We start from the raw sequence: 57,494 nt of genomic DNA, 5'->3' as shown, positions 1-57,494 counted from the left end.
ATGGCCTGCCCTTGCCATCACGCCACGTGCTGATTTCGCCCGGTCTCGACGTGTCGCTCGCCAACCCAGAAATGTATGAGGCCGAACGCAACGATCCGTGGCTGGGCATTGCCGGCGGCCGCGAGGCGATCCGACTTTACAGCGCCGGCATAGATCCCACCGACTGGCGCATCAGCCCGGTTTACGGCGACCTGTCGGTGCTGCCCAAAACGCTGCTGCTGACCGGTTCACGCGATCTGCTCACCCCCGACAATCTGATCTTCGCGGAAAAGGCACGCGCGGCCGGCGTCGAAATTGAGGTCGTCCACGAGCAAGGCATGTTCCATGTCTGGCCGTTGATCGACATGCCGGAGGCGCGACGCGCGCGGGACAGCATAGTGGCCTTCTTGACCAACAAAACTGACAGTTATCATGCCAAGGCAGGAGAGTTGTCGCTGCAAAGGGCAGACCGCGACGGAACCCCTCGCGATCTGGTTGCGCCGCTCAGGTCGTAGTTTGGCTCAGAACTTCCCAGTTTCCCTGAACATCTCAAACGTCGCGCGGATATGGTCGGCGACTGCCTTCACCGGCGCGCTGGCGTCCGGCGTCACCACCATGGCGAGGTTGTAGGTGCCGATGTCAGGCATGCCGTCCTTCGGGCACAGCTCGACCATGTCGCTGCCGAGGAAGGATTTCGGCAGCGGCGCCACCGCAAGATCCGCCATGATCGCGGCGCGCTGGCCGGCCGTGTGCGCGCTCATATAGGCGATACGGTAGTTGCGGCCCTCGCGGCCAAGCGCCTCCAATGCCCCTGCCCGCCAGGCACAGCCCTCTTCCCACAATGAGACCGGCAGCGGCTCGCGCAGATGCGCGCAACCGCCCTTGGCACCGGCCCAGACGATCGGCTCTGTGAGCAGAACTTCGGCGCCGATCGCGCTGGTCTTGTAGGAGTTGGTGAGCAGCGTGATATCGAGCGCCCGGTCGTCCATGCGCCGGCGCAGATTGACGCTCTGGTCGATGGTGACGTCGACCGCGATCGATGGATGCGACTGTGCGAACCGCTTCAGCACATGCGGCAGCACACGTTCGCCGTAATCGTCCGGCGAGCCGAGCCGCACCACCCCGACAATGTCTGGAATGATGAACTTCGACACCACCTCGCGATTGATCGACAGCAGCCGGCGCGCATAGCCGAGCAGCATCTCGCCATCGGTGGTCAGCGTCACCGAACGGGCGTCGCGCGCGAACACCGAGCGGCCGAGAATGTCCTCCAGCTTCTTGATCTGCATGGAGACGGCCGACGGCGTGCGGAAGACCGCATTGGCCGCAGTGGTGAAGCTACCGGTCTCGGCGATTGCGACGAAAGTGCGCAGAACATCGAGATCGAGCAGCGGCAGCGGATGATTGAGTGGGGCGTTCATGGCAAGCGACCTTCAATTTTTCTGATGCAAACCATCATTCCATTTCGTTTGATTGAACATCAGTTTGGGAGGATAGTCAACTCCATCGAAGGCAGGACGCATCGAAGTGGTCCCGAAACAACTATGACACGGACCTGCAATCGACACGAAATGAAGCTGAAACAAACCCGGTGTACCGCCTGACGCTGCAAGTGCCGGGACAACCCGGCCCAATGCGAAGGAGAATGAGATGTCTATCCTGTCATCCATCGGTCGGATCGCGACCGAATTCAGCGAGGCCCGTGCCCGCTACCAGACGGAACGCGCCATCCGCGCGCTGCCGATTGAACTGCAGAAGGATATCGGCTGGCCTGAAGCTGCCGATGCCAAGGCCGGCACTCGCCATGGTGTGGGATCCTGGGCTGGAGCAAAGTAAACCGTGTGTATCAACAGCTGAAGGCCTGCCGCGCAGATCAGCCCGGTAGGCCTTTTTGTTTGTACTCCAACAATTTTCCCGAGCCATGTCGCCGTCGCATGCCGCATATGAGCAAGTCGCATAGCAGCCCGCACTGGCAATCAACACATTGTAAATAATCGAAAATCCTGGGCAGAATGCCCAAATTTGTCGCATTCCGTGTCGCTTTTCATATCAAGTGCTTCGCTTTTGCGATTTAGTTTCCCCTCACGTAAGCCTATATCATCATCAACAAACGAGCTGCCCCACTCCATCAAGCGAAGGCGACCCGTCTGAGCAACCGAATGGAGATGATCATGAAGCTTTTTGCCCGCCTCTTTGCCCGTCGCGAAATGAACCTGACGACCGCGCTCGAGCGCCAGCGCCTGGCCAACACCATGCCTGGCCAGACCGGTGCCATGGCTGCCGCGCGCCTCGGCTTCGTCGCCTGAGACGCGGCAATCCCGGCGGAAGCAGCCTAGCGCTGCTTCGAAGTCGATCCAGCGCCGCTTCGGTTTTGCCGAGGCGGCGTTTTCGTGTGCGCAGACTGCGTAGGCTCGTTTGCTCGATCCGGCGGCATATCGCGTCCTTCGCCGCATAGCGATTGCCCATTTGCGACCCGTGTCGCAAATAAAGTCGCTCCGTTGCCATCTAGCCAATTGACAGGAAACGTCTTTCCTGATGTCGCTATGCTAATCGCGACATCCTGTTCGCGCCATTGCAGCGTGAGGATCTACCCGTGAACGTCGTAAAGCACCCGATCCGGCGATCGTTCGTATTCTTCCTGGTCCCCGATTTCACCATGATCGCCTTCGCGACGGCGCTCGATCCGTTGCGTTCGGCCAACCGCATGCTCGGCTATGAAGCCTATCGCTGGCGGCTCGCCAGCATCGACGGCAAGCCGGTGCGCGCCTCGAACGGCGTCGAATGCGCCGTCAACACCTCGCTGGAGGAAGAGCGCAAGAAAATGTCCGGACCGGACCGGCCGAACATGGCCATCGTCTGCAGCGGCATCAATGTCGAGCGCTACCAGAACAAATCGGCCTTTGCCTGGTTGCGCGAGGAGTACAATCGCGGCGTTGCCGTCGGCGGCCTGTGCACCGGCGCGCATATCCTGGCCGCCGCAGGCCTGCTGTCCAACAAGCGCTGCGCCATCCATTGGGAGAACCTGCCGGGCTTTTCCGAGGCGTTCCCCAAGGCCAATGTCTTCGCCGACCTCTTCGAGATCGACCAGAACATCTACACCTGCGCCGGCGGCACCGCCGCGCTCGACATGATGCTGAAGCTGATCGGCGACGATTTCGACGAAAGCCTCGTCAACCGCGTCTGCGAGCAGGTGCTGACTGATCGCGTGCGCAGCCCGACCGACCGCCAGCGCCTGCCGCTGCGCGCCCGCCTTGGCGTGCAGAATTCCAAGGTTCTGACCATTATCGAGCTGATGGAAGCCAATCTCTCCGAGCCGCTCTCGCTGATCGAGGTCGCTGACCATGTCGACCTGTCGCGCCGGCAGATTGAGCGCCTGTTCCGCACCGAGATGGGGCGCTCCCCTGCCCGTTACTATCTGGAGATCCGCCTCGACCGCGCCCGGCACCTGCTGATCCAGTCGTCGTTGCCGGTGGTCGAAGTGGCGGTCGCCTGCGGCTTTGTTTCCGCCTCGCATTTCTCCAAATGCTATCGCGAGTTGTACGCCCGCTCGCCGCAACAGGAACGCGTCGACCGCAAGCAGCTTCTGGCGGCTTGATCCAGCACGTTTCGCGCGCGCGGCCGAAATTGTCATGACATTGTCTGGCGAATGTGACCGGCGCAGCTTTCATCTCGACGCCGAAAAATGGGTCGCGTTCATGGCAGCGCTCGACGCGCCAACGCGTGATCTTCCCCGCCTCAAGCGCCTATTGAACGAACCAAGTATCTTTTCCGGTCGCGATCCGGCGTGAGCGAATTCCAGATCGAGAAACTGGCCCGCAAGCATTTGGTGGACATGTTCGACTGCGGTGAAGAACCGCTCAATCGCTTTCTCGTACGCTATGCATTCCAAAACGAGCAAGCCAATGCTTCGCAGACCTACATTGTCTCTCTGGCGAAGATGTGATCGGCTTTTATACCCTGGTCGTTGGTGAAATTAAATACGAGGGTGCGCCCGAGCGATCGACGAAAGGTCTCGCACGCCATGCGGTGCCTGTAATGCTGCTGGCGCGTCTTGCGGTCGGTCTGGACTGGCAAGGCAAAGGCGTCGGCGGCGGACTGTTGCGCGATGCCGTCCTGCGCAGTTTGCAGGCGGCCGATATTGCAGGTATCCGCGCGGTCGTCGTCCACGCCAAGAACGACGGCGCCCGCACGTTTTACGAGCGCTACGGATTCGCGCAATCGCCGACGGACCCGCTGCATCTTTACGTGCTTATCAAGGACTTACGAAGTCTCTGAGCCGTTCAGGCGCGTTGCTGACCCGACTATATCTGCGCCGTGCGCATCGCCTCGACGCGGATATCTTCCGTCAGCCGCGCCTTCAGTGCCGAAAACTCCGGGCTGGTCTTCAGCGTGTAGTGGCGCGGATGGGGCAGGTCGACGGCAACGTCCGATTTGATGCGGCCCGGCCGTGCCGTCATCACGACCACACGCGACGCCATGAAGATCGCCTCCTCTATGTCGTGGGTGACGAACAGCACCGTTTTTTGCCGGCGCTCCCAGATGCCGAGAAGCAGTTCCTGCATCAGCCCGCGGGTCTGGTTGTCGAGCGCGCCGAACGGCTCGTCGAGCAGCAGGATCTCCGGATCGTTGGCCAGTGCCCGGGCAATCGCGGTGCGCTGCTGCATGCCGCCGGAAAGCTGCTTCGGCCAATGGTTTTCAAAACCTCTCAGCCCGACGAGATCGACGTAAGAAGCGACGATTTCGCTGCGCTCGTGCTCGGCCATTCCACGTTCGCGCAGGCCGAAGGCGATGTTCTCGGCGACCGTCAGCCACGGAAACAGCGTATAGGACTGGAAAACCATGCCGCGGTCTGGACCGGGCCGGTCCACCACCCTGCCGTCGAGCAGAACACGTCCCCCACTCGGCGCTTCGAGGCCGGCGACGATCCTGAGCAGCGTCGACTTTCCACAGCCGGATGGCCCCAGGATGGTTATGAAGTCGTTGGCGGCGACCACCAGATCGATCGGCATCAGCGCCTTGACCGGTTGCCCACCGCCGACACCGGCGAAGGTGCGCGAGACGCCTTCGATGAGCAGCTTGCTCACGCCAGGCTCCATGGAAACAGCCAACGGTTGAGCGCCTTGAAGGCGAAATCGGACAACAGCCCGATCAGGCCGATGACGATGATGCCGAAGATGATCTGCCCTGTCGCCAGCCGCGACTGGCTGTTGATGATCATGTAGCCGATGCCCGACGACGAGCCGATCAGCTCGGCGACGATGACATAGGTCCAGGCCCAGCCGAGCACCAGCCGCAGGGTCTCGGCAATCTCCGGCGCATTGGCCGGCATGATCACGCGCCGCACGATGCCGTTGTCGGACGAGCCAAGCGTGTAGGCCGCCTGGACCAGGTCGCGCCGTGTGCCGCCGACCTTGACTGCGATGATCAGGATGATCTGGAACACCGAGCCGACGAAGATCACCAGCAGTTTTTCGAGCTCGCCAACGCCCGCCCACAGGATGAGCAGCGGGATGAAGGCCGATGCCGGCAGATAGCGGGCGAAGGAGACGAACGGCTCCAGGAACGCCTCCACTGGCTTCCAGGCACCCATCACGATGCCGAGCGGCACGGCAACGATGGCCGCCATCAGGAACCCGCCGAAGACGCGCCAGATGGTGATAAGGATGTCGAGCCAGAAGCGGTCCTCGACCAGCAGCCGCCAGCCGTCTCCCACCATCGACAGCGGATCGGCAAGGAAAATGCGATTGACGTGGCCGCCAAGCGTGATCCACGCCCAGAACGCCACGAACAGCACGAAGAACGAAATGCCGAGCACGGTTCGAATGCCCGGCGAGACCGGATGCAAGGGGCGCGGCATCTTCGACCGTCCTCGATCTGAATGAAAAAGCGGCGGCGCACGCGCCGCCGCCGGGCGACAATCCTGGCGGTTAGTCGGCGACGGCGCTGGTGTCGGCCAACGTCGAGACGTCAGGCGCTTCCTTGATCAAACCCATCTGCAGCAGAAGCTCGCCGGCGGCCTTGGAAAAGTCCTGGAATTCCTTGGTGAAGAACTGCTTGTTTTCAGCCTTGTCGGCCCATTTCAGATATTTGGCCGACTCTTCGAATTCCTTGGCCGACTGCTTCACGTCGGCACCCATCGTCTCATAGGATTTCGCCGGATCGCTCTTGATCAGGTCGAGTGCCTCGAAATAGCTGTCGGCAAGCGCCTTGCCCGCATCCGGATTGGCCTTGAGGAACTCCGGCGTGCAGCCGACCGTATCGAGCACCATCGGATAGTCGAGAGTGGTGACAAGGATATGGCCCTGGTCGGACTTTTCGCGCACCGCCGAGATGAACGGCTCATAGGTGACCGCCGCATCGTTCTGGCCGGCGAGAAACGCCTGCGCCGCCGCATCCGGCTCCAGGTTGACGACCGTCACGTCCTTGGTCGACATGCCGTTCTTGTTGAGCACCCAGGCCAGCATGAAATAAGGCGAGGTGCCCGGCGCCGAAGACGCGACCGACTTACCTTTGAGATCGGCGACGGTCTTGATGTCGTTGCGAGCGACGATGCCGTCGGCGCCGTAGGATTTGTCGAGCTGGAATATCTGCTTGGTCGTCACGCCATTGGCGTTCCAGACCAGCCAGGTCTCGACCGTGGTGGCGGCGCATTGCAGGTCGCCGCTGGCGATGGCGAGCGGCCGGCTGGCTTGCGGCACCTTCTTCAAGGTGACGTCGAGGCCGTGCTTTTCGAAGATGCCGGCCTGCTTGGCGAGCGTCAGCGGCGCAAAGCCGGTCCATCCACTGATGCCGATGCTGACCGATGTGGCGGCCATCGCCGGCGCGGACAATCCGACGGCAAGCGTCAAGCTTGCGGCAAGAATTCCGATCCTGTTCATGTCGGTTCCCCTTTTATGCGTTCGGATGCAGAATTGTGTCACAGACGCCCGCAGGCTTGTCAATGAAGCAGATGCTGCACTGCGGTATGTCACCATCGACAGCAAACTCCGCCATCAGCGGCTGTCGTACATCCAGCTGCGGTCGCGCCACATTTTTTCGCCGACCAGGCAGTCGGTGACGGGGATGTCCTGTGCCAGCACCAATGGCGGATGCGCCGCCTCTTCCGCCGCTCGCTGCGGCGAGGCCGGACCGGCAAGCTCCAGCACCAGCTTGCGGCGGATGGCCTCCGGAAACTGCGTCCAGTCATTGACCGGGATCATGAAGGAGCCCGGCCCGCCGATGACGCAGTCGCTGTAGTAGCGGTCGAGATTGTTGACATCGTAAGCGCTGCTGAACCCGCCCCTGGTCATCAGCGGTAGGCCGTTGACGGTGATGCCTTGCTTGATCACGGCGTCGCGGGTGATATCGACAGGTGCGCCCTGGTTGTTGGGGCCGTCACCCGAAATGTCGATCACCCGCTTGACGCCCTGGAAGCCGCTTTCAGCAAAGAGATCGCTGGCGAATTCCAGCGCGCCGGAGATCGAGGTGCGCCTGGCACTGGCCGGCGGATGAGCGGAAAGCTGCGCTGCCAGCCGCTCGGCGTCGGCACGATTGGCGATCACCGTCCACGGCACGACGACCTGCTGCCAGGTCGCGCCAGCCCATTCGACATAGGTGACGGCAATCTTGCCATGAGCGCCTTCGCCGATTGCCTGCAGGACATCGTCATGCGTCAGCGCCGCCGCATAGCCATGACGCTGGATTTCGAGCTCGTCCGGCGACATGGACAGCGAAACGTCGACTGCCAGCACCAGTTCGACGTCGACCGGCTCGGCGGCGCGGGAGTTTGCAGTCAGCCATAGCACCGACGCCAGCGCGGCGGCACCCGAGACGAGATGTCTTGCACGGGCAAAACCAGACATGCCGCACGGTAAGCGAAAATCGCCGATCGACAAAGAGAAAAGCCCGGTGGAGAGCCGGGCTCATCCGGTCACATTCTTGCGAACCGCCGGAAAGCGAATTTCATTTGTAGATGCGGTGCCCGCCCCGTCCCCGCCACTCCACGGCCTTCTCGACATCCGTCTCGGAGGATGGTTCCGGCTTCGGTTTTCTAGCATCGACCCCGCGCGCTGCCCTCCAGTTCGGCTTGAATGACGGCGGAAGCCACAACAGAATACCTGCAACCGCGGCAGGCAAGATGATCGCAAAACGCAGAATTGAAAGTACGATGCCGCAGATGCCGACGATCTGCGCGGCCCGGCGGACGCCGAAGCGTCTCAGGAACAAATGTCTTGCAATCACGCCGCCATCCAGATCGTAGGCGGGCAGGATGTTGAGAATGATAAGTGACACGTTCAATAATGCGCCAATCCAAAGCGTCCATTCCAGAGGACCGGCCGACCTTGACGGCAGCCACCCGAATGGCCTTTCGGGCGCAACTGGGATGAGTTCTCCAAAAACCAGATAATAGGCCGCATCGAAAAACGCGGCGAGCGCGACGTTCGCCAGGGGACCCGCTATCGCAATCCGCGCCCAGGCAGGCGATGGCGCTGCGGCGCGTTTGAAACGCGTGAGCCCGCCGAAGAGATATAATTCTATCCTGTCGGTGGCGACGCCTTGTCGGCGTCCGATCCAGGCGTGTGCCAGTTCGTGCAGAAATATCGACGCAAACAGAAGCGCTGCAAAGATAGAGGTATGGATCAGTGCATCCTTGGGTCGGCTCGCCCACTCGTTCAGGAAGGGCAGCACAATGGGAATTGCGAAGGTCCAGCTGACGCGAACCGGGATATTCCGGTTCAGTTGAAACACAAGCGTATCGTTTTTTCTGTCCCAGCCGATCCGCCGCAAAGGCACCCCCTAATCGCAGCGCGACGGTAAGCGAGAATCATCGCTCCACAAAGCGAAAAGCCCGACGATGAATCGGGCTTCCGCATTCAGGGTCCTGCTGGCACTGCTCGGCTTGCCTGTGTGGAGAATCGTCAGGCAAGCAACGCTTAGCTGCGCGGATTGAGGTTCTCCGGGTCGTAGAGCGGCCTGTAGCCGACGGCGGCCACTTCGACCGGGTACTTCTCGCCGAAATATTCGACGCTCAGCTTGCGGCCCTCCTGGCAATACGCCCAGGGCAGGTAGGCGAGCGCGATGTTCTTGCCGAGGGTCGGACCATAGGCCACCGAGGTCGTGAAGGAGCGGCGGCCGAGCTCGTCGACGAGCGTCTCACCGGTTTGCGGGTCCATCACCGGCATCGTGCCGACCGGATAGCGGAGAACGCCATTGGAATCGGTATTGTCGGTCATGATAAGCGTGCAAAGCATGGCCGGCTGATGCGCCCGGGCGCGATATTCCAGATGCTTTGCCTTGCCACAGAAATCGGCCTCCTTGACTTTCGGACGGGCAAGGTCGGCTTCCAGCAGATTGTATTCGGTCAACAGGTCCGCATTCTGCAGGCGCAGGCTCTTCTCCATGCGGCGGCTGTTGGCATAGGTCTCGACGCCAAAGGCCATCACGCCGGTCGACCGCAGCGCGTCCCAGACAGCCAGGCCGTCGTCGTAGCGCATGTGCAGTTCCCAGCCTTGCTCGCCGACATAGGAGATGCGGAAGGCGGTCACGTCCTTGCCGGCGATCCTGACGGGCTTGATCGCGGCAAAGGGAAAATTCTCAGGCGTCAGCCCGTCGGGGTTTTCCACGCACTTGCTCAATGTCGCCCGCGCGTTCGGACCCCAGATGCCGACGGTCACATATCTCTCGGTCACATCGGTGACGCTAACGTCGAAGCCTTTGTCCTCTGCCGTCCGGCGCATGTACTGGAAGTCGCGCGGCCCGGCATCGGCGCCGTCGATGACGCGGCAGCGGTCGGCCATGCGGATGACGGTCAGGTCGGCGCGCACCATGCCTTCCTCGTCGAGGAAATGGGTATAGATGCCCTTGCCGATATTGCCGTCACCGCCGATCTTTGCCGCGCACAGCCATTCCATCAGCGCGACATGGTCCGGGCCTTCCACGTCGTACATGGCGAAATGCGACAGATTGACAATGCCGCAATCCTCGCTCATCGCGAGATGCTCGGCGTTCGAGACGCGCCAGAAGTGGCGGTTATCCCATTCGTTTTGGCGCACCGGCACCCGGTTGCCGTATTTCTCGAGCAGATGCTCGTTGGCGGCGTAGCCATGGGCGCGCTCCCAGCCGCCGAGTTCCATGAAATAGCCGCCGAGTTCCTTCTCGCGCTCCCAGAAGGGCGAGCGGCGGACATTGCGAGCCTTGGAGAAGGGCTCGCGTGGATGGACCGCTGGGTTGTAGACCTTCATCGCGGTTTCGGTGCAGCGATCCCAGATGAACTGTTCTTTCGTCTGGTGCGGATAGAAACGCGAATAGTCGATGGCGTGGTGGTCGATCGCCGTGCGGCCGTCCGTCATCCAGTCGGCGATGAGCTTGCCCATGCCGGGGCCGTCCTTGACCCAGATCGCAACGGCATACCATAGGCCCCTGACCTTCTGGCTTTCGCCCATCGAGGGGCCGCCGTCCGCTGTCACCTGCAATAGGCCGTTGAAGGAATGGCTCTCATTGTAGCCCAGCTCGCCCAAGATCGGCGTCAGTTCCATGGCGCGCTCGAGCGGCGCCAGGATTTGTTCCATGTCGAGATCGCGTTGCGACGGCGAAAGCCGCGCCTCGTTTTTCTCGAGAATATCGCGCGGATGGCAGAGGCGCGGATTGGTCTCTTCGTAATAACCCCATTCGATCTGCCCGCCTTCGGCGGTCTTGGGGTCGCCGGTATCGCGCATGTAAGCCGAGTTGCCCTGGTCGCGCAGCAGCGGCCAGCCGATCTCCTTGCCGGTGCCGGCGAACTCGGTGTACGGCCCGAAGAAGGTAAGCGGATGGTCAATCGGCATGACCGGCAGGTCCTCGCCCGCCATTTCCGCGATTAGCCGTCCCCAGATGCCGGTGCAGACCACGACATAGTCGGCCTCGATGGTGCCGCGGTCGGTCACCACGCCCTTGATGCGGCCGTTCTCGATGACGAGCGACCTGGCCGACGTATTGGCAAACGCCCTGAGTTTGCCGGAAGCTTCCGCCTGGTCGACAAGCTTGCCGGCGACGGTCTGCGAGCGCGGGATGACGAGGCCGGCGTCGGGATCCCACAGGCCGCCCTGTACCATCTGTTCTTCGATCAGCGGGAATTTTTCCTTGATCTCGGCGGGATCGATCAGGCGGGCGCGTGTGCCGAAGGCCTTCGCCGAGGCGATCTTGCGCTTGATCTCCGCCATGCGGGCGTCGTCGCCGACGCGGGCGACCTCGAGGCCGCCGATGCGCGCGTAGTGACCCATTTTTTCGTAGAAATCGATGGAATAGAGCGTCGTCCAGCACGACAGGAAATCATGGCTGGTCGTGTAGCAGAAGTCGGAAGCGTGCGCCGTCGAGCCGATATCCGTCGGGATGCCCGATTTGTCGATCCCGACAATATCGTCCCATCCGCGCTCGATCAGGTGATGGGCGACCGATGCGCCGACGATGCCGCCCAGCCCGACGATGACGACCTTCGTCTTTTCCGGAAACCCTGCCATTGCCCGCGACTCCAAGATGCTATGCGAGCAGACTATAGGGCGGCGCGGCGCCGCGCTTGCAGCCTGTTTGCGACATCGCCAAAAAAGCCCGCGCCACCAGCCCGTCGAATGCAGTTAGACCTAAGCCTTCGCCCTGCTCGGTACGAAGGCACTGCTAGAGCCCGTCCTGCGCAGCTTCGAAGAAAAATGCATACCTTCATCGCCGATTACCGGAAGCAAATAAAAGGCCGGGCGTTTGCCCGGCCTTCAAAAATCATGGCGTCGACTTTACTTGATGCGCGCGACGCCGCCCGAGATCTCGATCGTCTCCGAACCGGTCAGCGCCTCGAGGTCGCCATTCGGCAAGGTAACAAAACAGCCGCTCGGGCAAAATTCCACGGTTTCGCCAGCGGCCAGCGCCAGCTCGGTCTTGCCGCCGCCTTCCGTCACGATCAGCGTGCGGGTCTCGGCGTCCTTGTTGACCGCGCTGGCGGCATGGGCCGAACCGCCCACGGCCAGAAAAGCGACGGCGGCGACGAGAGACTTCCACATTTTGCAGTATCGGTGTTGCCACCGCCTCTGTTGCATTTCGCAAGGCATTCTCGCCGTTTGCAGGTGAGCTTATATGTAATGCAAGCTGAACGGCAACTGAATGCCGCATTCATGCCGCAATTGGTTTCCGAAGGCTTGAAGGCAAGCTCCAAACAGCTAGTCAGGATCGGGCTTCCGTACCTTGCGTCCCGACTTGGCGAGACGTTTCGCCTCGACCGCCGCTAGGGCTTTTGCTTGTTCCCGCTCGGCGAATTCGACTTCGATCTTGTCGTCGTCGATCGGCCACGCCTCGTGCTTTTTGGTCTCGACGACGGCGCGCGGTGTCGACGGAATTTCGATATGCTGGTCGGCGAACACATCGAAGATGGCAAAGCGGATGTCGTTCTGGACGATATTGCCACTAAGAACGTCTGCCAGGAATACGCGGATCTCGAATTCGAGCGCGGCCGGGCCGAAATTGGAAAACAGCACAAAGGGTTCCGGGTTCTTCAGCACCAGCGGATGGCTGCGTGCGATCTCCAACAGGACGCCATGCACGTGCTTGACGTCGCTGCCATAGGCAACGCCGACCTTGATGTCGACGCGGCCGAGCTTGTTGCGGTGCGTCCAGTTGCCGACCGCATTGTTGATCAGGTTTGAATTGGGCAGGATCACCGATTGCCGTTGGAACGTCTCGATCTCGGTGGCGCGCACGCTGATCTTCTTGACCGTGCCGCTGATGTCGCCGGCGACGATCCAGTCGCCGACCTTGAACGGCCGCTCGGCCAACAGGATCAGGCCCGACACGAAATTCGAGACGACATTCTGCAAGCCGAAACCGATGCCGAGGGACAAGGCGCCGGCGACCAGCGCGAGATTGGAGAGGTCGATACCGGCCGCCGAGATGCCGACCAGTGCCGCGACCGCGACGCCGGCATAGCCGACCGCCAGCCGGATCGAATTGCGCACACCGGTGTCGACCCGGCCGCGCGCCATCACCGAACCGTCGAGCCAGCCCTGGAACCAGCGCGTCAGGAAATAGCCGATGATGAAGACGGCGACGCCGGTGAGGATGCCGGTGACCGAGATCGTCACCGAGCCTATGGTGAGGCCCGTCGCCAGCTTGTAGGCCCAGGCCTGGATGTCGCCGGGCTGGAAGCCCCACATCAACAGGATCAGCGGCAGGAACACCAGCACGATCATGATGTTTATGGCGGCGCTGACGACAAGCCCGAGCTGGTCGAGCGCGGTCTCTTCGTAGCTTGAATTGGCCGCTAGCCAGCGCCCGATCGAAGTGTTGGCGAAGCCACCTTCCATGCCGATCGCCCGCGCCGACAGGAAGCCGATATAGGCGGTCACCAGGATAGTGCCGGTAACCACGACCTGCACCGAGACGAAAATAGCAAGGCCGATAAAGCCGAGCAGCGCCGACGCTATGGTGAATAGCCCTAGCGCGACGGCGGTGTAGCGCAGCCATTGCGGCCACGGGCGCCAGCTCCCGTCGGCAGCCTTGAACGGCTTCAGCAGCCCCATCAGGATCAGGATGACGCCGACGCTGATGGTGGCGACAAAGCTTCTGGCGATGGTCAGCGATAGCGGCGAGCCCATCTTGTCGTTGACGACCGACAGGAAATAATTGATGCCGATGGCGACGGCCATGGCAGTCGTCAGCCGCACCAGCCAGCGCGCCGGGCCGGTTTCGACAGGGATCAGACGCCAGTTCGGCAACCGCGGTTCCAGCGCCGCATTGGTCAGCCGGTTGACGCAGAACACCACCGCGATAACGGCAACCAGCGAATTCAGGAAGATGCCGATGTCGCCGCGCAAGACATTGTAATAATTGAAGAAGAAGACCGTCGAGATAAGGAAGGCGCCAACCGCCAGCGACGGCAGCAATGTCGACCAGAACGCCACCGACAGGCGGCTGAGATAGGATGGATCCTCGACGGAAGGATCGGCTTCGAAGACGCGGCCGAACAGGCGCCGCCCGCCGACAAAAAGCACGGCGGCCAGCGCAAGCGCCATCAACGTCGCGGCAAGAATTGCCTGGAACTTGAACTTGAAGGCGAAGCTCAGCCAGGACGACACCGCTTTGTAGAAACTGGTAAATTCGTCGTTGGCATCGGAGATGACCTCCGGGCTCAATGCATCGGACAGCACGTAGCGCTTGGTGAGCTGATTGCGGAACAGCTCGCTGCGCATGTTGCCGATCTTCTCGATCAGCCCGCTGATGCGGATCGACAGGTTCTGCGCGCTGGCAATGACGGCGTTAATCTCGGCTTTTTCGGAAGCCAGCGCCTGGCGTTCACCGGTCACGATGTCGGGCTCGGCCGGCTGGCCCGCGGCCGGCGGAGGTCCCAGCGTCTCGATCCGATCGTTGATATCGCCGAGACGCGAGCGGAACGCCAGCGCGCTGGTGAGCGCCGCCCGCGACAGATCCTCCAATTGCAGGCGGATTTCCACCAGTGTGGCATCGTCTTGGCCGTCCTGCTGTATCTTCTTCTCGAGATCGTCGGTTTTGGCCGTCAGGCTCTGGATGACCTTCTGCTGGTCTGTGACCAGCCCGGCGGCACCCTGCCCGAGCGCCTGCGCCATCGCGTCGAACGACGGCGGCGCCGAGACAACAAGTGCAGCGATCAGGACCAGGCGGAGTAAACGAAAGAACATGATTTTTCTGGCGACTCGCGGGCGGCAGAGGCAGTTTTGAAGCACGTCCTTGATAAAGACGCTCATATCACGGGGCAAGTCATGCCAGGCGGCTCGTTTTCGAAGTCCGCCAATCGAAGTCGGCCAATCCAGTCGAAGTCGGCCAATCCGGTCGAAGTCGGGGAGTCGAAAAGCGATGGCGCAATCTTGGCTTTGCGTTGGCGGCCTGCTCTATAGTCTGCCGCAAAGCCTGAAATGGATGACAATAAGAATGGCGGAATATTCGGCCTTTTCGCTTCTCAAGAACGCGCTGACTGGAAACAAGGACTGGAAGCCGGCCTGGCGCAAGCCCGACCCGAAGGCGTCCTACGACGTGATCGTCATCGGCGGCGGCGGCCATGGCCTGTCGACCGCTTACTATCTCGCCAAGGAGCACGGCATCACCAATGTCGCGGTGCTGGAGAAGGGCTGGCTCGGTTCCGGCAATGTCGGCCGCAACACCACGGCGGTCCGTTCCAACTATCTCCTGCCGGCCAACACGCGCTTTTACGAGCATTCGATGAAGCTGTGGGAGAACCTGGCCCATGACCTCAACTACAACGTCATGTTCTCGCAGCGCGGCTGCCTGAACCTCGCCCACACACCTGCTCAGCTCGACGACTATGCCCGGCGCGGAAACGCCATGCGCCATCTCGGCGTTGACGCCGAACTGATGACCACGGCCGAAATCGCGCGCCTGGTGCCGGCGCTCGACGTCTCAGCCACCGCGCGTTTCCCGATCGTCGGTGGCCTGATGCAGCGGCGCGCCGGCACCGCCCGCCACGACGCCGTCGCCTGGGGCTATGCGCGCGGCGCAGATCGCCGCGGCGTCGACATCATCGAAAATTGCGAGGTCACCGGCTTCCTGCGCGACGGCGACCGCATCACCGGCGTCACGACAACGCGCGGCGAAATCCGCGCAAAAAAGGTAGCGGTCGCGGTTGCCGGCAGCACCGGGCGGGTCATGCGGCTTGCCGGCATCGAGACGATGCCGATCGAGAGCCATGTGCTGCAGGCCTTCGTCACGGAATCGCTAAAACCGTTCATCGATACGGTCCTGACCTTCGGCATGGGCCATTTCTATATGTCGCAATCGGACAAGGGCGGCCTTGTCTATGGCGGCGATCTCGACGGCTACAACAGCTACGCCCAACGCGGCAGCCTGCCGATCGTCGATGAGGTGATGAGCGAGATGCTGGCGCTGTTCCCTGGGCTGGCCCGTGTCCGCATGCTGCGCTCATGGGGCGGCGTCTGCGACATGTCGATGGACGGCTCGCCAATCATCACCACCGGTCCGCTGCCGGGCATGTATCTCAACTGCGGCTGGTGCTATGGCGGCTTCAAGGCGACGCCGGCTTCCGGCTGGTGCTTTGCCTGGACCATTGTCAAGGACGAGCCGCACGGTCTCAACGCGGCCTTCACGCTCGACCGCTTCTACCGTGGCCTGGTGATCGACGACAAGGGCCAGGGCGCCACGCCCCGGCTGCATTAGGTTAGAGATCCATGCTCATCACCTGCCCCTATTGCGGCCCGCGCGACGTGATCGAATTCACCTATCAGGGCGACGGCAATCGCCAGCGCCCACAGCCCGCCTCGCAGAACCTCGACGCCTGGAACGCCTATGTCTACGACCGGCTGAACCCGGCCGGCGACCACAACGAGATCTGGCAGCATTCCGGCGGCTGCCGCGCCCATCTCAGGGTCGTGCGCAACACGCTGACGCACGAGATCTCCAGCACCGCGTTCGCGCGCGGCGACCACAACTCGGTTGCGCGGCACCGGGCCGAGGACAAGCAATGAGCCCGCGCCGTACAGAGGCCGGGGGCCGCATCGACCGGCTGCGGACCATCCGTTTCACCTTCGACGGCGCGCCTTATACCGGCCATGCCGGCGACACGCTGGCTTCGGCGCTGCTGGCCAACGGCGTCACCCTGTTTGGGCGTTCGTTCAAATATCACCGCCCGCGCGGCGTGCTGACCGCCAGCGTCGAGGAACCGAACGCGCTGGTCACAGTGTTGAGGGGCGAGGTTCGCGAGCCGAACATCCCCGCCACAATGGTCGAGATTTATGACGGGCTGGCCGCAATCAGCCAGAACCGCTTCCCTTCGCTTGCCTGGGACGTCAGTGCCGTGAACCAGCTCGGCGGCAAGCTTTTGTCGGCCGGCTTCTACTACAAGACCTTCATGGGACCCGTGATCGGTCCGCTGAAGGGCACTCGCTTCTGGATGTTCTGTGAGCATTTCATCCGCCGTGCCGCCGGCCTGGGCAAGGCAGGCACGGCTCCCGATACGGCGCGCTACGAACGCATGAACGCGTTTTGCGATGTGCTGGTAGTCGGCTCCGGCCCGGCGGGGCTGATGGCCGCCAGGGCGGCTGCCGATCAGGGTGCACGCGTCATCCTGGCCGAGCTCGAGCCGCATTTCGGCGGCTCGGCCAATTGGTCGGGCGAGACGATCGATGGCATGCCGGCCGCCGACTGGGCAGCGCGCGCCGCTGGCCAGCTCGAAGGCCGTGACAATGTCCGCCTGCTGCCGCGCACCACCGTCTGGGGCTATTATGACGGCAACACGCTTGCCGCGCTCGAACGTGTCACCGACCACAAGGAAACGCCCGGCAAGGGCGAATCGCGCCATCGCTACTGGACGATCCGCGCCAAGTCGGTGGTGCTGACCACCGGATCCCTGGAGCGTCCGCTGGTCTTTCCAGGCAATGATCGGCCAGGCGTAATGCTGGCGCATGCTGCCGAGCGTTATGCCATTGAATATGGCGTGCTGCCCGGCGACAGGATCGGGCTGTTCACCAACAATGACAGCGCCTATCGCGCGGCCCTGGCGCTGAAGCAGGCCGGCGCCGTGGTCGTCGCCATCATCGACGTGCGCCCTGAGCTTTCGAGCGAAATGCGCAAGCTGGCCGGCGAGACCGGGGCCGAGATCCTTTCTGGCCACGCGGTGATCGCCACCGAGGGCGGCAAGGCGCTTTCTGGTTTCAAGGTGCAGCGCTTCGACATGGTCAACGGCGCGCTTTCCGGCGATGCGCGCAGCATCCACGCCGATTGCCTATTGATCTCGGGCGGCTGGTCGCCGACCATTCATCTGGCCAGCCAGGCCGGAGCCAAAGCGGAATGGAACGAAGCATTGCAAGCGTTCCTGCCGCCCAAGCCGACGACACGGCAATGGATCGGCGCCGGCGCCTTCACCGGCAGTTTCTCCACCGCCGAGGCGATCGCCGAAGGTCGCGCCGCCGGTCTTTCCGCTGCGGGCGCAACCGCCACGCCGGCGGCCTTGCCTGCCGTCGAGGCAGCACCTGGCGATCCCGATCCGGCGCCGGTGTTCGAGATCAAGGCCGAAGGAAAAAGCTTCGTCGACTTCCAGCATGACGTGACGGCGGATGACGTGCGGCTGGCGCATCGCGAAGGCTTCGTCTCGATCGAGCATCTGAAGCGCTACACCACGCTCGGCATGGCAACCGACCAGGGCAAGAGCTCCAACATACCCGGCCTGGCCATAATGGCCGAGGCGCTCGGCAAACCGATCCCGCAGGTCGGCACGACGCGCTTTCGCCCGCCCTTTTCGGCGGTGTCGATCGGCTCGCTCGCCGCCGAACGCTTCGGCGATCTGAAGCCCGAGCGGCTGACGCCGATGCATGACTGGCACGTCGCCAATGGCGCCACCATGTATTCCGCCGGCCTGTGGTATCGGCCGATGATCTACGGCCATCCCGGCGAGACGATCGAGCAGGCCTATGTGCGCGAAGCGAGAGCCACGCGCGAGAGCGCCGGCATCGTCGATGTCTCGACATTGGGCAAGATCGCCGTGCAAGGCCCCGACGCGGCGGAATTCCTCGACCGCGTATACACCAACATGTTTTCGACGCTGGCCGTCGGCAAGGCGCGCTACGGGCTGATGCTGCGCGAGGACGGTCTCGCCTTTGACGACGGCACCACGTGGCGCCTCGGCGAGCAGGATTTCCTGATGACCACCACCACCGCCAATGCCGGCAAGGTGATGCAGCATCTGGAATATTTCCTCGACGTGATCTGGCCGGCGCTGAAGGTCCACGTCACCTCGGTGACCGACCAATGGGCCGGTGCCGCCATCGGTGGGCCGAAGGCAAGGCAGATACTGGCTGCTTGCGTCAGCGGCACCGCCGTCGACAATGCCGCCCTGCCCTTCATGGGCATCGTCCACGGCGAAATCGCCGCCGTGCCGGTGATGATCTGCCGGCTGTCCTTCTCCGGCGAAATGGCCTTCGAGGTCTATTCCGGCGCCGGCTACGGCACCCATGTCTGGGAGGCGCTGATCGAAGCCGGCAAGCCGTTCGGGCTGGTGACCTACGGGCTGGAGGCGCTGGGCACCATGCGCATCGAGAAAGGCCACGTCACCGGTGCCGAGATCGACGGCCGTACCACGGCACGCGACCTGCATCTCGACTGGATGCTGTCGAAGAAGAAGCCGTTCATCGGTTCGGCGATGATGGACCGCGAGGGGCTGATCGCGCCCGACCGCCTGGAACTCGTCGGTATTGTTTCGCTCGACAACCAGCCGCTCAATGGCGGCGCACACATCGTCGAGGAGCTTGACGAAGCCAATCCGCACGGCTCGCTTGGCCACATCACCGCCTGCTGCTATTCGCCGGCGCTGGGCAAATATATCGCGCTTGCCCTGGTCAAGGGCGGCAAGGCGCGGCGAGGCTCGCGCGCTTATGTCTCGGACCCGCTGCGCAACCGGTTCGGGCCGGTCGAGATCGTCTCCAACCATTTCTTCGATCCGGACGGGAGCCGCATGCATGGTTGAGCGCCAATCACCACTTGAGCCGGTGCTGCATCCGGGCTCGCATGGCAATTTCGAGCACGGTGTCGAAATCATCCTCTCCGAAACCAGGCCGGGTTCGATCCTGCAGCTCGCCGCCTGGCCCGGCGAGGAGAAGAAGTTGATGGCCGGCATCCATGCGGTCACCGGCCTGGCTTTGCCCGACGGCGCCGGTGGCGGCGTGACGAACGGCGCCAGGTCGGTGTTCGGCTTTGCGCCGGGAAAGTTCACTGTGGTCGATGAAGCCGAGGGATTGGCGCCGGCCTTTGCCAGTGTCGTCACTTCGGCCATCGGTACGGTGACCGACCTTTCGCACGGCCGCACCGCGATCCGTATCGCCGGGCCAAAGGCCGAGTGGGTGCTGGCGAAATTCTTCGCAATCGACTTCGCGCTGCCGGCCTTCCCGATCGGCGCCGGCCGCTCGACCATGCATCACGACATCTTCGCGCAAATCCAGCGCACCGGCGCCGATCAGTTCGACATCTATGTGTTCCGCTCGTTTGCCCGCTCGTTCTGGAAAGCGCTCTGCCATGCGAGCGAGGAAGTCGGCTACGAAGTGCAGTAGAGCCGGACGGCGCTTCACGTCACTCCGCGAACGTCACCCACTCTTCCAGCGGCGCGCGGTCGGTGCGGAAGGCATTTTCGGGCTTGGACGTATCCTCATGGCCGAGCGCCATGCCGCAGACGACGATCTCCTCGTCGGGAATGTTGAGCACCGGCCTGATCTGCCGGTGATAGGGCGCGAAGGCGGCTTGCGGACAGGTGTGCAGGCCCCTGCCCCGCGCGGCGACCATGATGTTTTGCAGGAACATGCCGTAGTCTATCCACGACCCCTTGTTCAGCCGCCGGTCGACGGTGAAGATCATGCCGACCGGGGCGTCGAAGAAGACGAAGTTGCGGTCGTGCTGCGCACGCATCCTGTCGACCTCGCGCCGGCCGATGCCGAGCACGCCGTAGAGGCCGAAGCCGTTGGCCCGCCGTCGCGTCAGATAGGGTTCGAAGAACTGGTCGGGATAGTAGCGGTACTCGTCCCACTCGGCCTTTTCGGCGCGGATGCCCGAGCTGAGGATGGCGTCGGTGATGCGCTGCTTGACCTCGCCCTTGGTCACATAGACTTTCCAGGGTTGCATATTGGTGCCTGAGGGCGCGCGCGCGGCAACGGCGAGAATATCGCGGATGGTCTCGTCGTCGACCATATCGGGCAAGAAGGCGCGTACCGATCGGCGCGAGGTGATCGCGTCATCGACGATCGCCGCCGCAATCCGGGAGTTGTTTTCCAGCATGGCCGTCCCTTTGCGTATGATCCCGAATAGGATCATGCGCCGACTAGAAGTGATGGAGCATCCTTGCGCGTCTTTTTGAACGCCCGATAGCCTACCCGCCTCGACCGGACGCCCCACTCGCCGCTCGTGCGCCGAGCCTTTGCCCGAACCGTCAAAATGGCGCAAGTAAATCTTGTGAGTGCGTGAAAATCCCCTTGATTTTTTCATGAACCCGCCATCAAATGAAATTTGCTGGGAATTTTTCACCGATACAGGGATGGCTTTGCCCTCAACCGCCGCCAGATCGGAACAGGACAGCGGCGAACGGCTGCTGGCCGGCGACATCCGCGCGTTGCGCAAGGCGCGCGGCCTGACGCTTGCTGAAATCGCACTGAAGCTCGGCCGTTCCGTCGGCTGGGTCAGCCAGGTCGAGCGCGGTCTGTCGGTCCCGTCGCTCGGCGATCTCAGGGCCTTCGCCGAATTGTTCGGCGTGCCTGTCAGCCTGTTCTTCAGCCATGAAGTGCCTGTCGAGACCGAACGCGGCGTGGTCGTGCGCGCCGGCAGCCGGCGCGTGCTTGGCACAAGCGATTCTGGCCTGGTGGAGGAGCTTCTGTCGCCCGATCTCGGCGGTAGCTTCGAGATGCTCCGTTCGGTCTTCGCCCCGGGTGCCGAGATGAAGACCGAGGCGCGCCGGCCGACCGAGGAAGCCGGCTACGTCGCTTCCGGCAGCTTCGATATCGAGATTGCCGGCGTCTGGCACCGGCTTGGCGAAGGCGACTCCTTCCGCTTCGACGGCAAGCCGTTCCGCTGGCGCAATCCTGGAGCCGAGCCGGCTGTCGTCATCTGGGTGGTTTCGCCGCCTGTCTATTGAACGAATGCATGTCGCCCAAAGTGCGTGGCGGTTTTGGGACAACGACATGCATCAAAACAAATAGTCGGAGAAGAACATGGCCGGTTTGCCGACCACGGCACGCGTTGTGATCATCGGAGGCGGCGCCGTCGGCGCCTCCTCGCTCTACCATCTCGCCAAGGCGGGCTGGACCGACTGCGTGCTTCTGGAGAAGAACGAGCTGACTTCCGGCTCGACCTGGCATGCCGCCGGCAACGTGCCGACTTTCTCCTCGTCATGGTCGCTGATGAACATGCAGCGTTATTCGACCGAGCTCTATCGCCGGTTGGCCGACGAGGTCGGCTATCCCATGAACTACCACGTCACCGGCTCGCTCAGGCTGGCCCATAGCGCGGAGCGCATGCAGGAATTCCAGCGCGCCAAGGGCATGGGCCGCTACCAGGGCATGGATATCGACGTGGTCGGGCTCGACGAGATCAAGCGCCGTTACCCCTTCATCGAGACGCATGAGCTGAAAGGCGCGCTCTACGATCCGAATGATGGCGATATCGACCCCGCGCAGCTGACCCAGGCACTGGCCAAGGGCGCGCGCGACATGGGCGCGAAGATCATCCGCTTCTGTCCGGTCACCGGCGTGAGCCGAGACAATCACGAGTGGGTAGTCGAGACGGCGCAAGGCGAGATCCGCTGCGAGATCGTCGTCAACGCCGCCGGCTACCGCGCCGCCGAAGTCGGCAGGATGTTCGGCCGCGAGGTGCCAATGATGGTGATGAGCCATCAATATATCCTGTTCGAGGAAATCCCCGAACTGGCCGCATGGTCGAAGGAACAGGGCAAGAAGCTGCCGCTGCTGCGCGACGTCGATACGTCCTATTATCTGCGCCAGGAAAAGAACGGCATGAATCTCGGCCCCTATGAGCGCAATTGCCGCGCCCACTGGGTCGGCCACAACGACCCAATGCCCGACGACTTTTCGTTCCAGCTGTTTCCCGACGATCTCGACCGGCTGGAACATTACCTGGCCGATGCTGTCGCCCGCGTGCCGATCCTCGGCACCGCCGGCCTGTCCAAGGTCATCAACGGGCCGATCCCCTATGCGCCGGACGGCAACCCGCTGATCGGCCCGATGCCCGGCGTGCCCAACGCCTTCGAGGCCTGCGTCTTCACCTTCGGCATCGCCCAGAGCGGCGGCGCCGGCAAGGTGCTGGCCGAATGGGTGACCGAGGGCCAGACCGAATGGGACATGTGGTCGTGCGATCCGCGCCGTTTCACCGCCTTTGCCTCGGCCCCGGATTATTGCGTCGCCAAGGGCATGGAGATCTATGGCAACGAATATGCCATCCAGTTCCCGCGCCATGCCTGGCCGGCCGGGCGCGACCGCAAGCTGTCGCCGCTCCACGACCGCATCAAGGCACTCGGCGCCCGGTTCGACGCCTATAATGGCTGGGAACGCGCCACCTGGTATGCGAAGCCAGGCGACGACATCTCCGAACAATCCACGCTGACTTTCCGCCGCGACGGGCCGTGGCAGCATCGTGTGCGCGAGGAATGCCTCGCCGTCCGCGATGCCGCCGGCATTCTGGACCTGCCGGGGTTTTCCCGTTTCAATCTCGACGGTCCGGGTGCCGCCGAATGGCTGAGCCTCCAGGTGACAGGCCTGGTTCCGAAACCCGGCCGCATCGGCCTCGTCTATTTTGCCGACGACAAGGGCCGCATCGTCACCGAAATGTCGGTGGTCCGCCACGACGAGAACCTGATGACGCTGATCACCGCCGCTGTGGCTCAGTGGCATGATTTCGAATGGCTGAAATCGCGCATCCCGAAGGACGCCACATTCAAGCTGGTCGACCGGACGGAGGAATACTCCACCCAGATCCTCGCCGGCCCCAACTCGCGAAAAATCCTCGCCGAACTCTGCACGGCCGACCTCACCCTGCCCTGGCTGACGCATCAGGAAACCAGTATCGCCGGACGTTGGGCAAAGCTGGTGCGCGTGTCCTTCGCGGGCGAGCTCGGCTGGGAAATCCACAGCAGGGTCGACGATACCGCAGCCATCTTCGACGCCGTCTGGGCGGCGGGGAAGAGGCATAGACTAAAACCGTTCGGCATGTACGCGCTGGATTCGCTGCGGCTCGAAAAAGGTTACCGCACCTGGAAGGGTGACCTGTCGACCGACTATTCGATCCTGCGGGGCGGGCTGGAGCGCTTCGTCAGATGGGATAAGCCCGACTTCCGCGGGAAGGCGGCGCTGCAGAACGAGAAGCAGCAGGGCATCAAGAAGCGCTTCGTCACGCTGGTCATCGAAAACCCCGGCGACTGCGATGCGCCCTACATGTCGACGCTGTGGCATGACGGCCGCATTGTCGGCGAGACGACATCCGGCGGCTGGGGTCATCGCATCGACAGGTCGATCGCGCTCGGCATGCTGCGCGCCGACCTCACCGAGCCGGGAACCGCGGTCGAGATCGAGATCTTCGGCGAACGTTTTCGGGCGGTCGTGCAGAAGGATGAGCCGTTATGGGATCCAAAGAACGAGAGGCTCAGAGCATGAAGACTGTCATCCTTACCGATGGCGGCATGGGCCAGGAGCTGGTCCGCCGTAGCAGTTCCGAGCCGACGCCGCTGTGGTCGGCCAGGGTGCTGATCGACGAACCGGATCTGGTGCGCGACCTGCATGCGGAATTCATCCGCGCCGGCGCCCGCGTCATCACCATCAACACCTATTCAGCCACGCCGGAGCGGTTGGCACGCGAAGGCGCGGAAGAGCTGTTCAAGCCGCTGCAGAAGCGCGGCATCGAACTGGCAAGGCAAGCCCGCGACCAGGCCGGCGACGCGGCGATCGCCGGCTGCCTGTCGCCGCTGTTCGGCAGCTATGCGCCGGCGCTGACGATATCCTTCCAGGATACGCTCGACATCTATCGCCGCATCGTTGCCGAGCAGGCGGACGGCGTCGATCTGTTTCTGTGCGAAACCATGGCGTCGGCCGAAGAGGCGCGCGCCGCCGTCACCGCGGCGTCGGAAAGCGGCAAGCCCGTATGGGTGTCGTGGACGCTTGCCGACCACGGCACGCCGCGCCTGCGCAGCGGCGAAGCCATTGCGGCGGCGTCGGGCGCTCTTGCCGGCCTGCCCGTCGCGGCTCGGCTGATCAATTGCTGCCGGCCCGAAGCGATCGCTGCAGCGCTGCCCGAACTGATCGCTCTCGGCGGTCCGGTCGGCGCTTATGCCAACGGCTTCACCTCGATTGAGGCGCTCAAGCATGGCGGTACCGTGGAAGTGCTGCACGCCCGCCACGACCTTGATCCGGATGCCTATGCCGGCCAGGCGGTCGGTTGGGTCGAGGCCGGCGCCGGCATCGTCGGCGGCTGCTGCGAAGTCGGACCGGCCCACATCGCCGCGCTGCGCGACCGGCTCGAGCAGGCCGGTTATGAAATTTCGGGAGCAGCATAATGCCCAGGCCATCATCGCGCATTTCCGGCATCGTGCCTTCAGGCAAGGATGGCTGGGAGGTTCATTCCGCTGCCTGGGCGCGCAAGCAGGCCGGCGAGGACATCATCATGCTGTCGGTCGGCGACCACGATTTCGACACGCCGAGCGAAACGATCGAGGCCTGCGTGACCGCGGTTCGCGCCAGCAATCACCACTACACCCCGCTTGCCGGCGTTCCGCGCCTGCGCAAGGCGATGGCGGCGGCCTCGACCTTGTGTACCGGCGTTGCGACAAATCCCGACCAGGTCATCGCCACGCCGGGCGGGCAGGCCGCGCTTTACGCGGCCATTCAAGCGGTTCTCGACCAGGGCGACCATGCCATCGTCGTCGCGCCCTATTACGCCACCTATCCCAATACCTTCAGTGCGGCGGGCGCCGAGTTCAGCGTCGTCGAGACACCCGCCGAGGATGGTTTTCAGCCGCGCGCCGCCGACATCCGCGCCGCTCTCCGGCCGAACACCCGCGCCATCCTGATCAACACGCCCAACAACCCCACGGGCGCCGTCTATTCGCGAGAGCGCCTGGAAGATCTGGCGCAGATCTGCCGCGAGCATGACCTGTGGCTGCTGTCGGACGAGGTCTACTGGACACTGGGCGGTGGCGAGCACGTCTCGCCGCGCTCGCTGCCCGGCATGGCGGAACGCACGCTGGTCATCAATTCGATGTCGAAGAGCCACGGCATGACCGGCTGGCGCATGGGCTGGCTGACCGGGCCGGAATCAATGGTCTCGCTGTTGACCGACCTCAATCTGGTGATGACCTACGGCCTGCCGGCCTTCATCAGCCTCGCCTGCGCCGAGGCGCTCGAAAATGGCTACGGCGTCAAGGAGATCGCCGAGCGCTACGCCGCGAGGCGCACCGTCGTCCTCGATGCCATGCGCGGTATGAACAACATCACCGTGCGCGGCTCCGAAGGCGGCATGTACGTCATGCTCGACATATCGGCGATCGAGCCGGACGACGAGAAATTCGCCTGGGCTTTCCTCGACCAGGAAAAGGTCGGCGTCATGCCCGGCTCGAGCTTCGGCCAGGCTGCAGCCGGCCACATCCGCTTCAGCCTCTGCCAGCCTGAGCCGGTACTGATGGAGGCTGCCACGCGCCTGCGCCGCTTCGCCTCCAGCTATGGTCGCGAGGCCGCATGAACGCCCCGCCCACCAAAACCATCCCGACCAAGGCCATTGCTCCCAAAGCGAGGGCGGTCATCATCGGTGGCGGCGTCTCCGGCTGCTCGGTCGCCTATCATCTGGCCAAGCTGGGCTGGACCGATATCGTGCTGCTCGAGCGCAAGCAACTGACGTCGGGCACGACATGGCACGCCGCCGGCCTGATCGGACAGTTGCGCGGCTCGCAGAACATGACGCGGCTGGCGAAGTACTCGGCCGACCTCTACGTCAAGCTGGAGGCCGAGACCGATGTCGGCACCGGCATGCGCCAGGTCGGCTCGATCACGGTGGCGCTGACCGAGGAGCGCAAGCACGAGATCTATCGGCAGGCATCTCTCGCCCGCGCCTTCGATGTCGATGTGCGCGAGATTTCGCCTCGTGAAGTCAAGCAGATGTACCCGCATCTCAATGTGTCAGATGTGGTCGGCGCCGTGCACCTGCCGCTCGACGGCCAGTGCGATCCGGCCAATATCGCCATGGCGTTGGCCAAGGGCGCGCGCCAGCGCGGTGCAACGATCGTCGAGAATGTGAAGGTCACCAAGGTCCACACCAAGGCCGGCCGTGTCGCCGGCGTTTCCTGGGCGCAGGGCGACGAGCAGGGCGCGATCGAAGCCGATATCGTCGTCAACTGCGCCGGCATGTGGGCACGCGAACTTGGCGCCCAGAACGGCGTCACCATCCCGCTGCACGCCTGCGAACATTTCTATCTCGTCACCGAGCCGATCGCCGGGCTTTCCCGCTTGCCGGTGCTGCGCGTGCCGGACGAGTGTGCCTACTACAAGGAAGATGCCGGCAAGATGATGCTCGGCGCTTTCGAGCCGGTTGCCAAGCCTTGGGGCATGAACGGCATAAGCGAGGATTTCTGCTTCGACCAGTTGCCGGAGGATATGGACCATTTCGAGCCGATCCTTGAAATGGGCGTCAATCGCATGCCGATCCTGGCCACCGCCGGCATTCACACCTTCTTCAACGGTCCCGAGAGTTTTACCCCCGACGATCGCTACTATCTCGGCGAGGCGCCGGAGCTTTCCGGCTACTGGATGGCGACCGGCTACAATTCGATCGGCATCGTCTCCTCCGGCGGCGCCGGCATGGCGCTGGCGCAATGGATCAATGACGGCGAGGCGCCCTTCGACCTCTGGGAGGTCGACATCCGCCGCGCCCAGCCGTTCCAGAAGAACCGCCGCTATCTCAAAGAGCGCGTCTCCGAAACGCTCGGCCTGCTCTACGCCGATCATTTCCCCTACCGGCAGATGGCGACCTCGCGGAACATAAGGCGCTCGCCGCTGCACGAACATCTCAAGGTGCGCGGCGCCGTGTTCGGCGAGGTCGCCGGCTGGGAGCGCGCCAACTGGTTCGCTAGGCCCGGCCAGGAGCGCGAATACCGCTATTCCTGGAAGCGGCAGAACTGGTTCGACAACCAGCGCGCGGAACATCTTGCGGTCAGGAACGGCGTCGGCCTGTTCGACATGACTTCGTTCGGCAAGATCCGTGTCGAAGGCCGCGATGCCTGCGCCTTCCTGCAAAGGCTCTGCGCCAACGACGTGGACGTGACGCCGGGCAAGATCGTCTACACCCAGATGCTCAACCAGCGCGGCGGCATCGAGAGCGATCTCACCGTCTCGCGATTGTCCGAAACCGCCTTCTTCCTCGTCGTGCCCGGCGCCACGCTGCAACGCGACCTGGCCTGGCTGAGAAAACATCTTGCCGACGAGTTCGTCGTCATCACCGATGTGACGGCGGCCGAAGCCGTGCTTTGCCTGATGGGCCCGGATTCGAGAAAGCTGATCCAAAAGCTGAGCCCGAACGATTTCTCCAACGAGAACAACCCGTTCGGGACGTTTCAGGAGATCGAAATCGGCATGGGGCTGGCCCGCGCCCACCGCGTCACCTATGTCGGCGAGCTCGGTTGGGAGCTTTACGTCTCGACCGATCAGGCCGCCCATGTCTTCGAGGCGATCGCGGAAGCCGGCACCGACGCCGGCCTGAAGCTCTGCGGCCTGCACACGCTGGACTCCTGCCGCATCGAAAAGGCCTTCAGGCATTTTGGCCACGACATCACCGACGAAGACAATGTGCTGGAGGCCGGCCTCGGCTTTGCGGTGAAGACCGCCAAGGGCAACTTCATCGGCCGCGATGCCGTGCTGAGGAAGAAAGAAAGCGGATTGAACCGGCGGCTGGTGCAGTTCCGTCTGAAAGACACGCAACCCTTGCTCTTCCACAATGAGGCGATCCTGCGCGACGGCAAGATCGTCGGCCCGATCACCTCGGGCAATTACGGCCATCATCTCGGCGGCGCAATCGGGCTTGGTTACGTGCCTTGCAAGGGCGAGAGCGAGGCGGACGTGCTGTCGTCGTCCTACGAGATCGAGATCGCCGGCGAGCGCTTTGCGGCGGAGGCGTCGCTTAAGCCGATGTACGATCCGAAGGCGGAACGGGTGCGGATGTAACTCTTTTCCTTCTCCCCTTGTTGTGGGAGAAGGTGGCCGAGCGAAGCTCGGTCGGATGAGGGGTGTTGGAAGGATCGCTACCTCAACGGAATTAGCGTTTAGCGCTCCCGTCCCAATCTTCCCACGCCGCGTTTCTTCCAGCACCCCTCATCCGGCTCGGCGCTACGCGCCGATCCACCTTCTCCCACAAGGGGAGAAGGAAAAGTCCCGCCCGCGTCAGAACGCGTCGATCCTGGCCGCGACTTTCGCCACGAACCTCGTCCGCGTCTCGTCGGTCGACAGGTTCATCGAGTAATGCGCGAGGTAGGAAACCGACCCGCCGGGCTTGATCGTCGCACGCAGCACCCGCTTGACCAGCTTGCGCGGCGGGTCACCCATCAGCATGGCTCGGAACCGGCTGCCGCCATAGGTCGTGACCGCGACCACCTTGCGAATATTGTGCAGCGACGGCTGCACCTTGCCGTCGACCAGCTTGAACGACACGCCGGGCAGGAAGACGCGATCGAAAAAGCCTTTCAGAATGGCCGGATAGCCGAAGTTCCACACCGGAAACGACAGCACCAGCGCCTCGGCCCGCAGAAGGCGCTCGACATAGGCTGACGCCGGATCGCCGTCGCTGCGTTCGTCGTGATAGGACAGCCGTTCGGCCCGCGTCAGCCTGGGATCGAAACCCTCGGCATAGAGATCGCAGTCGTCGACGACATGGCCGGCGGCCTTCAGCCGCTCGATGATCGTCCGGTGCAGATCGGCGTTGAAGCTGGTCTCCACAGGATGAGCATAGAGGACGAGGACGTTCACAGGAGAACATCTCGCAAGTCGGCACCAAGCACCCCCCTCTGCCCTGCCGGGCATCTCCCCCTCAAGTGGGGAGATCGGCTGTCAGTATCGCTTTCGCCAGTTGACGACGTTGGAAGATGGTCGAGACGATGGAACTGCCAATCTCCCCCCTTGAGGGGGAGATGCCAAGTGGTGGCAAAGAGGGCAGGCCAGAGGGGGGTACAGCGCCACACGCCCGTCATCGTCTCAACCCGCCTTCTCCAGTCCCTTGAACAGGAACGACTTGCCCGAGCGATAATCATAGTCCGGGTTCTCCCAGGCGATCATCTTGCCGGGATTGAGCAGCCCTTGCGGGTCGGTCTCGCGCTTGAAAGCCAGTTGCACTTCATCCGTCCGCTTCATGCCGCCTTCTTCCAGCGTGTAGCGGTGCGGGTTGAAGATCCAGCAGCCATTGTCCTCGTGGATGCGGATGATCTCGTCGAGCCGCTCCGCCGTGGTGAAGCGGACCAGCGGCAGCCCTGCGATGCCGATGGCGCCGTCGAAGCGGATGAACTCGAGATGCGCCGGCACCTCGTCGCCGAAGCGGTCGACCATCGCCTTGACGTGGCCGAGGTGGTCCGGCGACGGATAGCGGGTCTGCAGATAGGTGATCGTCGGATCGACCCGGATGGCACGCAGCGTCGTGTGGTTCCAGGTCAGCTCATAGGCCGGCGGCAGCCCTTTGAGATCGGCCTCCTTGTCGGCGCGAAAGACGATCTCGCCCTTGCTGCGCGCCGTGAAGGCGAGGAAGGCATCCATCGCATGCGCCGCGATCATCAAGACGACGATGCTTTGGCCGCGCCGGAAAAACCGCTGGTGGCGCTTGAAGTAATCGTAGGGGATGGGTGCTGCGATCGGCGTGATCAGTTTCGCCAATATGCCGTCCTGAATGGCGAGATCGTTGCCGAAGCCAGCCGCATCCATGAAATCGTCGAAGCCGACGATGACGTCGATCCAGTCATAGCTGGCGGTCAGAGGCATCTCGACTTCGGTGATGATGCCGTTGGTGCCGTAGGCGTGCATCACCTTCAGCACGTCCTCGCCGGTGAGCTCCATGACCCGCGGCTCAGCCTCCATCGTCACGGTTCTCAGCCGGATGACGTTGCCGAGGTCGCGCAGTCCGCCCCAGCGGATCGAGCCGATGCCGCCGGAGCCGCCGGCGACGAAGCCGCCGATCGATGCGGTGTTGTAGGTCGATGGCGACATGCGGAGCTCCTGGCCGGAATGCGCCCGCGTCGCTCTGTCGATGTCGGCGAGCACGGCGCCGGGGCCGGTGACGACACGGCCCGGCGCGATCGTCTTGACCGCGTTCATCTCGGCGAGATTGAGCACGACGCCGCCGGACAGCGGCATCGCCTGCCCGTAATTGCCGGTGCCACTGCCGCGCGGCGTCACCGGGACGCCGTGCCGGTGGCAGGCGGCGAGAATGCGGACGACCTCGTCTTCGGTTTTCGGCGTCACGATCAGGTCGCCGGTGACGTGCTCGAGCTGCTGCTTCAGCACCGGGCTGTACCAGTAGAAGTCGCGGCTCTTCTGCTGGACGATCGCCGGATGGTCGTCGATCTTCAAACCGTCCAGGTCGCGCTTAAGCGCCGCAATATCCATCATTCCACCATCAGATCATCGAGTTCGGCATAATCGGGCAGCTGGCGCTCGATCGCCTGGCCGTCGCGCACCACGATGCGGTCCGATTCTGGTCGCGACAGCAATTCCGTCCAGCTTCGCCCTCTGAAGACGACGAAATCGGCCGGCCCGCCGGCGGCAAGCGTGCCGAAGCCGTCGAGCCGCATCACCTTGGCCGGCGTCGCGGTCACTGCTTGCGGCCAGTCGGCGACGGGGTGGTCGAGATGCAGGATGCGCGTCGCCATGCGGTAGACCTCCAGCATGTCGAGATCGCCATAGGCATAGAACGGGTCGCGCGTGTTGTCGGAAGCGACGGCAACGGCAATGCCGCGCGCCTTCATTTCATGCAGCAGCGTCACCCCGCGCCAGCGTGGCGTGGTGTTGTCGCCGCGCCGGTCCTGCAGATAGAGATTGCACATCGGCAGCGACACCACCGCCAGGCCGGCCTTTGCCACCTTGTCCAGCGTGTCGAGCACCTCGAGGTCGGGCTGGCGCGCCAGCGAGCAGCAATGGCCGACCAGGATTTTTCCCTCAAAGCCGTTCCACAGGGCTGCTTCGGCGATCTTCTTCAGCGAGATCGCCGAGGCATCGTCGGTCTCGTCGGCATGGAAATCGAGGTCGAGGCCATGCTTGATCGCCTGCGCAAACACCTGGTCGAGCAGTTCTTCGAGGTCCGGCATCATGTAGGTGACGACGCCGAGCACGCCCTTGGCACCAGCCACCCGTTTGGCCAGCCTGTCGAACCATTTCCTGTCGCGCACGCCCTCGATGCCGAGCAGGCAGGCCGCCTGCAACTCAATGCGGCCGCGCCATTTCTCGCGCATCGTCTCGAACACCGGCCAGGAGATCTCTTCCTGCGGGGCAACGCTGTCGAGATGCGTGCGCAGCGCCCTGGTGCCGTGCGCATAGGCCGAGCGCAGTGAAAAATCCATGCGGCGGGCGACGTCGTCGGCGCTCCAGCGCGCCGCCCGGTCGGCGCCCGTTGCGTTCAGCGCGCCCATGAAGGTGCCGTCCGGGTTGGGCTTTCGAGGCCAGATGTGGCCCTTGTCGATATGGGTGTGGCAATCGACGAAGCACGGCAGCACGATGCGGCCGCCGAGGTCGGTGGCGTCCGCCGGTGCGTTGGATCGATGCGCCGTAATCCCGGAGATCTTGCCATCGGCGACGGCAATGTCAGCGAGCGCAAATCCGTCGGCGTCAAAGGCAGCCGCAAGCCCCGGCGTCAGCGACGCGTGAAGCCGGACGTTGGAAAGTTGGTAGGAACCAGAAGCCGGTATCAAGGCGGCGCTGCTCACCATCACCGCTCCTGCCTCAGCGCGCTCTCGTGCCAGCGCCGCAAAATGAGATGCGAAATCAGCGACAGCACCAGGAAGATCAGGATGCCGGTGAGCGAGATCAGGATCAGCGCCGCGAACAGCCTTGGTGCGTTGAGCCGGTAGCCGGCCTCGATGATGCGCGAGGCGAGGCCGGACGACTGGCCGGTGGCGCCGGCGACGAACTCGGCCACCACCGCGCCGATCAACGACAGCCCGCCGGCGATCTTCAGCCCGCCGAGGAAATAGGGCATCGCCGCCGGCAGCCGCAGATAGCGCAGTTGCTGCCAGCGGGTGGCGCCGTTGAGCTTGAACAAATCGCGCAGATTGCGATCGACGGAATTGAGGCCGAGCGTGGTGTTGGAGAGAATCGGGAAGAAGGCGACGATCCAGGCGCAAAGCAGCAGCTTTGTCGTCTGGTTGTCGACATAGATGTTGATCAACGGAAAGATCGCGACGATCGGCGTCACCTGCAGCACAATGGCGAACGGAAAGAACGACATTTCCACCCATTTCGACTGCGCGAACAGCACCGCCAGCCCGACGCCGCCGACCACCGCGAGCAGCAGGCTGAAGAAGGTGATCTTGAGCGTCACCAGCAGCGAGGAGAACAGCAGCCCGGCATCGTCATGCAGCGTCTGCAGCACCACGCTGGGGCGCGGCAGGATATATTTCGGGATGTCGTTCCAGACGCAGATGCGGTCCCACAGCCAGATCGCCAGGATCATGATCGCCAGCGGCAGCAGCCATCTGCCGATGCGCTCGAAGCGCTCCTGGCGGACGCGGCGCGCCTCCTCCGGGTCGAGCGCCAGGACTTGTTGTTCAATGGCCGTCATGATGCGGTCCGGCAGTTGAGTTGATGGCGCCGATCAGCACGTCGGATGCCTGGCGGCAGAGCGCGGCATAATCGAGCGAAGTGCGAAACGCCTCATCGCGCGGATAGGGCGCATCGACGCCAAGCTCCGCGAACACGCGGCCCGGCCGCGCCGCCATGACGACGACGCGGTTGGAGAGGAAAACGCTTTCGAAGACGCTGTGGGTGACGAAGACCACGGTAAAACGCTCATCCTGCCATAGCTCCAGAAGGTCGTTGTTGAGCTTGAAACGGGTGATCTCGTCGAGTGCCGCGAACGGCTCGTCCATCAACAGAATGCGCGGCTTGGTCACCATGGCGCGGGCGATCGAGACGCGCATTTTCATGCCGCCTGACAGTTCGCGCGGCACGGCCTTCTCGAAGCCGGTCAGGTGAACCCGCGCCAGCATCTCCATCACCGCCGGCGCCGCCTTGGCCCGCGACACACCCTTCAGACGCAACGGCAGCCAGACATTGTCGAAGACGTCGGCCCAGGGCAGCAGCGTCGGCTCCTGGAAGACGAAGCCGATATTCGAACGCTCGAGGGCGCCGCTGCCGCGCCAGTCGAGCACGCCCGAGGTCGGCGTCGATAGGCCGGCAATCAGCCGCAGCGCCGTCGATTTGCCGCAGCCCGACGGCCCGAGCAGGCTGAGGAAATCGCCCTCCCGGATCGTCAGCTCGACATTGCTGAGCGCGGTGACGCCGTTGGAAAAAACCTTGCCGACGCCACGCAGCGCCAACAGCGTCGGCCCCGATACGCTTCCTGGCTGTTGCGCCACTTTCTCCAGCTTCACGGCCTACTTCTTCAGGTCGAGCCCGACGCTCTTGTTGACGAAGGCCAGCGTGTAGGCCTTCTTGATGTCGATGCCCGCCGGCGTGACCTTGGCCTTGACCATCTTGTCGTAAAAACTCTGGATGCGCGCATCGGTCATGGCGCCGATGCCGAGCTTTTCGCTGTCGCCGGAATCGACCACGCCGAACTTCTTCAGCTGCTCGATCGAGAAGGCGATCTGCTCATCCGTCATATCCGGATTTTCCTTCTTGATCATCTCGTTGGCGGCCTTGTTGTCGCCGTAGAGATAATTGTACCAGCCTTTGGCCGAGCCATCGACGAAGCACTGGACCACCTCGGGCCGCTTGTCGACCGTCTCCTGCATGGTCTCGACCGTCGTTGCATATGTGTCCCAGCCATAGTCGGCCAGCAGGAACTGGTTCGGCGTGAAACCGCCTTGCTTCTCGACGGCGAATGGCTCCGAGGTGACGTAACCCTGCTGGATCGACTTCTTGTTGGCGATGAACGGCGCCGGATTGAAGGTGTAGGGCGCGCGCTTGGCGGCGTCGAAGCCGAGATCGGTGACCATCCACTGGAAGAAGGTCTGCGCACCTTCGTCGCCAAGGATGTACTGGTCGGCGTTCTTCAGGTCTTCCCATTTGTCCAGCCCCTGGCCGGGATGGGACATGATGACCTGCGGGTCCTTCTGGAAGTCGGCCGCCACGACGCGCATCGGTATGCCTTGCTGCACGGCATCGAAGGCCGACAGCAGATTGCCGCCCATGTAAAAATCGATCTTGCCGGCCAGCAGCAGCGGCCGGCCGCTGACCTGTGGGCCGCCCTGCATGATCGTCACGTCGATGCCGCAGGCGGCATAGGTGCCGTCCACCACGGCCTGATAATAACCCCCATGCTCCGGCTCAGCCAGCCAGTTGGTGCCGAAGGTGACTTTTTCGTTCGCTGCCGCGGCAAGCGTGCCTGCGCCAAGCAGCACGATCACGCCCGCCGAAATCTTGAGTTTTCCGTACATCCACACCACCCTTTGTTCGCTCCGGCGCGTCACGCGCCGGGCTCGACACCATTGTTTCAAGAAGCAAGACACATGCCACCGGCGCGTTGCGCCGGGACCGCCCGCTTGTGCAATGCCCGCCTGAGCAATGGCGGCGCGAAGGCCGGACGGGTCATGCTGTACGAAAGGCATCGTGCCTATTTTTTGATCGCCTGTCCACAATCGCCCTCGTGACATGCACCGCCATCTTGATGCCCGCATCGATCCGGCCTTAGAGCGACGTGCGTCCACTTGGACGCACAAAGTACGCTCTAAAACTTTGAATCTTCGCATCGTGCTTTCCGAAAATCGATCCCGATTTTCGGGCCGATGCGATAGGCTGCCGTGAACGGAGATTGCCATGTTCAAATTTCTCACGCCGAAGTCGATCAAGCCGCCCTTCGCCCGCTACAGCCATGGTGTCGAACTGCCGCCCGGCAAGCGGCTGGTGCTGTGTTCGGGCCAGGTCGCAATCACCCCGGACGACCAGATCCCCGAGGAGGCCGGCGCACAGGCCGAGCTCTGTTTCCGGAACATATCGGCGATTCTCGGCGAGGCCGGGCTCGGCCTGTCCGACATCGTCCGCATCAACACCTACGTCACCGACCGCGCCTTCCTGCGGCCCTATATGGAGGTTCGCGACCGGCTGTTCGCCAGCCCGGCGCCGGCCTCGACGCTGATGATCGTGTCCGGTTTTGCCCGGCCGGAATTCAAGGTCGAGATCGAGGTGATTGCGGCGGGATGATCGACAGCCGATCGTTCCCGCGTTAGGTCTGGGCTTGTCGGTTCAAGAGGCATGACATGACCACTGCAAAAAAACGCGTATGGTGGGGTGACTACCGGACCACCGAATACGCGACCGTCGATCCTGAGACGACCATTGCCGTTCTGCCGCTGGCAGCGATCGAACAACACGGGCCGCATCTGCCGGTTTCGACCGACACCTCGATCATGAACGGCATGCTGGAAACGGTGATCGCGCGCCTGCCCGGCGATCTCGACATCCGCATCCTGCCGGTCCAGGCGGTAGGCAAGTCGAACGAGCATTTGCATGCGCCGGGCACCCTCACCCTGCCGGCGACGACCTTGGTCGAGGCGTGGACCGAACTTGGCCTGTCGGTCGCGCGTTCCGGCGTCCGAAAACTGATTGTCGTGAACTCGCATGGCGGCAATGAGGAGATCATGGGCATCGTCACCCGCGAATTGCGCGTGCGGGCAAAGATGCTGGCGGTAAAGACCAGCTGGCAGCGTTTTGGCCGGCCGGCCAGCATGTACACCGAGCTCGAGGACCGCCACGGCATTCATGGCGGCGACGTCGAGACCTCGCTGATGCTGCACTTCCGGCCCGACCTCGTCGACATGGGGAAGGCCGACAATTTCGTGTCCAAGGTCGCCCGCGCCGAAAAGGAATTTGCGCTGCTGCGCCACACTGGAACACACGCCTTCGCCTGGATCGCCAGCGACCTCAACCCGAATGGCGTGGTCGGCGACGCCAGCATTGCAACCGCCGAAAAAGGCCGGCTCACCGCCGAGCATCAGGCCGACGGTTTCATCGGCCTGCTGAGGGACGTGGGCAAGGCAAAGCTGGCGGATTGGTTGGCGTAGGTGTTTGATCCCACCAGCTCAGGCCTCGCTCACGAGGGGCGATTCCATTCGCGCGCGAGGATCCTCACTTCACCTCTTGAAGCGGCGACACCGTGTAGATTTCGTCCAGTATCTTCACCATCAAGGTGTTGGCGGTCGCCTGGCCGTCGAGCGCGAGAGTCAGGTTGGTCCATATGACCAGGGTGACATCATTGGCCGGATCGTAGCCCATGAAGGACTGGTAACCGGGCATCTCGCCTTCGTGATAGTAGATTTCGTTAGGCCCGAAGGTCAGCGTTAGGATGCCATAGCCGTATTTTTGCATGGCGGGTTCGCCCGGCTCCGGCGCCTCAGGGCTTGCAAGCCACTGCCGCTGGAAGTCGGCATTGAAGAGCTTGCCCCCGACCAGCGCGCGCATCCAGGTCGCGAGGTCATCCGCGGTGGAGATGACTCCGCCAGCCGCAAAGTAGGCGGACGGGTTCTGCCATGTGTCGTCGTTGGGCTTGAGCGTTCCCGCCCTGGCCGCAGCCTGGAGGTCGTCCGGATAGGGCGCATCAGCCAGGGCGTACGAAGTACTGCCGTAGAGATAGCCGTTTGAGTATGGCTCGGGGATGGCGTTCGACGTGCTCGGCGGCAAAGCGGTGTTCTTCATGCCGAGCGGCCCGAACAGGCGGTCCCGGAAGATGGTCGAGAGCGGCTTGCCGTCGATCTTCTCGGCAACAAGGCCGAGCAGATAGTAGTTGGTGTTGTTGTACTCGAATTCGGCACCCGGCGCGAAGTCCGGCGGCCGTTTGAACGCCATGCCGAGTACTTCATCAGCGGTCCATACCCTGTAAGGATACTTGTCCAGGCTTTCGGCAAGTTCCGGCGCATTGGTGAAGTTAGGGAGGCCGCTCCGCATTGTTATGAGCTGCCGAATGGTTATCTCGTCGCCGTTGGGAACGCGCTGGACGTATTTCGAGATCAGATCGGCGAAGCTCAGTTTCCCTTCCTGCACCAGTTGCACGATGACAGCGGCGGTCATCGTCTTGGTGTTCGAGGCCGCACGGAAGTGGGTATCGGCGCGCGGCGGGTTCGTGGCACCCAGTTCAGTCGTACCGTAGCCGAAGACGAGGTTGCCCCGCGGAGTCTTGAGCAAAACCATGGCACCGGGCAGCATAAGTTCCTTGGCCAAACCCTCGACAGTGGCTTGGAGCGCTGCCAGGTCGATCGACTTGAGAGCCGGCATGGACGCGGCCATGGCGCTGCCTGTCGCGCAGACCACGCCAACAACCATGGCCAAAATTCTCCCGATCATCATTCGCCCCTTGGCCGTGTGCTAGAACTCCTGCGCACTTTTCCTGGAATTTGTTTTTAGGCTCAGATTTTCAATTCGAACGGCGTGCCTTCGAAAGCATCCGCGCCGCGCCCGATCGCCTGGATCGCTTCGATCATCCGGCCTCTGCGATCGAGCAGTGCGTCGGCAATTGCGATCAGCCGAGGATTGGGTGTCGCCGTGGGCGACAGCGCGCGCAGCGTCTCGGCCAACTCGGCCTCGTCGCGCTTCGGCGCCAGCGCTGCCGCGATGATGTAGGCCGAGGCGGTCGAGCGGCTGATGCCGGCATAGCAATGCACCACCAGCGGCCGCGAGCGATTCCATTGCCGTGCGAAATCGAGCAGGTTCAGAACATGCTCCTCGCCCGGCATCGTCATGCCCTCTTGCGCCACCGCAATGTCATGCATGACCAGATGCAGATGGTTTTCCCTGGTGATCGAGGCCGGTCGCATCACCTCCGTTCCGGCGGCAAGCAGCGAAAGCAGCCGGCCGGCCCCGGTCTTCGTTACCGTTTCCTCGACTTTGGACAGCGAGCAGACATGGATCATTGGGTCGTTTCTCCCTTGGCATTATCGTCGCGCCGCGAGGCCCAGCCGGCAAGTGCGGATTCGAGCCGCCGCCATTCTTCGTCGGCTCCCGGCAGGCCGGCGCGCAGCACATCCGGACGATCGGCGAAATGCCGAAGCAGGATGCCGCGCTGGCCAAGCGCCGAAAACAGGCCGGCAGCGTTCGCCAGCCTGATATAGCGGAACAGCGCGGTGCCACCGGCGACAGGCACGCCGAAGCGGCCGAACAGCGTATCGAGCCGTGCGGCATCCTCGGCCAGACGGCGCCGCATCCCGGCCTGCCAGCCGGTATCGGCAAGCGCCCTTATGCCATATTCGAGCGCCGGCCCGGCAACCGCCCATGGCCCGAATTGCGCCTCCAGCCGCTCGACCGTCAGCGCATCGGCCAGTGCAAAGCCAAGCCGCAGGCCGGCCAGGCCGAAGAACTTGCCGAACGAACGCAGCACGACGATGCCGCCCTGGTCGACGTCGCCGGCCAGGCTTTCGCTGCGCGGGCCGACATCCATGAAAGCCTCGTCGACCACCAGCAGCCCACCTCTGGCTCGTAATGTCCCGGCAAGTCGAAGCAATCTTTCGCGCTCGACGACACGCCCGTCCGGGTTGTTGGGGTTGACGACGACGGCAAGGTCGGCCGCCGCCAGGGCTTCGAAATCATCGACTTCAGCCGCCGCATGGCCGGCGATCGCCGCTGCCCGCCGATGCTCGGCATAAGTCGGCCCGAGCACCAGCGCCGTGCCCGGGCTGACCAGGGAAGCGACGCGCGGCAACAAGATCTGCGTGCCGGGCGCCGCTGCGACATTCGCCGCCGACGGGGCGCCATAGGCGCTTGCCGCGCGTTCAGCCAAGTCGCGGCCGCGCGCTGTTTCCGGCAATCGCGACAGGGCGGTGGCGGGCAAATCGAAAAGCGGGTAGGAGTGCGGATTAATCCCGGTCGAGAGGTCGACGAAAGGCAGCGGCGCGTGAGGGAAAAGCGCCCTCGCCCGGCCAAGGCTTCCGCCGTGGTCCACTGCCGCCGTCACTCCATCAAGAGCCTTCATGCCGATCCTGATCACTTTCCTGTCGCTGGCCATCGAACTTGTACTCGGCTACCCGGCCCGGCTCTTCGATGCCATTGGCCATCCCGTCACCTGGTTCGGCAGGCTGATATCCTTTCTCGACCGCAGGCTCAACCGCGCCACTGATTCCGACGCCCACCGTCGCGGCTGGGGCGTCGTCACGCTGCTGGTGATCGTGCTGGTGCCGGCCGCCCTCGCCCTCTGGCTCGAAACCTTGCTTTGGAGCATTCCCCTCGGCTTGTTGGTTACCGCAATCCTGGCGACGTCGCTGCTGTCGCAGAAGAGCCTGGCCGAGCATGTCGAAGCCGTCGCCGACGCCCTCGACAGCGGCGGACTGGACATGGGCCGCATTGCCGTCTCGCGGATCGTCGGTCGCGACCCGGAAAAGCTCGACAGGGCCGCTGTCTGCCGCGCCGCGATCGAAAGCCTGGCCGAGAATTTCTCCGACGGCGTCGTCGCTCCGGCCTTCTGGCTCGGTATCGGCGGGCTCGCCGGCGGCGTCGCCTACAAGGCCGCCAACACCGCCGATTCGATGATCGGCCATCGCACCCCGCGCCACGAAGCCTTCGGCTGGGCGGCTGCGCGCTTCGACGATTGGATCAATCTGCCGGCGTCGCGGCTGACGGCGCTGCTGATCGTACTCGCCGCTTTTCTGGTCAAGGGCGCCGACGCCAACGGCGCCTGGCACGCCGTGCGGCGCGATGCGAAAAAACACCGCTCGCCCAATGCCGGCTGGCCGGAAGCAGCGATGGCCGGCGCGCTCGGCCTGGCGCTCGCCGGCCCCCGTTCCTATGACGGCGTCATGGTCGAAGACGCATTGATGGGCGAAGGCGGCCGGCGCGATGATGTCGAGAGCACCGACATCCGACGGGCGCTGAAACTCTACCGGATCGCCGACTTTCTGCTGATCGCGCTGTTCGGCGTGATCGCGGTGATCGTCATCGCCGCGTGAACGTCCGAATGGGTCGGAAAACCCGACCTACCAGGTAACACGGACTTCCTTTGCGCTCGGATCGGCTTCCACGCCAAACCTTTTGATCGCGTACCCACCGGCAGCTACGGGAGAAGATTTCAATAAGGGTTCGACTACGACAAAAAGTCGTTCAGCGTTTGGCCCATACATGTAGAGGATGCATTCGCCTTCACCAAACAAGTCACCGTCAAACTCGCCGACCGATGCATCCTCGATAGCTTTCTCTAGCCGATTCTCGAGCGCATAAATGGATTCGCGTTCGTCAGCGGCACCAAACTGACCATCATTGAGAATAAGATAGACGATTACCGCCTGGTCCACGAACAATCTCCAGCTTCGCAAGCGACCAGAACTCTATCCCTGACATCCGGCGGCACTGAAACTCTACCGGATCGCCGACTTTCTGCTGATCGCACTGTTTGGGGTAATCTCGACGGTCGTAATTCTGTTGTGATCTTCGCCCGATCCCAGGCGAAACAAAAAACCCACCATGCGGCGGGTCGTTGGAGCCAATCAGCACCATACCGAAGTTACTAGCATAGCTGCCGGCACAAAGCAAGAACAAAATAGGGCGCCTTCAGCCTTGAAGGTTCGCAGCTTAGTTCCAGCTTGGGTTTCTCGCCCCACGAAAGTGGGGAGAGGTGGCTCGGCGAAGCCGAGACGGAGAGGGGAACCGCGCTCTACGAAAGCCCCCTCTCCGGCCGCTTCGCGGCCACCTCTCCCCCGCTTCGCGGCGGGCGAGGAACCCAAATCTTGAGAGGTCGAGACACCGCGCCTCTGCCTCCCCAGCAACCCCCTCAGAACTCGATCCCCTGCTGCGCCTTCACGCCGGCGGAGAAGTGGTGCTTGGTCACGCCCATCTCGGTGACCAGATCGGCCGCCTCGACCAATACCGGTTTGGCGTTGCGGCCGGTGACGACGACATGCAGGCCTTCGCGACGCGCCTTCAACGCCGCGACCACCTTTTCGAGATCGAGGTAGTCGTAGCGCAGCGCGATGTTCAGCTCGTCGAGCACCACGAGGCTGATCGACGGCTCGGCCATCAGCTCGAGCGCCTTCGCCCAGGCGGCCTCGGCCGCCGCGATATCGCGTTTCAGGTCCTGCGTTTCCCAGGTAAAGCCCTCGCCCATGGCGTGCCAGACGACGCGATCGCCAAAACTAGCAAACGCGTCCTTCTCGCCGGTGTGCCACTTGCCCTTGATGAACTGGACGACGCCGACGCGCTTGCCATAGCCGAGCATCCTGAGCGCCAGCCCAAAGGCGGCCGTGGTCTTGCCCTTGCCCGGTCCGGTGTTGACGATCAGCAGCCCCTTCTCGACCGTCTTGGCCGCGACCTCGGCGTCCTGCACCGCCTTGCGCTTGGCCATCTTGGCGCGGTGGCGTTCCTCGTCCCCCTGTTCAATGGTCTTGAGATCGATAATATCAGCCATGTCATTTCACCTTGAGCGGCAGCCCCGCCACCATCAAAAGCACGGTGCTGGCAACAGCCGCGACATCCTGATTCAACCGACCGGCGGCGTCGCGAAACCGTCTTGCCAGCGCATTGTCCGGCACGATGCCCTGGCCGACCTCGTTGGACACCACGAACCACGGCCCACGCGGCCGCGACAACACATCGGCCAGCCTCCGGCATTCGGCCTCGACATCATGGTCGGCCAGCATATGGTTGGTCAGCCACAGCGTCAGGCAGTCGATCAGCACCGGCTGGCCGTCAGGCAGCGCTCCGATCGCGCCGGCAAGGTCGAGCGGCGCATCGATGGTCGTCCAGCCGGCGCCGCGCCGCGAGCGGTGCAGCGCGATGCGCTGGCGCATCTCCTCGTCATAGGCTTGCGCGGTGGCAATATAGCTCCACGGCGCCGGACAGGCCGTTACCAGCCTCTCGGCATGCGCGCTCTTTCCGGTCCGCCCACCGCCGATGACCAGGGTCAGTGCCCCGGCAGCGCGGTCAGGCAAAGCTGTCGCGCAGGCTGGTCGCCGTGCCCGTGAAGCGTCCGCGCACCACGCCGACGACCGCGCCGAGCACCAGCCAGAACACCAGATTGGTCAGCGTCACCGCCACCACGAACTGGTGGTGCAGGCCTTCCGGGATCGCCGTTTCGAAGCTATCGGGCTGCGGCGCGCCGACGATATGCGGCGCAACGATCAACGCCACGGCAAGAGCCACCAGCGGCAGCGATCTGCGGAAGACGATAAGGCCGAGACCGGCCGCTGTCGCCAGCACTGTTGCCCACCACCAGATCTGGCGTTGGACAAGGTCGGCCGCCGGCATCGCCGGCAGTTCCGGCGGCAGGCCGAGGCCCGGCGCCAGCGTGAACGCGGCAAAGCCGGCCAGCCCCCAGAACAGGCCCTGGCGCCAATTGCCGATGCCGCCGGCGAATTCCGAAACCGCAACCAGGACCAGCGCAAAGCCGATGCCGGTGACGATATTGGCAACGACGCTGAAGCCGAAGCGTTCGAAAACGTCCGCCGGCGCCCAGCCTTCGTCTTCCGCCGGAGCCATTGCTTCAGCCGGTGCCGGCGCGGCGCTGCTCATAGCCGTCGTGCCTGCGGCGTTTTCGGCCGGTGCCGCAGGTGCCGCGGCATGGTCATGGCCGCCGCCGGCCTGTTCGTAGACTTCCGCCTTTAGGATGAGCGGCACCGTGGCATAGGCTTGCATGCAGGCGAGAGCCACGCCGGCCACAAGCCCTGCGATCGCCGCGATGAACACGACGTTGCGAAACAGTGTCATGATGTCAGCCCCTTGTTAGTGGCAGGGAAAGCCCATCGAATGGCGATAGTCGTGCGCGGCATTGTGGACCGCATCGATATGCGAGAAGCCGACAAAGCCCATGACGAAAATGCCGAGGAATGCAGCAAGCGCCAGTTGCATGAGACGCGACTGCGAGGAGGCGGAAGCGCCGAGCGAAACGGAAGCGGTATTCATGTCTTGTCCTTTCGCCCTCCACCCGAGGGCATAGAAGTCAGTTTCCTGTCGCCGGCAGGTCTCCTGGCTCGCGGATCAGCGCCCTTCCCCACCTTCCCGAAGGCGAACCTTCAGTGGCATATGGAGAGGACTACCGCACACAGTTGCGGGGGCAGCCACGGCATTGGGCAAACAACTTGCCCTCACCGCATTCCCTCTTGGTTCCAAACGGAACCGACGACATCAGCGACTATAGGCAGAATCGCCGCGCCCGGCAAACCAAATTCCGCCGGATCGTGTGGCGAATGCGCCGCCTCGCCAAGCCGGTCGGCCGGCGCCGCGATTGACAATTTTCGCAGCCGGGTGTCGGCTGGCGGATGGGGAGGAAGCTGGCATGCAACCCAGCCCGAATGAGCGCGGTCCCTACAACGGCCTGATGCGGGCCGAGCCGACGCTGCCGTCATCAGCCTGTTGGGACATCGCGGCCTATCAGCGCGATCTCGAGGCCATCTGGTATCGCAACTGGCTGCTCGTCTGCCGCGAGGCGAAGCGCTCGCCGATCCGGCCGCGGATATCGACAACATCGTCGCCTTCGGTACCCAGGTGCTGGAGGAGGATGCTGTTATCTGCGAGGTCAACCAGATGGGCCTGCGCTCGATGCGCCACAAGGCCGGCGTACTGATGCCCGAGGAATACGACTTGCACCGCTTCCACAACTGGGTGCGCGAGCGCCATGCGGCGCTCGCACATCAAAGCGATTTGGGCAGATAGCGCCAGGTGACGAAGCCGCAGGCCGCCGCCAGCAGGCCGAGTGTCGCGAAAACCGCGCCCAGTCCGAAAAACGCCAGCACGCCGGCCAAAGGCTTTCCGGCTCTGGCCTAAAGCAGCTCTGATGCCGACCGGTACCAACGCGACGCAAGGCCCTGCTTCTTTTGACGGTGGCAACCGTGATAGTCGTCTTGCCGGGGCTGAACCAGGACAGCGAGACCATGAGCATCGACACGCCGAGCGCAGCCGTTCAGGATCAACCGAAGTCGAAGCGCATCGCCGCTATCGACATTGCACGCGGCATCGCTTTGCTTGCCATGGCGAGCTATCATTTCACCTGGGACCTCGAATTCTTCGGCTACACCGATCCCGGCCTCACCGCCTTCGGCTGGTGGAAAATCTACGCGCGCTGCATCGCCTCGAGCTTCCTGTTCCTGGTCGGCATCAGCCTCTATCTCGCCCATGGCAAGAAAATCCGCTGGACCGGCTTCTGGAAGCGCTTCGCCACGGTTGCCGGCGCAGCGCTCGCAATATCGCTGGTCACCCGCATCGCCACGCCCGACGGCTTCATCTTCTTCGGCATATTGCACGAGATCGCGCTCGCCAGCCTGCTCGGCCTGGCGTTCCTGCGCCTGCCGGCGCTACTGACGCTTGCCGTGGCGGCCCTCGCCATTGCCGCGCCTTTCTACCTGCGATCTGAGCTTTTCGATCATCCGGCTTTGTGGTGGGTCGGCCTGTCGGCGACCAACCCGCGCTCCAACGACTACGTTCCACTGCTGCCCTGGTTCGGCGCCGTACTTGCCGGCATCGCGGTTACCAAGCTCGCCGCCACCTCCGGCGCGCTGACGCGGCTGTCGGCCTTGGCGCCTGGCCGCTGGGCAAATCCGCTGGTCTTCATCGGCCGGCACAGCCTTGCCTTCTATTTGATCCATCAGCCGGTGCTGATCGGCTCGGTCTGGCTGTTTTCGCAATTCATGCCGGCGCAGGCCGAAACCAGGGAGGTGCGTTTTCTGAAATCCTGCCAGATATCCTGCGAGCAGGCACGCGACACCGAGTTCTGCTCCAGCTATTGTGCCTGCATGCTGGACACTCTCCAGGGCGAAGCCTCGCTTGACCGGCTCTACAGCAACGACCAGTCCCCGGAGTGGAAGGCGCATATTGGCGAGCTCGCCGGCACCTGCACCGCCCAAACCGAGGCGGCGGAACCGGGAACGCGCTAATCGAGGGAGGACAATAATGAGCGACAGTCACCCGAAACCCGTGCAGCAAAATCCTGGGCAGCCGAAGCTGGGGCACATCCCATGGCCGCCGCTGATCTATGTCGCCGCCATCATCGTCAGCGTCGCGCTAGGGCTGTTCTACCCGCTGCCGTGGATCGGCGATCTTCTCGGCGACATCCTGTTCGCCGCCGGCCTTGTGGGGTTGGTGGCGGTTGCCGCGCTCTGGTTCACGGCAATCCGCACCATGATCCGCGCCAAGACGACGCTCAACCCGAACGGCGTGCCTGACCATCTGGTGACCACCGGACCCTTCGCCGTCAGCCGCAACCCGATCTACCTCGCCAACACGCTGCTGCTGGTCAGCCTCGCCTTTGTCACTGGGATCGCCTGGTTCCTGCCGCTGGCAGTCATCGCGGCGTTCCTGACGCAGAAGCTGACGATCGAGAGCGAGGAGAAGGTGCTGACGGCCAAATTCGGCAAGAAATACCGGGACTACGCCAAAAGGGTGCGGCGCTGGATTTGAGCCGGCGCTGACGCCACGCTCATGTGGTGACGCCGAGTTCCACCAGCCGCTCGACGCAGGATTCCTCGGCTTGGTCGAGCTCTGCCAGGGTCTCTTCGAGGTCGCGGCGTTTCTGGCGAAGATCCTCGCGCTTTTCCTCGATGCGCTTGATCATCAGCTTGAGCTGGCCTACCTCGCCGGGCGGCTCCCTGTACATCTGGATGATCTCGCGGATCTCGTTGATCGAGAAGCCGAGCCTTTTTCCCCGCATGATCTGGCGGATGAGATGACGGTCCGATGGGCGGAACAGCCGGGTGCGGCCGCGTCTTACCGGCTGCACCAGCCCTTCGTCCTCATAGAAGCGCAACGTCCGCGTCGACACGTCGAATTCGCGGGTCAGCTCCGTGATCGAATAATATTCCCGCATCGTCACTCCAATGCCCCCGGCCACGCCGCGAGTTCCAACTGGCCGGCGCCGCCGGTGCCCAGGCGCGTACCAGAATCGGCGGACAAGGCACCTTTCAAAGCCTCGCATGGCATTTACGTAAAAGTCAATTGAGGTGACGTTCAGCGCACGCCGAACCACCATGTGGCGAGCCCGAGAAAGGCAAAGAACCCGACGACATCGGTGACCGTGGTGACGAAAACCGCCGAAGCCACAGCCGGATCGATCTTGAAGCGGTCGAGCAGCAGCGGGATAAGGATGCCCGCCAGAGCCGCCACGAACATATTGATGATCATCGCAGCCGCAATGATGCCGCCGAGATTGCGATCGTGGAACCAGGCAGCAGCGACGAGGCCGATCAGGATGGCAAAGATGATGCCGTTGATGAAGCCCACCCCGATTTCGCGGCGGATGATGCGGCCGGCATTGTAGATGTCGAGGTCCCTGGTCGCCAGCGCCCGCACCGTGACCGTCATGGTCTGCGAGCCGGCATTGCCGCCCATGCCGGCGACGATCGGCATCAGCACCGCCAGCGCCACGATATGCTCGATGGTGCGGTCGAACAGGCCGATCACCGAGGCCGCCAGGAAAGCCGTCAAAAGATTGACCAGCAGCCACGGCACGCGCGAGCGCGAGGTCGAAAAGATGCTGTCCGAGAGTTCTTCGTCGCCGACGCCGCCCATGCGCAGCAGATCTTCCTCGGCCTCCTGCTGGATGACGTCGACGACGTCGTCGATGGTCAGCACGCCGACCAGCCGCTCGTTCTCGTCGACGACGGCGGCGGACAGAAGATCGTATTGTTCGAATTCGCGTGCCGCCTCCTCCTGGTCCATGGTGGCCGGGATGGCATGCCTGGTCTCATGCATGACCTCTTCGACCTTGACCGAGCGCTTGGTACGCAGGATCTGGTCGAGGTCGATGGCGCCGAGCAACTTGAAGCTCGGATCGATGACGAAGATCTGGCTGAAACGGTCGGGAAGATTGTTGTCCTCGCGCATGTAGTCGATGGTCTGGCCGATCGTCCAGAACGGCGGCACCGCGACGAACTCGGTCTGCATGCGGCGGCCGGCGGTCTCTTCGGGATAGTCGAGCGAACGCCGCAGCCTGATCCGCTCGGTGAACGGCAGCCGCGACAGGATCTCGTCCTGGTCCTCCTGGTCGAGGTCCTCGAGAATGTAAACGGCGTCGTCGGAATCGAGCTCCTGCACCGCCTGGGCGATCTGCGCATTGGGCAGACTGTCGACGATGTCGCGGCGGATCGCCTCGTCAACCTCGGTCAGCGCGGAAAAATCGAAATCCTTGCCCAGCAATTCGACCAGCGCGCGTCGCTGTTCCGGGTGCAGGGCCTCGAGCAGGTGGCCGAGTTCCGACTGGTGCAGATCGTCGACTTCGCGCTTCAGCGTCAGTGTATCGCGATCGGCGATCGCGGCACCGATCTGGGCGAGGAACGACGACAGGATGACGCCGTCCTCGTCATAGATGTCGGCGCGGCGCTCCTCGGCCGCCCTGGCGCCGGTCATCTGTTCGTCCTGGCCTTCCACCAGCGCCTCCCGCCATCGGATTTCCGGATAAGGTGCCTGTCAGGTCTAACGCATGACCCTGACAATCGGAATCGATTTTGCGAAAGGACCATGCACAACGACAAATTGCTACAGCGCCGTTCGCGCGTCCAAACGACGCGGCGCATACCGGATGGTAGGAGGAGAGGACGTTCTACAAACCTGCGGCGCTGCAAACCTTCGCGGCGGCAGGTAAAGGGCAGCGTATCTCCCCGACCCGGTCAACCAGATGGGCAGATCGACACTGATTCAAAACGGCGAGGCCGACAGTGCGAGGGCCTCGCTGGTATTGGACTGGAAGGCTTCCCGATCAGGCGGCGTGGCGCTTGGCCTCAGCCGCATAGCGGTCCAGGAGACCGCTCCAGCCACCCTCGGATTCGAAGGCCTCGCGCATCGCCTCTGCGGTTTCGCCCATGTTCTCCAGAAGCCTGTGCTCGAGTTCCACACGCGTCGCGTTCTCGCCAAACGCGACAAAGCGGATCTCGACTTCGGTCAGCAATGCCGGATCGTAGCGCCAGCCGGCTCCAATGCGCCAGGCGAGCGTCAGCCTTGACGGCGGATCCCAGGCGAGAACCTCGCCCCAATCGCATTGTGACCCATCCTCGCCGATCTCGTACCAGCGGCCGCCGGCTTTCGGTTCGATCACCGCGGTCGTCAGGGCGGATTTGCCGATCGAGTGCGAAGCCGGCCACCAGCGCCCGAATCCTGTGGTGAACATATCGAATGCCTTGTCGAGCGGCACCTCCACCGTCACCGACTTCCTGACCGGCGCGGGCTTGATCATGGTCGTCATTTCCTGTTCTCCTTGCTGTTGTCGACTTCCCGTTTGAAGGCGTCGAGCGCATCGCCCCACATGCGGTCGAGCCAGGCACGCATCTCGCCGAGCCCATGCGGGTCGAGATGATAGATGTTGCTGGCACCTTTCGGCTCTGCGCGGACCAGCCGGGCTTCCTTCAAGACCTTGAGGTGCTGCGATACCGCCGGCTGCGAGACCGGAAGCACTCGCGTCAGATCTATGACCGAGCGTGGCCGATCGGCGATGAGCTCGAACACCTTGCGGCGCGTCGGATCGGCCAAGGCCACCATTCCTGCATAATCATAAATCATGACTTATGATAAGCTAAAACTTATGATAAGTCAACCGAGGGCGTGGCGGGCCCGTGTTCAAGCAACCGGCCGGCTCGGCCCCGAGGCTCCGGGGCAATTCCTTCACGCGGGGGCATGGACAGCGATGCGGATGCAAGACTGCTCAGGGAATCGATCCACCGCATGCGGGCCGGCCGGCAAATGTCGACCACCGGCGAAAAGTAAACCTGGCAGCAAGGTTTTTACCTTACCGGTGTATGTGTCTCTCCGGCGAAACGTTAAGAACAGGTAAATTGGTTTGGCCCTAACCACGGAAGCCTCTCGCTACAGGCCCTCCGCCATATGGCAATTGCGCCTCTCCTTGTTCATGGCGACATACGTTTTAGGCGCATCTGCATTATATCCAGAAATATTCTATACGTCCGCCTTAATCTATTCTCACAAGTTTCTTGTTGGCATTCCGGTGTTGTTTATCGGCGGCGTCTGCTGTGCCGCGCTAATCCATGGCCGGCGGCAACCGGTTCGCTACGCACTGGATTTGGTTCAAGGGCGCTGGCGCGGTTGTCTGCTGGTGCTGCTGTTCTTCTTTGCCAGCTTGACCGCGTTCTCTACCTACAAGATCGCCATCCCGTCCGTCGTCCCATACTATGCCGACAACTGGTTGGCCGACGCTGATGAATGGCTGCACGGGATGCCGCCATGGGAGATCGTCCATAAGCTCGACAGCAACAATTGGTCGTTCGTCGTCTTCAACAGCTATGAAGTCATTTGGTTTTACCAGTGGTTCGGCGCCATCCTTTTCGTGTCGCTCTGGTCGGACGAGATTGCCCGCATCCGCTATCTCTGCGCAGCAGCGCTGACGTTGTCCGTCCTCGGAACGGTCTTGGCCGTGGCGCTGGCATCGGTCGGACCGGTTTACTACCACCACTTTGTCGGCGTGGATCGCTTCCACGGATTGAATGTGGCCTTGGACAGGCTGGACCATAGTTACATGGTGCGGGAACCCGCGGCATATCTCCTGATGGCTTACCAAAGCGGCCGGCCAAGTCTTGGCGGCGGCATCTCGGCCATGCCAAGCATGCATGTCGCCTTTGCCGCATTGAACGCCTATTTGCTGTCATCGATCAATCGCTGGCTTGGCGTTCTGGGTTGGACCTTTGCAGCCCTGATCCTGTACGGATCGGTGTTCACCGGCTGGCACTATGCCGTGGACGGCTACGCATCGATCGTTGTTGTATCGGTGATCTGGTGGGCGACCGGACGCCTGGTGCGCGAATAGTTATGTGCGCTTGTCGATAGAGGCCATGCCCGCCGATGGCCACTTCGCATAAGCCAAACTCGCGACCGCAATCAGGCAAAAGCACGTGCCCCGACAAGGACGCCCCCTGCCGTGCTCGAATTCAACGGGCAAGAGATTCCGCTTTCGAATTTAATGGTGCGGTCGAGATGCAGCGTCGCAACGCCTCCCGCGTTGATTTTAAAGCATTTTTCCACGATTCCGTGGCGATTTGTATTGAGGGTGGTTCGGCAGCGGCACAGCATGTAGTTCCAGCCAGCCACCATCGGCAGGCAATTGGCCGCCTTGGCATCGCATCCTCCTCCTGAGGAACACCTAGTCTCATACGGTCAACCGTTAGGCGCCGCGCCGCGCCGCTCGAGCGCGGTCTTGCGGATGGTTTCTGCGATCTCCGGGCTGCTGCTGCACAGCATCTGGAAATCCGCCGAGTGTAGCGACAGGAGTGAGACCACCGTTGTGGCGCTGACGGTCGCCGAGCGCGGTTCGCCGGTGATCAGCGCCATCTCGCCGAAGAAGGCGCCAGGGCCCAGATCCACCGGGTTCGGCGTCGCGACGCTGACGCGCCCCTCCACGACGAAGAACATCTGATCACCGGTCTCGCCATTGCGGCAGATCACAGCGCCCGCCGGCACGATGCGAGGTCGTAATGCGCGCACGATCTCGACTAGTGTGGCCGGGCCGAGCTTCTGAAACAACGGCACGGCGGCGACCAATTGCCAATTGCGGACGAAATCCTCGCGACGGACTTCTTGATAAAAGCCGGTGGCAAGAATGCCAGCCCAGAGCGCGAAGATGCCGATGCCACTCATCATGACCGCCCCGGCAAGGACGCGGCCGGCGAAGCTTTCCGGAATAGCGTCGCCATAGCCGGTGGTGGACAGCGTGACCACCGCCCACCACATTGCCTGGGGGATGCTGCCGAACTTTTGCGGTTGGACGTCGCGCTCGATGACATAGGCTGCGAGCGCAAAACCGAAAAGAACGATGCCGAAGACCGTGGCGACGCCGATCAGGTTGCGTGCTTCGTTGGTCAGGATTCTGCCCAGCAGCGGGAAGAAAGTTGAATCGCGCAGCGGTTTCAGCAGCCAGACAGCACAGTAGAGGCTCCGGTCGGGCGTGCCGACGAGCAGAAATGCGGCGAGTGGAACCAAAACCGCGAGCACATCAATGGCGATTGCCGGCGTCCTGTCCCGAACGTCTCCCGCCCGGCGCTTGAGCAGCTTCTCGGCCAATTCCAGGAGATAGACGCCCCAAATGACCGCGAGCACGGCAGCCAAAGCCAGTCTGCTTCGTCCGGACAGGTCCGGTGTCGTGAGCGTAGCCACCGCCACAAGCCCAGTCGCAGCCAGCACCGCGTTGAGCAGCGCGTAAATTCTTAAGAAAGGCAGTACCGACATTCTATGCCCACGAGCGGATACTACCCTCCAGAATAGGAGCCTTCAAGGCAAGCGCAAAGGTGCTAATTCGATATGGAGATTACCGGGCCACCCTTGGTCGTCGCTGGACCATAGGCCATGAACCATCCGATCAGGGTCGAGATCGAGCTGCCCCTCGAACCACACCCAGCGCCGGCTCGTTCTCGGTTGGACCTTTGCAGCCCTGATCCCGCACGGATCGGTGTTCACTGGCTGGCACTATGCCGTGGACGGCTACGCATCGATCATTGTTGTGTCGGTGATCTGGTGGGCGACCGGACGCCTGGTGCGCGAATAATCATGTGCGCCTATCGATAGATGGCCATGCCCGCCGATGGCCTCTTCGCATGGGCAAAACTCGCGATCGTAATCAGGCAAAGGGCACGTGCCCCGACAAGGACGCTCCCCGCCGTGCTCGAATTCAACGGGTTAGAGGTTCCGCTTTCGAATTTGATGGTGCGGTCGAGAAGCATCGCCGCACCGGTTCTCGTGTTGATTTAAAAGCGTTTTTCTGAGATTTTCGTACCGGATTGTATCACAGTTTGTATCTCAATCTGTATCGCTCTGTATCGCTCAGTGCGGAGCCGATATTTAAGCTCGTAATGGCTCAATCTCGAGGCTTGGAGCATCGCCCGTACGCTAACCGGCGCTAACGGAGAGGATGCCTGGGGCGCCGGTCTAGACGAAACGAGCCCCGTGGCCCTGGTCCTCCGCAGTTTCTTTCGGAACTTGCCCGTGAGCGTCAGCGACCTTCGTAAGGGCAATAGTCTGCGTTGCTATGGTTGATCAATCAAAACAGCGGCTGATGGCGCCCCGCAGATCGGCTTAGGGCGTCCTCGGTTGTTCAGAGACAATCTCTCATACGCTCTCACCTCTCCTAAAAATTTCCCTGTGGATATTCTCACTATGACGATGCGGTGTCGTATTCGTTTGGTCGCGGCTGAGTAGAAGTAAGCAACTTGGGCTCGGGGGAATCATGAACAAGTTGCTTGTTGGTGCGGCATTGCTTGCCGCTGGTGTCTTCGGCGCAGATACATCTTTCGTTTCTTATATTAGAAGCTCTGCAGGGATGGCGGCTTTTGCGCAGGAGGCGCAAGGGACTTCGTCCGACCCTGGCGCGCCCGCAAGCGGTGGCCTTGGCAATGGCGAGGCAGCGCTCGGCTCTGGGACGGCCTCCGGGACGAATGATGCGGGCGCAACGTCGGCAGCAAGTGCGACGGGAGATGCCGCGCCTGCGACCGAGACCCCAGACGCGGCGGCCGCGGTCGGCACCACAGATCAGTCGACCGACAGCGAGGCTGCACCCGAGGAGCCGGCCGCGGCGGCTGCCACCGCGACCACGACCACGACAAGCGGCGATCCGGAAGCGATCGGCACGCCGAAGGTGGATCTGCCGAAGAGCTCAGGCAACGGCAATCTGGGCTATGCCATCGGCATCGACGTTTCGGACTTCCATGGTATCGAGCCGTCGATCGCGCTCACCTACGAGTCTTCGCGCAGGACCAAGCTAGGTGCCCTCTACCAGGGTTGGCTGGGCTATGCCTGGGGCCTTGGCGGTTTCGACGTCATCGAGCGGGCAAGCCCGGGCTATGGCATGCCGGCCTTCGATGGCACCGACATCTATCTGCTCGACGGCCAACAGCTGGTTGCCTGCGTCGCCGGCACGGTGTCGCCGTCGTGTTCGACCGGCGGCACGCATGCGACGGAGAATGAATCCTATCGCCGCATTGCGCTGAACGGCACCACCAACGAATGGAAGGTGACGGATCGCGACGGCACCGTCTCGACCTTCCGCTCGGTGGCGGCCGTCGCCAACCTGACGCCGACTGCCGGCACGCCGGCCTATGATCTGGCCCTAAGCTATCGCTGGCTGTTGACCTCGGTCACCGACACCAATGGCAACAGCGTCGCCTATACCTATACCTGCCCGGCAAGTCCGGTCTGCTATCCCGACACGATCAGCTACAATGGCACAGTCGTAAAATTCTATCTGGAGACACGGCCCGACCTGATCCTGATGGGCAATGGCCGCGACATTTCCGAGACCAGCCAGCGCATCAAGGCGATCGGCGTCACCGTCGGCACCGCGCTGCGCGGCGCCTACAAGCTGACCTACGACCAGGCGCCGTTCTCCAACGCCTCGCGTCTGACCGCCGTCAGCCGCTACGGCACCGATGCGGCGATCGCCGCCGACGGCACCATCACCGGCGGCACCGCAAAGCCGCTCGGCCAGATGACCTACCAGAATGCCGATGGGGTCTACACGACCGTTAATAGCGCACTCCTCACAGATGGTCCTCTGTTTCCGTCCAGCGTGGGAGCACCAAACGAGGTCGGCGATTTGGACTTTGACGGCCGCGACGAGATCTTTGGCGACTACCCCACGCAAGGGGAATCGCCAACTGGGCAAAGAACTGCCAGCAGAACAAAGTACCGATACAAGTTCGATTCGAATGGCGCACTCATTGATATAATCTCGGCAGGCCTTAACGCAGCCTATGACGGCAAATATTCCTCCAAGCCTGGCAGGCTCTTGGCCGGCAAAAGCACGATGGACTTTGCCGACACGGTGACAACGACTTCGGATGACGGCCACACGGTAACGACGGGGACACGCGGTGCGATTGTCCTCACAAACAGCCAGCTGGCGTTGACCAATGCCAATTGCAGGCCAATCCCGATCATAGGCCCCCCGGTCACGCCGCCGCCTGGCTATGAAGCCGCGTGCGATGTGCTCTCGGCTGGCCCGGCTATTGTCGCCGACGCGGACGCTGACGGCATCGATACCGTCAACGGGGGCGGGTTCGGCACCGTGATCGGTGTCGGCGATTTCCTCGGCAATGGGCATCAGCAGCCATTATTCGCGCCGCTACTGGGCGGAAACGTAAAGAAGGCTATCCTGTCAAACGGCACGTGGGAATCGGTCGAGCCCGCGTTTTCCCCCAGCTGCTCGACGTTAGGCGACTTGGGCACCTGTGTTCTGGCCGATGTCAACGGAGACGGCGCGACAGACATTTTCCACTACAGGGGCAGTGACAACGGCGTCAGGCTATGGCTGTCGACCGGTGTCGACTTCAAGGAATACACGGTTCCGTCGATACGGGAGAAGACTGCGATTCTTCGCGACTTCGACAATGACGGCCGCGCCGACGTCATCACGGTCTCTCGCGATACCGATAAGTCGACAGGCACGGTCCGGGTCTTCTCACTGCGTCCGTCTTCGACGGCGATGACGCCGGTGCAGTTCACGCCGCCGACGGGAATGACTGCCGGCACTGTGATCGGCGACTTCAACGGCGACGGCCTGCCGGATTTTACCGACTACGACAAGCACATGTTCATCTCCGCGCCTGGTGCCGGCAATCCGAACCTGCTGCGCAGTGTCGTGACGGAACTGGGCGGAACGGTTGCGGTGGAGTATGCGCCGTCGTCGACCTGGGCGAACACTTACCTGCCGCAGGTGGTGCATGCGGTGACAAAACTGTCGGTCGGCGACGGCCGCGGCCAGACGGCGGTGAGCACCTACAGCTATGCCGGCGGCAAATACGATCCGGCGGCGCGCAAGTTTTTGGGCTTTGCCTCGATCGTCGAGACCAAACCGCTGGCCAATGGCGAGACGGCGGCCTCCAAGATCGAGACCACCTATCGGCAGGACCTGGCAAGCTACGGGCTGCCGTCGCTGACCGTTTGGAAGGATGGCGCCGGCACCGTGCACAAGCAGGTGGCCGAGACCTATGCGGTCAATACCGCGACCAAGCCATACACCGTGCAGAACACGGCGACCGACACGACGCTGACCGAGAACATTGCACGTACTCTCAGGGTCGAGCGGGCGTTCGACGCCTACAACAATATCACCAGCATCAAGGACTATGGCCGCACCGACGTCAGCGGCGACGAGACCTGGACGGTGGCGAGCTTTGCGCCGAACACGAACGCCTACATCGTCTCGCTGCCGAGCAGCCAGACGGTGCGCGCCGGGCTGGACACCAGCTTTGCCTATATCGGCTATGACGAGACCTATTATGACGGCGGCGCCAACGCCACGCCGCCGGCCAAGGGCAATGTCACCCGCAAGCGCAGCTTCTCCGATTATTACAGCTCGCCGCAAAAGGAGGTGAACCAGACTTTTGCCTATGACACTTATGGCAACACGATCTCGGCGACCAACGGGCTCGGCCACAAGACCGAGTGGGACTACGACGCGACCTATCACCTCTATCCGGTGACAGAACGCGCGCCGCGCTATTTTGCCACCGGCGGCCAGAGCGCCGACACGCGCTTCGTCTCGACCGCCACCTACAACACAGCCTGCGGGCTGCCGGCGACGAAGACCGACTTCAATGGCCTGATCAAGACCTTCACCTACGATCCGTTCTGCCGGCCCTACCAGGTCTCGCAAAGCATCACCGGCGCCTATGCCAAGACGCGCTTCGAGAACGAGGGCAATCCGGCGACACAGGCGCTGGTCAAGCTGACGCCGCTGCCCAATGGCGCGGGCGAGGATTTTGTTCGCTCCTATTATGACGGGCTTGGCCGGGTCTACCGGGTGGAAACGCCCGGCGAGACGGCGGCCGGGGCCAAGCGCATTGCCGACACGGATTTTGACCTGCGCGGCAATGTCCTGCGCACAGCCTTCCCACGCTTTGTCGGCGACACGGCACAGTGGTCCACCAACTCCTACGACTGGAACGACCGGCTGGTAAAGACCGTCTATGCCGATGCTAGCCAGACGATTTTTGCCCACAGCCTGGACAGCGGCACCGGCACCAATCCGCGGCTTTACGCGGTCACTGAGACCGACCAGATCAATGCGACGACCACGCGGCAGTCGAAGAGCGTGTCCTCGACGCGCGGCGATGTCGTGCAGATCGTGCGCGATCTCGGCGGGCTCAATCTGACGGAGGGCCGCAGCTATGATGTCCTTGGCCGGCTGACCGGGGTCAGCGATCCCGGTGGCTCGAGCTGGAGCTACAGCTATGACATGGTCGGCAACCGGCTTTCCGCAACCGATCCCGACCTCGGCACATGGTCGTACATCTATGATGGCGCCAACCGGCTGACCTTGAAGACGGCAACGGCCTCCGGTGGCAGTGCGGTGACGCTGACGCAAAACACCTACGACCAGGCGGCGGCCGGCTACTACAACATCGGCCAGCTCACCACCTCGACCAACCCTGCGGCGACGCAGGCCGCCAAATATGACGGTTTTGGCAAGCTCGCCCGCCAGGACGTCACGCTGGGCACGCTGACCCACACCACGACAAACGTGCGCGATGCCTCCGGCCAGACGCTGCGCACGCAATACCTGCCGGTGCAGCTCGACTTCGGCACGCTGGCTGCCCCGCTGCAGTACACGGCCGGCAACAAGCTGCTCTCCGCTTCAGGCTTCATCACCTCGACGATCTACGAGGCCGACGGCCAGACGAAAGAGATCACCTATGCCAACGGTGTAAAAACCTCCTTCACCTATTCGCCGACCCGGCGCTGGCTGACCCGTGTCACCACGGCAAAGGGCGCCACGGTCCTGCTCGACGACCAGTATGCCCGCGACCTCATCGGCCGCATCACCGGCACGACCGGGCTCACCGCTTCCGACAGCTGGACCTATGGCTACGACAAGGCCGACCGGCTGACTTCGAGCGACAATTTTGGCAACAACACGCTCGACGAGACCTTCGTCTATGCCGCCAACGACAATCTGACCTCGCGCAC

53 protein-coding genes and 1 riboswitch (1 of these 54 running past the window's edge) are annotated in these 57,494 nt (G+C 63.0%); of the genes, 24 read left to right on the top strand and 29 right to left on the bottom strand.

What is annotated here, in order from left to right; translation table 11 throughout:
• Positions 1-494: the 3' portion of an alpha/beta hydrolase gene (locus NKH16_RS22055; protein ID WP_352742280.1), read on the top strand. Its footprint begins 490 nt before the window's first position; 494 of the gene's 984 nt are visible here — the last part of the coding sequence; its start codon lies off the left edge, out of view; it ends in the stop codon at positions 492-494.
• Between the two features lie 6 nt (positions 495-500).
• On the opposite strand, the gene NKH16_RS22050 is transcribed toward NKH16_RS22055, so the two are convergent.
• Positions 501-1,400 carry a LysR substrate-binding domain-containing protein gene (locus NKH16_RS22050; RefSeq protein WP_023676521.1) on the bottom strand — a complete coding sequence of 300 codons (900 nt, stop codon included), beginning with the start codon at positions 1,398-1,400 and terminating at the stop codon, positions 501-503.
• Between the two features lie 229 nt (positions 1,401-1,629).
• On the opposite strand from NKH16_RS22050, the gene NKH16_RS22045 reads away from it, so the two are divergent.
• From NKH16_RS22045 to NKH16_RS22020, 6 genes are all read left to right on the top strand, one after another.
• A complete protein-coding gene (locus NKH16_RS22045) occupies positions 1,630-1,815 on the top strand; it encodes a hypothetical protein (protein ID WP_352452109.1) in 186 nt (61 codons plus the stop codon).
• Between the two features lie 335 nt (positions 1,816-2,150).
• A complete protein-coding gene (locus NKH16_RS22040; RefSeq protein WP_013894968.1) occupies positions 2,151-2,285 on the top strand; it encodes a hypothetical protein in 135 nt (44 codons plus the stop codon).
• A gap of 350 nt (positions 2,286-2,635) precedes the next feature.
• Positions 2,636-3,574, top strand: a complete 939-nt coding sequence (locus NKH16_RS22035; RefSeq protein WP_348625928.1) for a GlxA family transcriptional regulator — start codon at positions 2,636-2,638, stop codon at positions 3,572-3,574.
• A gap of 34 nt (positions 3,575-3,608) precedes the next feature.
• Positions 3,609-3,767 carry a type II toxin -antitoxin system TacA 1-like antitoxin gene (locus tag NKH16_RS22030; protein ID WP_352742282.1) on the top strand — a complete coding sequence of 53 codons (159 nt, stop codon included), beginning with the start codon at positions 3,609-3,611 and terminating at the stop codon, positions 3,765-3,767.
• On the top strand, positions 3,764-3,922 hold the full coding sequence (locus tag NKH16_RS22025) for a hypothetical protein (RefSeq protein WP_352742283.1): 159 nt from the start codon (positions 3,764-3,766) through the stop codon (positions 3,920-3,922). Before NKH16_RS22030 ends, NKH16_RS22025 begins: the two co-directional genes overlap by 4 nt.
• The gene (locus NKH16_RS22020; RefSeq protein WP_352742285.1) at positions 3,919-4,254 is read left to right on the top strand and encodes a GNAT family N-acetyltransferase; all 336 of its coding nucleotides are present in this window, start codon (positions 3,919-3,921) and stop codon (positions 4,252-4,254) included. Before NKH16_RS22025 ends, NKH16_RS22020 begins: the two co-directional genes overlap by 4 nt.
• 26 nt (positions 4,255-4,280) lie before the next feature.
• Here NKH16_RS22020 and NKH16_RS22015 read toward each other — a convergent pair whose 3' ends face one another.
• From NKH16_RS22015 to NKH16_RS21980, 8 genes are all read right to left on the bottom strand, one after another.
• Complete coding sequence (locus NKH16_RS22015) at positions 4,281-5,063, bottom strand: ABC transporter ATP-binding protein (protein WP_352742287.1); 783 nt, start codon at positions 5,061-5,063, stop codon at positions 4,281-4,283.
• On the bottom strand, positions 5,060-5,836 hold the full coding sequence (locus NKH16_RS22010) for an ABC transporter permease (protein WP_352742289.1): 777 nt from the start codon (positions 5,834-5,836) through the stop codon (positions 5,060-5,062). Before NKH16_RS22010 ends, NKH16_RS22015 begins: the two co-directional genes overlap by 4 nt.
• Positions 5,837-5,906: 70 nt before the next feature.
• Complete coding sequence (locus NKH16_RS22005; protein WP_352742290.1) at positions 5,907-6,857, bottom strand: ABC transporter substrate-binding protein; 951 nt, start codon at positions 6,855-6,857, stop codon at positions 5,907-5,909.
• Positions 6,858-6,971: 114 nt separating this feature from the next.
• On the bottom strand, positions 6,972-7,820 hold the full coding sequence (locus NKH16_RS22000) for a DUF1194 domain-containing protein (RefSeq protein ID WP_352454623.1): 849 nt from the start codon (positions 7,818-7,820) through the stop codon (positions 6,972-6,974).
• A 100-nt stretch (positions 7,821-7,920) separates the two neighbouring features.
• Positions 7,921-8,745 (bottom strand): site-2 protease family protein, encoded by an 825-nt coding sequence (locus tag NKH16_RS21995; protein WP_352742292.1) that lies wholly within the window; start codon positions 8,743-8,745, stop codon positions 7,921-7,923.
• Positions 8,746-8,891: 146 nt separating this feature from the next.
• On the bottom strand, positions 8,892-11,453 hold the full coding sequence (locus NKH16_RS21990; RefSeq protein ID WP_352742294.1) for a GcvT family protein: 2,562 nt from the start codon (positions 11,451-11,453) through the stop codon (positions 8,892-8,894).
• Between the two features lie 267 nt (positions 11,454-11,720).
• On the bottom strand, positions 11,721-11,984 hold the full coding sequence (locus NKH16_RS21985) for a hypothetical protein (RefSeq protein ID WP_352452117.1): 264 nt from the start codon (positions 11,982-11,984) through the stop codon (positions 11,721-11,723).
• A 156-nt stretch (positions 11,985-12,140) separates the two neighbouring features.
• On the bottom strand, positions 12,141-14,630 hold the full coding sequence (locus NKH16_RS21980) for a mechanosensitive ion channel family protein (RefSeq protein WP_352742296.1): 2,490 nt from the start codon (positions 14,628-14,630) through the stop codon (positions 12,141-12,143).
• A gap of 250 nt (positions 14,631-14,880) precedes the next feature.
• On the opposite strand from NKH16_RS21980, the gene NKH16_RS21975 reads away from it, so the two are divergent.
• Genes NKH16_RS21975 through NKH16_RS21960 form a run of 4 tightly spaced genes read left to right on the top strand, consistent with a single transcriptional unit; the run spans position 14,881 to position 20,021 of the window.
• On the top strand, positions 14,881-16,140 hold the full coding sequence (locus tag NKH16_RS21975) for a sarcosine oxidase subunit beta (protein WP_352742513.1): 1,260 nt from the start codon (positions 14,881-14,883) through the stop codon (positions 16,138-16,140).
• Positions 16,141-16,151: 11 nt separating this feature from the next.
• Positions 16,152-16,448: a sarcosine oxidase subunit delta gene (locus NKH16_RS21970; protein ID WP_352742298.1), complete on the top strand. Its 297-nt coding sequence runs from the start codon at positions 16,152-16,154 to the stop codon at positions 16,446-16,448.
• A complete protein-coding gene (locus tag NKH16_RS21965; RefSeq protein ID WP_352742299.1) occupies positions 16,445-19,441 on the top strand; it encodes a sarcosine oxidase subunit alpha in 2,997 nt (998 codons plus the stop codon). Before NKH16_RS21970 ends, NKH16_RS21965 begins: the two co-directional genes overlap by 4 nt.
• Positions 19,434-20,021, top strand: coding sequence for a sarcosine oxidase subunit gamma (locus tag NKH16_RS21960; protein ID WP_023676538.1), 588 nt, complete (start codon positions 19,434-19,436; stop codon positions 20,019-20,021). Before NKH16_RS21965 ends, NKH16_RS21960 begins: the two co-directional genes overlap by 8 nt.
• A 19-nt stretch (positions 20,022-20,040) precedes the next feature.
• On the opposite strand, the gene NKH16_RS21955 is transcribed toward NKH16_RS21960, so the two are convergent.
• Positions 20,041-20,739, bottom strand: a complete 699-nt coding sequence (locus NKH16_RS21955) for a nitroreductase (protein ID WP_352452121.1) — start codon at positions 20,737-20,739, stop codon at positions 20,041-20,043.
• 256 nt (positions 20,740-20,995) lie between these two features.
• On the opposite strand from NKH16_RS21955, the gene NKH16_RS21950 reads away from it, so the two are divergent.
• From NKH16_RS21950 to NKH16_RS21930, 5 genes are all read left to right on the top strand, one after another.
• Positions 20,996-21,589 (top strand): helix-turn-helix domain-containing protein, encoded by a 594-nt coding sequence (locus NKH16_RS21950; protein WP_352901743.1) that lies wholly within the window; start codon positions 20,996-20,998, stop codon positions 21,587-21,589.
• A 76-nt stretch (positions 21,590-21,665) separates the two neighbouring features.
• Positions 21,666-24,119 (top strand): GcvT family protein, encoded by a 2,454-nt coding sequence (locus NKH16_RS21945; RefSeq protein WP_352742301.1) that lies wholly within the window; start codon positions 21,666-21,668, stop codon positions 24,117-24,119.
• Positions 24,116-25,015 (top strand): homocysteine S-methyltransferase family protein, encoded by a 900-nt coding sequence (locus NKH16_RS21940; protein WP_352452124.1) that lies wholly within the window; start codon positions 24,116-24,118, stop codon positions 25,013-25,015. Before NKH16_RS21945 ends, NKH16_RS21940 begins: the two co-directional genes overlap by 4 nt.
• Entirely contained in the window at positions 25,015-26,196 is a 1,182-nt protein-coding gene (locus NKH16_RS21935; protein ID WP_352742304.1) for a pyridoxal phosphate-dependent aminotransferase, read from the top strand. The genes NKH16_RS21940 and NKH16_RS21935 overlap by 1 nt, the downstream gene beginning before the upstream one ends.
• A complete protein-coding gene (locus NKH16_RS21930; protein ID WP_352901739.1) occupies positions 26,193-28,667 on the top strand; it encodes a GcvT family protein in 2,475 nt (824 codons plus the stop codon). Before NKH16_RS21935 ends, NKH16_RS21930 begins: the two co-directional genes overlap by 4 nt.
• A 216-nt stretch (positions 28,668-28,883) precedes the next feature.
• Here NKH16_RS21930 and NKH16_RS21925 read toward each other — a convergent pair whose 3' ends face one another.
• From NKH16_RS21925 to NKH16_RS21900, 6 genes are all read right to left on the bottom strand, one after another.
• Positions 28,884-29,465: an NAD(P)H-dependent oxidoreductase gene (locus NKH16_RS21925; RefSeq protein ID WP_352742308.1), complete on the bottom strand. Its 582-nt coding sequence runs from the start codon at positions 29,463-29,465 to the stop codon at positions 28,884-28,886.
• Between the two features lie 225 nt (positions 29,466-29,690).
• A complete protein-coding gene (locus tag NKH16_RS21920) occupies positions 29,691-31,091 on the bottom strand; it encodes an FAD-binding oxidoreductase (RefSeq protein ID WP_502894970.1) in 1,401 nt (466 codons plus the stop codon).
• Complete coding sequence (locus tag NKH16_RS21915; protein WP_352742517.1) at positions 31,088-32,386, bottom strand: cytosine deaminase; 1,299 nt, start codon at positions 32,384-32,386, stop codon at positions 31,088-31,090. The genes NKH16_RS21920 and NKH16_RS21915 overlap by 4 nt, the downstream gene beginning before the upstream one ends.
• Before the next feature lie 17 nt (positions 32,387-32,403).
• Positions 32,404-33,255: an ABC transporter permease gene (locus tag NKH16_RS21910; protein ID WP_352742310.1), complete on the bottom strand. Its 852-nt coding sequence runs from the start codon at positions 33,253-33,255 to the stop codon at positions 32,404-32,406.
• Positions 33,242-34,066, bottom strand: coding sequence for an ABC transporter ATP-binding protein (locus tag NKH16_RS21905; protein WP_352742312.1), 825 nt, complete (start codon positions 34,064-34,066; stop codon positions 33,242-33,244). Before NKH16_RS21905 ends, NKH16_RS21910 begins: the two co-directional genes overlap by 14 nt.
• A 3-nt stretch (positions 34,067-34,069) precedes the next feature.
• Positions 34,070-35,074 carry an ABC transporter substrate-binding protein gene (locus tag NKH16_RS21900; protein WP_352742313.1) on the bottom strand — a complete coding sequence of 335 codons (1,005 nt, stop codon included), beginning with the start codon at positions 35,072-35,074 and terminating at the stop codon, positions 34,070-34,072.
• Between the two features lie 379 nt (positions 35,075-35,453).
• On the opposite strand from NKH16_RS21900, the gene NKH16_RS21895 reads away from it, so the two are divergent.
• Both NKH16_RS21895 and NKH16_RS21890 read left to right on the top strand, forming a co-directional pair.
• Positions 35,454-35,837 (top strand): RidA family protein, encoded by a 384-nt coding sequence (locus tag NKH16_RS21895; RefSeq protein WP_352617542.1) that lies wholly within the window; start codon positions 35,454-35,456, stop codon positions 35,835-35,837.
• 56 nt (positions 35,838-35,893) lie between these two features.
• Positions 35,894-36,697: a creatininase family protein gene (locus tag NKH16_RS21890; protein ID WP_352742315.1), complete on the top strand. Its 804-nt coding sequence runs from the start codon at positions 35,894-35,896 to the stop codon at positions 36,695-36,697.
• Positions 36,698-36,761: 64 nt separating this feature from the next.
• On the opposite strand, the gene NKH16_RS21885 is transcribed toward NKH16_RS21890, so the two are convergent.
• The 3 genes from NKH16_RS21885 to cobD all read right to left on the bottom strand — a co-directional run bounded on the left by NKH16_RS21885 (position 36,762) and on the right by cobD (position 39,594).
• Positions 36,762-37,916 (bottom strand): serine hydrolase domain-containing protein, encoded by a 1,155-nt coding sequence (locus NKH16_RS21885; RefSeq protein ID WP_031211732.1) that lies wholly within the window; start codon positions 37,914-37,916, stop codon positions 36,762-36,764.
• Between the two features lie 119 nt (positions 37,917-38,035).
• Complete coding sequence (locus NKH16_RS21880; protein WP_352742316.1) at positions 38,036-38,539, bottom strand: tyrosine phosphatase family protein; 504 nt, start codon at positions 38,537-38,539, stop codon at positions 38,036-38,038.
• Positions 38,536-39,594, bottom strand: a complete 1,059-nt coding sequence (gene cobD, locus NKH16_RS21875) for a threonine-phosphate decarboxylase CobD (RefSeq protein ID WP_352587595.1) — start codon at positions 39,592-39,594, stop codon at positions 38,536-38,538. The genes NKH16_RS21880 and cobD overlap by 4 nt, the downstream gene beginning before the upstream one ends.
• Between cobD and cbiB the strand changes: the two genes are divergently transcribed.
• Positions 39,593-40,564, top strand: coding sequence for an adenosylcobinamide-phosphate synthase CbiB (gene cbiB, locus NKH16_RS21870; RefSeq protein ID WP_352742318.1), 972 nt, complete (start codon positions 39,593-39,595; stop codon positions 40,562-40,564). The genes cobD and cbiB overlap by 2 nt on opposite strands.
• Before the next feature lie 27 nt (positions 40,565-40,591).
• On the opposite strand, the gene NKH16_RS21865 is transcribed toward cbiB, so the two are convergent.
• The 5 genes from NKH16_RS21865 to NKH16_RS21845 all read right to left on the bottom strand — a co-directional run bounded on the left by NKH16_RS21865 (position 40,592) and on the right by NKH16_RS21845 (position 43,508).
• Positions 40,592-40,906, bottom strand: a complete 315-nt coding sequence (locus NKH16_RS21865; protein ID WP_051406122.1) for a hypothetical protein — start codon at positions 40,904-40,906, stop codon at positions 40,592-40,594.
• Between the two features lie 476 nt (positions 40,907-41,382).
• Positions 41,383-42,015, bottom strand: a complete 633-nt coding sequence (gene cobO, locus NKH16_RS21860; protein ID WP_352742319.1) for a cob(I)yrinic acid a,c-diamide adenosyltransferase — start codon at positions 42,013-42,015, stop codon at positions 41,383-41,385.
• A gap of 1 nt (position 42,016) precedes the next feature.
• Entirely contained in the window at positions 42,017-42,538 is a 522-nt protein-coding gene (gene cobU, locus NKH16_RS21855) for a bifunctional adenosylcobinamide kinase/adenosylcobinamide-phosphate guanylyltransferase (protein ID WP_352901732.1), read from the bottom strand.
• Complete coding sequence (locus NKH16_RS21850) at positions 42,531-43,313, bottom strand: CbtA family protein (RefSeq protein WP_352742323.1); 783 nt, start codon at positions 43,311-43,313, stop codon at positions 42,531-42,533. The genes cobU and NKH16_RS21850 overlap by 8 nt, the downstream gene beginning before the upstream one ends.
• Before the next feature lie 15 nt (positions 43,314-43,328).
• Positions 43,329-43,508 carry a CbtB domain-containing protein gene (locus tag NKH16_RS21845; protein WP_023676561.1) on the bottom strand — a complete coding sequence of 60 codons (180 nt, stop codon included), beginning with the start codon at positions 43,506-43,508 and terminating at the stop codon, positions 43,329-43,331.
• Positions 43,509-43,544: 36 nt separating this feature from the next.
• Positions 43,545-43,741: riboswitch (cobalamin riboswitch) on the bottom strand.
• Positions 43,742-44,090: 349 nt separating this feature from the next.
• On the opposite strand from NKH16_RS21845, the gene NKH16_RS21840 reads away from it, so the two are divergent.
• The 3 genes from NKH16_RS21840 to NKH16_RS21830 all read left to right on the top strand — a co-directional run bounded on the left by NKH16_RS21840 (position 44,091) and on the right by NKH16_RS21830 (position 45,998).
• The gene (locus NKH16_RS21840; RefSeq protein ID WP_352742519.1) at positions 44,091-44,258 is read left to right on the top strand and encodes an SRPBCC family protein; all 168 of its coding nucleotides are present in this window, start codon (positions 44,091-44,093) and stop codon (positions 44,256-44,258) included.
• A 218-nt stretch (positions 44,259-44,476) separates the two neighbouring features.
• Complete coding sequence (locus tag NKH16_RS21835; protein ID WP_352742325.1) at positions 44,477-45,475, top strand: heparan-alpha-glucosaminide N-acetyltransferase; 999 nt, start codon at positions 44,477-44,479, stop codon at positions 45,473-45,475.
• Positions 45,476-45,491: 16 nt separating this feature from the next.
• Complete coding sequence (locus NKH16_RS21830) at positions 45,492-45,998, top strand: methyltransferase family protein (protein ID WP_352449971.1); 507 nt, start codon at positions 45,492-45,494, stop codon at positions 45,996-45,998.
• 19 nt (positions 45,999-46,017) lie between these two features.
• Here NKH16_RS21830 and NKH16_RS21825 read toward each other — a convergent pair whose 3' ends face one another.
• The 4 genes from NKH16_RS21825 to NKH16_RS21810 all read right to left on the bottom strand — a co-directional run bounded on the left by NKH16_RS21825 (position 46,018) and on the right by NKH16_RS21810 (position 49,088).
• Positions 46,018-46,404, bottom strand: coding sequence for a MerR family transcriptional regulator (locus NKH16_RS21825; RefSeq protein ID WP_023676566.1), 387 nt, complete (start codon positions 46,402-46,404; stop codon positions 46,018-46,020).
• Between the two features lie 140 nt (positions 46,405-46,544).
• The gene (mgtE, locus tag NKH16_RS21820) at positions 46,545-47,942 is read right to left on the bottom strand and encodes a magnesium transporter (protein ID WP_502894836.1); all 1,398 of its coding nucleotides are present in this window, start codon (positions 47,940-47,942) and stop codon (positions 46,545-46,547) included.
• A gap of 349 nt (positions 47,943-48,291) precedes the next feature.
• Positions 48,292-48,774: an SRPBCC family protein gene (locus tag NKH16_RS21815; protein WP_352742328.1), complete on the bottom strand. Its 483-nt coding sequence runs from the start codon at positions 48,772-48,774 to the stop codon at positions 48,292-48,294.
• Positions 48,771-49,088, bottom strand: a complete 318-nt coding sequence (locus NKH16_RS21810) for an ArsR/SmtB family transcription factor (protein ID WP_352449974.1) — start codon at positions 49,086-49,088, stop codon at positions 48,771-48,773. Before NKH16_RS21810 ends, NKH16_RS21815 begins: the two co-directional genes overlap by 4 nt.
• A 346-nt stretch (positions 49,089-49,434) precedes the next feature.
• Here NKH16_RS21810 and NKH16_RS21805 point away from each other — a divergent pair, with 346 nt between their 5' ends.
• Positions 49,435-50,346 carry a phosphatase PAP2 family protein gene (locus NKH16_RS21805; protein WP_352470453.1) on the top strand — a complete coding sequence of 304 codons (912 nt, stop codon included), beginning with the start codon at positions 49,435-49,437 and terminating at the stop codon, positions 50,344-50,346.
• Positions 50,347-50,693: 347 nt separating this feature from the next.
• Here the strand turns inward: NKH16_RS21805 and NKH16_RS21800 are convergent, their stop codons facing one another.
• A complete protein-coding gene (locus NKH16_RS21800; RefSeq protein ID WP_352742330.1) occupies positions 50,694-51,761 on the bottom strand; it encodes a cyclic nucleotide-gated potassium channel in 1,068 nt (355 codons plus the stop codon).
• Between the two features lie 1,087 nt (positions 51,762-52,848).
• Here NKH16_RS21800 and NKH16_RS21790 point away from each other — a divergent pair.
• A partial coding sequence (locus tag NKH16_RS21790) for a toxin TcdB middle/N-terminal domain-containing protein (protein WP_352901726.1) occupies positions 52,849-57,494 on the top strand: 4,646 nt, incomplete at its 3' end.

Source organism: Mesorhizobium sp. M1307 (genome assembly GCF_040318155.1).
Lineage (GTDB): Bacteria > Pseudomonadota > Alphaproteobacteria > Rhizobiales > Rhizobiaceae > Mesorhizobium.
The sequence above is the reverse complement of the archived record's forward strand: the minus strand, read 5'-3'. Positions and strand labels throughout refer to the sequence as shown.

Bases quoted from the DNA above. Each gene is read 5' to 3' on its own strand.
- NKH16_RS22050 (WP_023676521.1), bottom strand. From the start codon at position 1,400: ATGAACGCCCCACTCAATCATCCGCTGCCGCTGCTCGATCTCGATGTT.
- NKH16_RS22045 (WP_352452109.1), top strand. From the start codon at position 1,630: ATGTCTATCCTGTCATCCATCGGTCGGATCGCGACCGAATTCAGCGAG.
- NKH16_RS22040 (WP_013894968.1), top strand. From the start codon at position 2,151: ATGAAGCTTTTTGCCCGCCTCTTTGCCCGTCGCGAAATGAACCTGACG.
- NKH16_RS22035 (WP_348625928.1), top strand. From the start codon at position 2,636: ATGATCGCCTTCGCGACGGCGCTCGATCCGTTGCGTTCGGCCAACCGC.
- NKH16_RS22030 (WP_352742282.1), top strand. From the start codon at position 3,609: ATGACATTGTCTGGCGAATGTGACCGGCGCAGCTTTCATCTCGACGCC.
- NKH16_RS22010 (WP_352742289.1), bottom strand. From the start codon at position 5,836: ATGCCGCGCCCCTTGCATCCGGTCTCGCCGGGCATTCGAACCGTGCTC.
- NKH16_RS22005 (WP_352742290.1), bottom strand. From the start codon at position 6,857: ATGAACAGGATCGGAATTCTTGCCGCAAGCTTGACGCTTGCCGTCGGA.
- NKH16_RS22000 (WP_352454623.1), bottom strand. From the start codon at position 7,820: ATGTCTGGTTTTGCCCGTGCAAGACATCTCGTCTCGGGTGCCGCCGCG.
- NKH16_RS21990 (WP_352742294.1), bottom strand. From the start codon at position 11,453: ATGGCAGGGTTTCCGGAAAAGACGAAGGTCGTCATCGTCGGGCTGGGC.
- NKH16_RS21985 (WP_352452117.1), bottom strand. From the start codon at position 11,984: ATGTGGAAGTCTCTCGTCGCCGCCGTCGCTTTTCTGGCCGTGGGCGGT.
- NKH16_RS21980 (WP_352742296.1), bottom strand. From the start codon at position 14,630: ATGTTCTTTCGTTTACTCCGCCTGGTCCTGATCGCTGCACTTGTTGTC.
- NKH16_RS21975 (WP_352742513.1), top strand. From the start codon at position 14,881: ATGGCGGAATATTCGGCCTTTTCGCTTCTCAAGAACGCGCTGACTGGA.
- NKH16_RS21970 (WP_352742298.1), top strand. From the start codon at position 16,152: ATGCTCATCACCTGCCCCTATTGCGGCCCGCGCGACGTGATCGAATTC.
- NKH16_RS21965 (WP_352742299.1), top strand. From the start codon at position 16,445: ATGAGCCCGCGCCGTACAGAGGCCGGGGGCCGCATCGACCGGCTGCGG.
- NKH16_RS21960 (WP_023676538.1), top strand. From the start codon at position 19,434: ATGGTTGAGCGCCAATCACCACTTGAGCCGGTGCTGCATCCGGGCTCG.
- NKH16_RS21955 (WP_352452121.1), bottom strand. From the start codon at position 20,739: ATGCTGGAAAACAACTCCCGGATTGCGGCGGCGATCGTCGATGACGCG.
- NKH16_RS21950 (WP_352901743.1), top strand. From the start codon at position 20,996: ATGGCTTTGCCCTCAACCGCCGCCAGATCGGAACAGGACAGCGGCGAA.
- NKH16_RS21945 (WP_352742301.1), top strand. From the start codon at position 21,666: ATGGCCGGTTTGCCGACCACGGCACGCGTTGTGATCATCGGAGGCGGC.
- NKH16_RS21940 (WP_352452124.1), top strand. From the start codon at position 24,116: ATGAAGACTGTCATCCTTACCGATGGCGGCATGGGCCAGGAGCTGGTC.
- NKH16_RS21935 (WP_352742304.1), top strand. From the start codon at position 25,015: ATGCCCAGGCCATCATCGCGCATTTCCGGCATCGTGCCTTCAGGCAAG.
- NKH16_RS21930 (WP_352901739.1), top strand. From the start codon at position 26,193: ATGAACGCCCCGCCCACCAAAACCATCCCGACCAAGGCCATTGCTCCC.
- NKH16_RS21920 (WP_502894970.1), bottom strand. From the start codon at position 31,091: ATGATGGATATTGCGGCGCTTAAGCGCGACCTGGACGGTTTGAAGATC.
- NKH16_RS21910 (WP_352742310.1), bottom strand. From the start codon at position 33,255: ATGACGGCCATTGAACAACAAGTCCTGGCGCTCGACCCGGAGGAGGCG.
- NKH16_RS21900 (WP_352742313.1), bottom strand. From the start codon at position 35,074: ATGTACGGAAAACTCAAGATTTCGGCGGGCGTGATCGTGCTGCTTGGC.
- NKH16_RS21895 (WP_352617542.1), top strand. From the start codon at position 35,454: ATGTTCAAATTTCTCACGCCGAAGTCGATCAAGCCGCCCTTCGCCCGC.
- NKH16_RS21890 (WP_352742315.1), top strand. From the start codon at position 35,894: ATGACCACTGCAAAAAAACGCGTATGGTGGGGTGACTACCGGACCACC.
- NKH16_RS21885 (WP_031211732.1), bottom strand. From the start codon at position 37,916: ATGGCCGCGTCCATGCCGGCTCTCAAGTCGATCGACCTGGCAGCGCTC.
- NKH16_RS21880 (WP_352742316.1), bottom strand. From the start codon at position 38,539: ATGATCCATGTCTGCTCGCTGTCCAAAGTCGAGGAAACGGTAACGAAG.
- cbiB (WP_352742318.1), top strand. From the start codon at position 39,593: ATGCCGATCCTGATCACTTTCCTGTCGCTGGCCATCGAACTTGTACTC.
- cobD (WP_352587595.1), bottom strand. From the start codon at position 39,594: ATGAAGGCTCTTGATGGAGTGACGGCGGCAGTGGACCACGGCGGAAGC.
- cobO (WP_352742319.1), bottom strand. From the start codon at position 42,015: ATGGCTGATATTATCGATCTCAAGACCATTGAACAGGGGGACGAGGAA.
- NKH16_RS21850 (WP_352742323.1), bottom strand. From the start codon at position 43,313: ATGACACTGTTTCGCAACGTCGTGTTCATCGCGGCGATCGCAGGGCTT.
- NKH16_RS21845 (WP_023676561.1), bottom strand. From the start codon at position 43,508: ATGAATACCGCTTCCGTTTCGCTCGGCGCTTCCGCCTCCTCGCAGTCG.
- NKH16_RS21835 (WP_352742325.1), top strand. From the start codon at position 44,477: ATGAGCATCGACACGCCGAGCGCAGCCGTTCAGGATCAACCGAAGTCG.
- NKH16_RS21830 (WP_352449971.1), top strand. From the start codon at position 45,492: ATGAGCGACAGTCACCCGAAACCCGTGCAGCAAAATCCTGGGCAGCCG.
- NKH16_RS21825 (WP_023676566.1), bottom strand. From the start codon at position 46,404: ATGCGGGAATATTATTCGATCACGGAGCTGACCCGCGAATTCGACGTG.
- mgtE (WP_502894836.1), bottom strand. From the start codon at position 47,942: ATGACCGGCGCCAGGGCGGCCGAGGAGCGCCGCGCCGACATCTATGAC.
- NKH16_RS21815 (WP_352742328.1), bottom strand. From the start codon at position 48,774: ATGACGACCATGATCAAGCCCGCGCCGGTCAGGAAGTCGGTGACGGTG.
- NKH16_RS21810 (WP_352449974.1), bottom strand. From the start codon at position 49,088: ATGATTTATGATTATGCAGGAATGGTGGCCTTGGCCGATCCGACGCGC.
- NKH16_RS21805 (WP_352470453.1), top strand. From the start codon at position 49,435: ATGGCGACATACGTTTTAGGCGCATCTGCATTATATCCAGAAATATTC.
- NKH16_RS21800 (WP_352742330.1), bottom strand. From the start codon at position 51,761: ATGTCGGTACTGCCTTTCTTAAGAATTTACGCGCTGCTCAACGCGGTG.